The sequence below is a fragment of the Nostoc sp. LEGE 12447 genome, assembly GCF_015206985.1.
In the GTDB taxonomy this organism is placed as follows: Bacteria; Cyanobacteriota; Cyanobacteriia; order Cyanobacteriales; family Nostocaceae; genus Nostoc.
In genome coordinates this window covers 173,014-230,684 of sequence record NZ_JADEXT010000006.1, presented here as the reverse complement: position 1 = coordinate 230,684, position 57,671 = coordinate 173,014, and the positions used below count along the sequence as shown (strand labels likewise).

Here is a 57,671-nt window from a genome sequence, read left to right as displayed (position 1 = left end):
AACACAACCCATAAGTCAAGAATTAGAATTGATTCTGGATAAATTACTCCAAGAAAATCATGAGCAGCGTTATCAGTCTGCACAGGCTGTCTTACAAGACTTGAATAATCTACCACCGCTAAGGCATACATTACCTCCTACAGTTATTTCACCTTCTAAACTATTAGAATCAGAAGCACAAGCTCAACAAAAAACAATTGGATATCTACCACAATTTTCTAATAGTAAACTACTCCCTGGAGCAATAATTACAGGCTCAGGTAGTTCATTGTTAGCGATCGCACTGATTAGCTTTTTAGGCACTACTTGGATTAGCTCTGGATTGTGGTTGCTAATTTTAGGTGGGGTAATCTTAATTCAATCTCGTTCGCTTTTGGAAAAAAGTTATTTAATTGTGATTGCTGTAATAGCAAATTTACTAATTGTCTTGACTTTTAAAAACTTGCTCACAAATAATCTTCTACAATCTGGAGTGAATGGACTTTTGCTTGTAGTATTGCTAGTTTTTCTTGCAGGTCTTTTGACGCTTATTATTGTGGGTATATCAGAAATAATAAACAAACTTATTTCTAAATATTTTTAAAATTTAATATAGGTTAATTTCCCACTGTATATTGATTTTTAATAAGCTTTCTATAATTTGGAGTATTACTCATGACAAATAAAAAAGAGAACCTGAAGTTGCTTATTTCTTTGGGGCTGGCTGGAGTAATGGTAGCAGCTATTTTGTGGGTAATTAGGCAACTTTCTTCTAGTATCATAATAACATCATTAAACAACCCCACATCTAGTTCAAGTGAAGTTAAGAATAAGCCTCCATTGATGAATCTGGGTACAAGAATTCTGTTGAAAGTGCAAACATACCCTGATAAAACAGATGGAGTTAAAGCTTTTGAGCAAAAAGATTTTACCACTGCTGTTCAAAAGTTTAGCGCTTCATTAAAAAATAATCCTAATGACCCGGAAACTCTAATTTATTTAAATAACGCTAAAATTGCACGAGATAATTCTAGCGCTCTCAAAGTTGCTGTGATAGCATCAATTAATTTTGACTCTAATTTATCAGAAGAAATTTTGCGTGGTGTAGCTCAAGCTCAAAATGAAATTAATAACCAAGGAGGAATTGATGGTAAGAAGCTACAAATTGTGATTGCAAGTGCTGAGAATAGAGAAGATTTTGCACGATTAGATAATGAATTATTTCAAGACAAAAGTATTGTGGCAGCAGTGGGAGTTAGACGTAATGCTGCAATTTATAATGAAAAGCACTTGGTGTTAGTCTTTCCTGTCGAGCGCCCAACTCAAGCAGAAAATCAAGAAAAGTTAGATAATAATGCAGTAAGTAGTCAGGCAAATAGTTCCACAACTAACTACTTATTTCATGTAAATCCGCTATATGATAATTTAGTAGATACTCATGCTCGCTACATTGCTCGACAGGGAAGAAATGTTGCTATTTGTGGCGATATTCGTAGCTCAAGAGATAATTTAGGTTCCTCATCTAATCAGATACTTGTAGAACAGTACACTCAAGCTCTCCAAAAATATGGAAGTAAGGTTATTAACACGCCTTGCAATTTGGCAGACAAAGATTTGGACTATAGAGCTTTTGTAGATAAAGCTATAGAAACAGAAAACGCCAGTGGCTTTTTACTATTACCTTCAGTCAGAAATATATATTTTGCCACCAAAGTAGCACAAGAGGTTAAAGGCAGGAAACCTCTCTTTGCTTCCGAAACTATGTACAGTTCAACAACTTTGCAAAATGGCACCGATCTCGAAGGAATGGTACTACCTGTGTATTGGCATCGTGATGCTAATAAAGATAATCCATTTGCAGAAAATGCCTTTAAGCTTTGGAATGCACGGGTAAATCAGAGAACAGCCGGAGCTTATGATGCACTCCAAGTAATTATCACTGGCTTGAAACAAGATAACACTCGCGAAGGGTTGCAAAAGGTATTGTCTAATCGTGATTTTTCAACTTCTGGAGCCACAGGAATGATTAAGTTTTCGCCTTCAGGAGAGCGCCAAGGAGAAGCTTTACTAGTCAAAATCGAGCGTTGTGAGCGTTGTTATTCTGGAAGTGATTATGATTTTGCCCTCTTGAATAAGAAGTAACTTTTTGATATGAATTTTCATTCCAGAGATATAGATTGCTTCAAAATTAGGTAATCTGTTTATCTGTTAAATTTGGATGTAATACAGAATATTTGTCCCTAATTTAGAACTATAAATCTGGGCGATCGCTTTAATTTGTATTTCTGTTGTGTAACGCTAAACTTTTTTCTACCCACCGTTGCGAAAGCTATCACTCAAAAGAAAGAGGGAATCTCCCTAAGCTGTGTGTCAAGGTTATATCAGTAATAACTACGAACACTTTGCCGAGGAGAACTACGGATGGTAGCTACTTTAGATGATACGAAACGCAATGCTATTGCTGTGAAATTGGCTAGTATCAAAGCACTTCAACAGTTGGTTATCGAAAATGAACAATCGCTTTTGAGAGAAGGACTCGATGCCGAAATTGCCGATCGCATCCGAAATTTCCTCAAAGATGATGAAAAAAATCTTGGCGTTCTGGAAACTGTAATTGGTCAGTATGGTATTCAGGCAGAACCCAAAAAGAATGTTACACAATTCATTGAAAAGGCTCGCGAATTGTTTAAAGGTTCTGAGTTGAGCCTGTATGAAAAAGTATCTCAGCATGAATTGCTGAAACATCAACTCGTAATGAGTGGCTTGATAGTTCATAAGGCTGCTCAAAAAGTTGGTGCTGACGTAATGCTAGCGATTGGGCCTTTGAATACCATTAACTTTGAGAATCGCGCTCACCAAGAACAACTCAAAGGCATTCTGGAAATTCTAGGTGTCCGTGAATTCACTGGACAAGATGCAGACCAAGGAATTTGGGCGCGTGTTCAAGACGCTATGGCCGCAGTCAGTGGTGTAGTAGGCAGCGCTGTTACCCAAACCAGTGACAAAAAGGATCTGAATATCCAGGATGTCATTCGCCTCGATCACAACAAGGTAAATACCTTATTTACCGAACTTCTGCAAAGCGACAATCCACAAAAGATCCAAGAATACTTCGGTCAAATTTATAAGGATCTAACCGCTCATGCCGAAGCTGAAGAGGAAGTAGTCTATCCAAGAGTACGTCCTTTCTACGGTCAAGATAACACCCAAGAACTGTTTGACGAGCAAGCTGAGATGAAGCGGGTGTTAGAGCAAATTAAGGCTATCAGCCCTTCTTCATCTGAATTCAAAAATCAAGTTAGACAGCTTATGGAAGCTGTTGGCGACCACATTCGTCAAGAAGAAAGCACAATGTTTGCTGCTATTCGTAACAACTTGAGCAGCGATCAAAGTGAGCAACTGGCTACTGAATTCAAAGCCGCTAAGACCCGAATTCAACAAAAATTAGGCGTTGTAAGCGAATCGAATGTGTAGGATGCTTTCGAGCTTTCTATATCAGCTAAACAAGGTTGATTAAACAAAAACTCCCAGCACATGAGCGCTGGGAGTTTTTGTTTAAAAATTTTGCTGACAGTATTTATAAGCGGTGTATGCCATAGTTACGACTCCAGTAATAATGGCAGATTCATCGACTTCAAATTGGGGATGGTGTAATGGGTGGTTAATGATTCTTTCTTTATAGCCGACACCCAAACGAAACATGGAACCAGGGGCGTGTTCCAAATACATAGAAAAATCTTCAGCACCAAGGGAAGGTTCGGGTAAAACTTGAACGCGATCGCTACTCCACGCTTCTTCTGCGGCTGATTGTAACAATTGTGTCAAGGCATAATCATTTTGAACGCTGGGTACACCCTGGCGATAATTGACTTGATAGTTTGCTCCGTAAGTCTGGCAAACATTAGATACAATGTTTTCAATCCAGTTGGGGAGATGGGCGCGAGTTTCGGGATGGAGCGATCGCACGGTTCCCAATAATTGCACTTTATCAGCAATTATATTCGGCGCTCTGCCACCATTAATCTTCCCGATACTCAATACTACAGGACGCAAGGGGTTCTGCGTTCGGCTGATCGCTTGTTGCAATGCGGTAATGACTTGGCAAGCAATCCAAATTGCATCAATGGCCTCATGAGGACGCGCCCCGTGCCCAGATTCTCCCATAATTAGAATTTCTAAATCATCTGCGGCGGCTGTTAAAGCCCCGTAACGCACGCCAATAGATCCTGCGGGTATAGAAGGAAAAACATGAATCCCTAATACAGCCGAGACGTTTTTCATCGCCCCATCTTTCACCATCCAGCTTGCCCCTTGAGCAATTTCCTCGGCTGGTTGAAATAGAAACCGCACTTTCCCACCCAATTCCTCTGCCATTTGGGATAGAACCATTGCTGTTCCTAACCCCACAGTGGTATGAACATCGTGACCACAAGCGTGCATAACACCCTCTGCGCGAGAGGCATATTCCAAATTTGTGCCCTCTTGAATTGGCAAGGCATCCATATCGGTGCGAATTGCCAATAAACGGTCATTTTGACCAGTGCCTTGGAGTTCTCCAACTACGCCCGTTTTGCCAACTCCCTCTTGTACGTGCAGACCACTGGAAGACAAAACACCAGCTACAAAGGCTGCTGTTTGGTACTCTTGACCACTGAGTTCTGGATGAGAGTGGATGTGGCGGCGAATTTCAATCAAGCGAGGCGCTAGTTTTGTTGCTAAGTCTTTAATATGGGTAAGCATCAATCTCAATTAATCTACAAGCTTTTTTCCCATGATAAAGAACCATTAACAAACAAAATGCTTTTGCTATACAAGGATAGGTGAAGGGGCAAGGGAGCAGGGAGCAGGGAGCAGGGAGCAGAGGGAGATTAATTAATAACCAATGCCCCATTCCCCATTCCCCATTCCCAATTCCCCATTTATTTTGAATAACAGGTTGTGCCTGGAGTATTTTCGGGTTTGAACTCGTTACATTCTCTGGGATTTTGACGCTCTAAAGACCAACCATAGGGCTTATCAGAGGTGACGACACCATTCGCCATAGTTGTTAGTCGGAAGTTAGCCCCCCGAAAATTAGTAAACTGCAATTTAGCATCTTTTAAGTTTGCTGCTTCCAAATTGGCACTGATAAAACCGGCATAAGATAAATCAGCGTTTTCCAGGGATGCTGATTTCAAATTTGCTCCGGTTAAGGAAGCACCTATAAGATTGACCGAATTCAGAATCGCACCTTCTAAATTTGCACCGGTGAGGTCGGCATTGGTAAGATTAGCTTTAGATAATGTTGCACCACTCAAGTCAGCCCCTCGCAAATTTGCTCCAGTTAGATTCAGTTGAGTTAGGTCAGCACCATTCAAACTACACCTAGGACAGGCATTTGTTGCCTTCAACTGATCCAAATCTAGTTGATTTAACGCCAGGGCCTGCTCTGCAAACCCAAAACAAGCTAACAAAACGACGGTAGCAACAATCTTAAATTTCATATTTTTTACAGATATCTACAAAAATGACAAGTTACGCACATTGCGTACTGTCATACTCACATATACCGCTTCTCTAGGGAAGAACAGGGATGAAGCATTCATTAAGAAGCTGTAAAAATACTATAAATTCTAATGGTAATACTACCCAAACTGAAATATAGGCTATAGAATCGATTCGTAAGGAACTATACCGAACCTTTTATAGACTACCATATATGTGATCCCCCTAGCTCGATGAAAAATACGGCTAGGGGGATCTTGTTTTTGGGCACTTGATGAAAATCATAAACTCTACATATAGGTTGAGTTGAACCTTCGCGTAGCGTCCCGTAGGGAAGTAAAACCCAACAAATCAATGAAAATGTTGGGTTTCGTTCCTCAAAGCGCGATCGCTGATCGCATATTGGTAAAATCAGCTTTTCAACGATCGCCCCTTATCCCTCACTATCCAAAATGCTGCTGATATCTTGTGTTGCGTATAGGATTCGTACAACCTCAATGGCATCCTCCCATACAATGTAAAAAATCAGGTACTTCCGGTAGTGTTTCACTGCCCACTTTCGTAGTCCCTGTAAACGAGGATTGCTAACGCGATAAAGGCTACCCACTTCTGGCATTTTGGCAAGTTGGGCAATAGTCATCCGAGCAGAATCAAAGAAATGCAAGGCAGCTTCAACATTATTTTCTACAATGTATGCAAAATAGTTATCCAAATCTTGGCTTGCCAACGGCAAGATGATAATGCGTTTCGTCATGCATCTGGCTGCTGAAATTGTTCAACTAGCTGAGTACGCTTCTGCTCCCACCAATCATCGGTTGCAACAATTGCTTCTCCGCTGTCTAACCCCTCTAGTAGCAGCACCTCAACCCGGTTTTGCTGGGCGACCCGCGCCTGTTCCCGCAAAATCAATTGATAGATATACTCATGCGGTGAGTTAAAGCCTTCTACTTTAGCTTGCTCCTCGACAAACGATTGAACCTGCTCTGGCAGAGAAATGTTCAGCATTCGCAACCCACCTCATAACATCGGGTCATCTGTTTTTAGAATAGCTATAAATATAGTTATACAACGAGTCAAAGGGCGATCGCCTTTGAAGTTTCCCCAAAGCGCAAATGCTGAAATCCTTTTCCCCCTGCTCCCTGCTCCCTGCTCTTACTTTCTGCCAATACCGCTTACGCAAGTCCTAAAATATAGGAATCCCTCCTTCCTCTTTCATCGCCACCCTAAAAAGCGCAATCCAGGGACAATTAGGTAGTAACTCACTCCTAACCAGAAGCTGATAAAGAAGCCTACAGAACCAAAAAAAATCAGAGGTAACTGTAACTCTGACCAGGCTGGTTGACTAGTAAATTGGAAGAGCGGTGGTGCCAACCTCAAAACAATCAAAAATGCGTAGGCGATCGCACTACCAAAGGCAGCTAACACGGCGTACACTATGTGATGGCTGCGAAGACCTAAGCTTAATGTGAGTAGGCAAGCTGCTACTAAAATCACTGCCACTAAGCCCTCGCCACTTTCTTTTGGTGTGATTAGTTGCAAAATGAACCAGCCGAAGCCATAGCTAATCATGCCCATCAGCGATGCTACTAAAAAGCGCCGCCGTTGACCAAAACACCCAGATGCTGTCAGTCCCCAAGCGGTTCCCCAGCCGGCGGCGATGAATACCAAAATATCTGCCCCAAAGACGGTTTGAGTATTTGGGACTAATTGGTTTAGCTGACTTGAAATAAATTCCACAACCCAACTCCCCAAGTTGGTGTGATATGCCAAAATAAAACCAGCGATCACACCAAAACAAGCGCCGACATAAGCCAAAATCATCGCCCAAATCGTCGCCAAACAAGCTTGGAAAATTTTGATGATTGTCTGAGCGATAAAAATTACGGTTTTAGTAACAGCTTGGCTAAAGTTCGCTAAAACTTGTTCAATAGCTTGGATTAGCAGTGTAAATCTCTGGGAAACTTGCGTTGAAGCAAGCTTCAACTGATCTCGCAGTTGGGCAAATAATCCCGGCGGCGGTAATGGTTGAGAAATCTTCGCCAACCGTTTTTGAATCATAGCTGCATTTGCTGGACGCGATCGCACATCCTCCTGCACCATCTCATCTAGTAAATCTGCTAGTTGCGGGTTGACATTCGCCGCACTACGCCAGCGCAATTTCCCTGTTTGTTGATCTTCCAACTCTAGCGGGTATTTGCCTGTTAGCAGTTCAATCACCGTTCGACCAAGGGCATAAAAATCGGCACTTGGCCCGACAATACTTCCACTCACTTGTTCTGGTGGACTGTAACCAGAAGAAAATAATCGGGTGGAACTAGACTGAGAACGCAGCTTAGAGGGGCTAAATTGCTTGGCCCCACCAAAATCAATTAGTACCAGGCGATCGCCTTCTATTTGCCCTTGAGGTAGGCTGACAGTGGGCGAAGATGTGCCCAGCATTAAATTAGAAGGTTTAATATCCCGATGAATAATCTGACGTTTGTGTAATTCTTGTAAAATCTCTACAGTTTGGGCAAACCAGTTTACAACCAACTTCTCTGGACATCCTTGGGGAAACTTTTTTAATATCTCCTCTAAAGTCCGTCCATTGATTTTTTCCATTACCAGACAAGGTAGTTGGTGCGGCTTGGGGTTAAACAGTTGTACCTGAAAATACCCTTCAGCATCGACTGCGGGGACACCTGGATGCTGCAAACTAGATAAAACTGCCGCCTCTTGGGTAAATAATTCCAGTGCTTTTGGTGAATCTTCTACCAACACTTTCAGCACTTTCTCGGTTTGAGTTTTTTCATCCCAAACCGTGTAAATTTGAGCAAATCCTCCCGAACCTAATGGCTGAAGTGGAACATAGCGGTCTAACAACTCTAGCGGTGCGCCACAGCTGTTGCAGAATTTGTTTCCCCAAGGTTGGGGATAAGGACGTTGACAATCAGGATTTATGCAGTGAACCGCACTCTGAGTGATGTGGGACACAACCGCTACGATACAAAGGCTGACTTGATTTTAGCGTTTCTTGAGGTTTCCTGATTTTTAAATAGGCAAAAGGAAAACCCTCATAGAATCTATGAAGGTTTTCTTTTATAGCTATGTCAGCCCTTAATTACGAAAACTTCTCTTACTCTGTCTGTGCTTGGCGACTTCTTTGCGCTTGCGTTTTTCTAAGGGTGTTTCAAAATGACGATGCTTTCTCATGTCTGGAAAAATTCCAGCCTTGGAAACTTCTCGCTTAAATCGTCGTAAGGCTGATTCAATGTGTTCATTGTCACCGACAATTACTTGGGTCATTATTTCTCCTACTAAGTTGACTTAATCAGGCGGGAACATTACAAAAAAAAGACAGACTGTTGTTTGTCTGACCTTAAGACTATTGGTAAATTTTTTTTGTTTCCAAAGTTAGTAGCGTCCGCCGCGTCCGCCGCCACCGCCGTATCCTCCTCGGTTTCCACCAAAGGAACCTCTATCACCTCTATCTTCCTTGGGTTTAGCCTTATTTACTTTCAGGTCGCGACCCATCCACTCAGCACCGTCGAGAGCTTCAATGGCAGCTGTTTCTTCCGCTTCAGTTCCCATTTCCACAAAAGCAAAGCCTCGCGGACGACCTGTTTCACGGTCAGTAGGTACTTGTACTCGCTTTACAGTACCATATTCTGCAAAAATACCACTTAAATCTTCTTGTGTAACGTCATAAGAGAGGTTACCTACGTAAATTGACATCGATTCGCTCCAAAATCATCACTGTGTAGAGATTTTAATTTCTCTGAGAAGTCTGTAAATACTAAAAGGAAAAGCCTTTCAATACTAAAATCAAAGACGTCACTGAATTAACTCTCCTAAATCTAGGATGACATACGAGCCATCTCTCTGCATCCAGTAGATAGTTAACCAGTGATACGATCGCATTTACGCGATCGCCTGCCCCAGCTACCCTAAGTACAGCCCAACCCAAAAAAGGGTTGGAAATGGAAGAAGATAAATTCTGTAGGGTGATAAAGGAAATCAGACATACAGGGGCACATCTTTAGAATATCCGAATTGAATGTTTGACTGCATTAACCATGAAGCATTACTCCAAAATTTTAATACGAAAGCCAAAGTCAGGCAACAAATAAAGGCTATTTCGGCTTGTACTTTTTTGGATAACCCGCTAGGTATGGGGCCAATGTGAAGAAGGCAGGAGGCAGGAGGCAGAAGGCAGTTCGCGGAAGCGTTGCCGAAGGCTAGGCAGAAGGTTGCAATGAGCGTGTAGGCTTCTCTAGGAGACGCTCCGCGAACAGACCTACACTGATAGCGCAGCGTTAGCGACGCAGGAGCGTCTTGCAGGACACCAAATCAAAGATTTTGGAGTGGGGCTTAAACCCTTGCTCCGCAATGGTTCGCAGCAGAGGGCAGAGGGCAGTATTCCAACTGAGCCTCCTGCCCTCTGCCTTCTGCCTTTCTTGCTAAAATCTAAAATCCCAAATTGTTTGACCTTTCCAAGCTGTTTGCAAGTCGGCTTTGACAACTTGAGCAGCGTCTTCTTTCCCCAATGCCTGCAAAGTTGCCTGTAAGCCAAATAGAGAACGCCCATTATGGGGATACTTTTCTAGATCGGCACGAAAGACTTTCTCCGCCTTTTTATAATCACCCTTAGCCAAAAGTACAGCGCCCAAAGATTCCCGCGTGGGAAAGTACCAGTCTGGTGGTTCTACGTAATCGAGTGCATCTTCTGCTACTGTCGCTTTTTCTAGTGATTGAATGGCATATTCATAATCATTATTTTTTGTAGCAATTTTGGCATCGAGAACTTTTGAAGCAATGTCTAAAATGCGACTGGCGGGGCTTAATCCGATAGTTGCTTCGGTAGAAATTTCCTGCTTGGCGGTAAGTAATGCCCGACTTTCACTTGCTGCCTCTTCAAGTTTGCCTGTGGCAGCCATAGCCATACCGCGAGCAAAATGCCAAAGTGCTGTAGTAGTAGGCAATTTAACATCGGGAGCAGGAGTTTTTAAGATGGCATCCCAATCACTAAAGCGTGTCTGAATCAGCATTTTGCTGCCCAGGAATCCCTCAAGCATTGGTATATATGGGTTTATAGCAGTAGCATTTGCGACTAATTTATCTGCGGCTTGGAGAGCATCTTCATATTTTCCTGCCATGCTGCTGGCCACCATGAGAAAATGTACATTGTGGTTGTAGTACATCATGGGATAAGTACCCTGGACTTGATATTTTTTGATGTAAATATCATCTTGAGCGATCGCCTGCTCGTTTGCCTGCATTGCCCCTTCATAATCTCCTACACGAAAGTAAATATGTGAAGGCATGTGTACCAAGTGTCCTGCTGCTGGCGCTAGGGTTCCTAGTCTTTTGGCACTCACAAGGGCCCTTTCTGGGGAAGGCGAGGCTTCCACCGCATGGATATAGTAATGATTGGCTCCTGTATGATTCGGGTTATGCTTGAGAACAGATTCTAAAATAGCCACAATTTTTTCTGTATCTGGCTGTGGTTTGCCATCTTTAGTCCAGTGCTGCCACGGATGCAGATCCATCAAGCTTTCAGCATAAAGCGTTGCTGCATCTAAATCATCAGGATATAGCTCAACTAGGGTTGCCATTGCTTTTGCGTAGTCTACCGCTAGCTGATACAAGTCTGCACCAGGATCTTGGGAGTAACGTTTTGCTAAGGCGGTAATGTAGTCTCGTTCCTGCTTAGATGCTTTGGTGGAAAGTGCTAAAGCTTGCTGTACCGCTTGGTAAGCAGCTAATTCTCGATTGGGATCGATTTCTAAGTTAATATTGGGGCCTAAAGCCAGAGCAACACCCCAATATGCGATCGCTAAATGCGGATCGAGTTTGGCTGCGTGTTGAAAAGAACGCACCGCCTCATCATGATTGAAAGCGTAAATTAAATTTAATCCCTGATCGAAAAACTCTTGCGCCTGAGCATTAGCAGTTGAAACTGGATGGTGGATTGCGCCAAGTCCAGATATTAAGGTGTAGGGTTGTCTTGCTTGAGCAATCGCCGCATTAGGAGCGATTAAAGAGAGTATAAGCACCCAAATTATAAATAAGTACTTCATTGTCTATATTGTTTTTCTTCAAGCTCTTTTTTTCTTAATATTCAAAAGCCACAGTTTTTCTAATGAAGCAATTTGCTGACTGAGAACAGCCGCACGGTGTTTCTTATAGATATTAAATCCTACAAACACAATCATTGGAATTAAAATAGAAAATCCGATGAAAATGTTAACAGATACATCAGTTTGCATCCGAGAATCTACATATTGGGAGTTAGAAGTTGGTTGAGTAGTAGAATTTGATTGCATAAATACCTTGATAAATAGAAATAAACGTAAATACTTGTTCTTGCTGTCTTTAGTGAGAAATTAGTTACAAGTTTTACTAGTGCGGTATAGCATAAATAACTATCCAGTTTAAAAAGGTAACAAAAGCTTGTAAATCAAGCTTTCTTTCCTGCTGTCTCTTTGAAGTTCCGTACCCTGCGGAAAGTCGCAGAAAAATCTACAGACTTCTCTCTGCTTTCTTGCACTAGCTAAACTACTCTTCAGTTAAAACTTGAAAAATTATGTTTCTTTCCGCCTAAGATTTGTGACAACACCATTTTTCTGGAACTACGAATATTAGACAATACTTGTCGGGTTTTGGGGTTAAGGGAAAGCTTAAAGGGGAAAAACCTTATATATCAAGTCTTGCACTCTTTTTCCCCTTACCCTTTTCCATTTAAGTAAGCAGTATTGGAATATTAAAATATTTTCTTATATCTCGACTATCTATTTTGTTGTGCCAGATGTTTATAAGCGCTTAAAGTATAATAAATTACTTGTTTGTGCAGCCGTACTGCTAACTCAAGTTGCAGTTTTCACATTCTGAGTATTTCTTAACCGCTAATTTAGGCTAGACATCTGCATCATTATCTAGCTAAAGTAGCAAATGATTTTCTCTCAAGATAGAATAATAGAATAAATCCTTTCTATCTTTTGGATATTACTTGAATTCTTAAAGATGAATTTAACCTTTAAATAACTATGTACAATGGACACAAATATTCTTCATAAAAACATCGCCAGATAGAAGAATTAAAACTTATCTAAAAGTAATATATAAACATTGCAACGCTTTCTTAGCAAGCAATAAATAATCACTAGTTAACATAAGGAAAAAAGTATATGAGTATCGAAGATAGAGCAAAGGCTTTTGCAAAGAACGTCGAAGGAAAAGTACAAGAAGCAGTTGGTGAAGTAACTGGCAACCCTAACGATAAAGCTGAAGGTAAAGCTAAACAAGCTGAAGCCCAAGTTCGTCACACTGCTGAAAATATCAAAGATGAAGTAAAAAAGACTTTAGAATAGGCTGAACTTGATTTAGGAAGAAGGTTTAGCTAAATAATTATTTGCTAAACCTTCTTCCTCTATTAAATCTGTTTTTAGCTTGGTTTTTAGGCATTTTTAAAATACCGATTTCACAATACATTTTGCAACCTCTCATAGATTTTCAAAAGGTGTCGATTCATGATTAATCTTTTATTTACCTATCTTTTAACAGACATCCCTTTAACATCACAAGGTAATTCTAGTTATTTGATTGTGCTGACAGCGTTATTAGGATTGGGCTTTATCGCTGCTGTTACTATAGGGTCAATTGCTTGGTACAATTCCAAACGTCCTGTAGGTTGGGAAGAGAAAGAACGTCCCAATGTTGTTCCAGAAATTGATAAGTAATAATTTTTTGCCTGACTCCTCCCATCTTTTAGTGTTCACGGATTTTGTCTGTGAACACTATTTTTTATTCTAAAATTTCCTCACTTTTAATTGTCGGCTGCTACAGGTAGACGAATAGTAAATGTACTACCCTGCCCTGGCTCAGATGTTACATCAATTGTGCCTTGATGTGCTTCGATAATACAGCGAGATAGATATAGTCCCAAACCACTACCAGAACGCTGGTGTTTACCTTGACGAAATCGCTCAAATAATATTGCCTGATCTTGTTTAGAAATTCCCGGCCCCGTATCTTGGATATCAATAGTCACATCTGCTGGAGTGAGATGGCAGTGAATATCTACAGAACCTTTGTCTGTAAATTTGATAGCATTGCCGATAATATTTGTTAAAACTCGCCGCAGTTCTAAGCGATCGCCCATGACGGTGCTTGCAGTTTCATCTCGCTCTATGTTTACAATTAATCCTTTTTCTTCAGCTAAGGGAGTTAATTCTTGGGAAACTTCACTAACTAGTTCTTCAATATTGCAGGGAGAAATTTTTAAGGTTTTACAGCCCGCTTCATGACGATAAACTTCTAGCAAGGTATTTACCATTTCCAGCAGGTCTTGATTACTGCCAATCATGGTATCAATGATTTCTTGCAATTGTGGCGAAACTTCGCAAAACCTGCCTTCCAGCAATAATTTTAAAACGCGGTTGGAGGCTACTAACGGTATACGTAAATCGTGAGTAAAACGCGAGACAAAATCTGCCCGCAGGTTAGCCATCTGATCTCGTTCGTCGATGCTATGCTTGAGGCGCAAGAGCGATCGCACTCGTGCATGTAGTTCATCAGGATCGAATGGTTTACGAATAAAGTCATCTGCACCAGCATCGAGTCCTTCCACAACGCTAGACTCATAGTGAGCCGTTAGCAGCAGAATAGGGATAAATGGCAACGCCGGATTCTGTCGGATGCGTCGAGTAAATTCATAGCCATCTATCTCTGGCATCATCACATCTAAGAGAATGATGTCTGGTGGTGACTCCTCAACCATAGCCAGAGCAATTTTGCTATCTTCCACCAAGCTAATTTCATAGCCCTCATCTTCTAGGACTGCTTCTAAGACCAGTAGATTGTCAAAAACATCATCGACAGCGAGAATTTTATCTTTTTTGACACTTTTAGTTAAAGACATGGCTGAATAAAAAAAAGAAGTGCTTGGCTATCGCTAGCAAATCTAGTAATAGCTTACTTTACCAGCGCTGAGATTATTAAGGATTCACATTTTCCTTTAAAGTTTCCCGAATTGAGTATCTTGTCTTATAAGTAAAAATACTGCCAAACAAAGAAAGATTAGCATTAATTAGTTTAATGTTATTATTCTCTACTTAGTAGATTATTCGTTTACTTCTCCAAACAATATCTGTGTCTGGGTCTTAGGTTAAGGTCGCTTAATCCATTGTATTTAGGCTATCATAGCCACTGCAAGGGTAATTATTTAATAGTTACCGACTTTTGCTTGCTAGCTGAATTTTCAGTGAAAAATTGTCTACCATAAAAAATCTATCATCCGGTGAATGTATAAAAATATTTTTTGATTGAATTATATTGGCAGATGGAAACTCTTGCCTGAGAAAAACTTCCAAGATAAAGTTATTTATGTCTAATGGTAGATGAAGTTCAGGAAAAATACCAAAAGCATTGCTTTTTGTATAAGATACCGAATAGAAGAACAAAATTATTTTAATCTGTACTCTAGATAGATAGCAGTAAAATTAAGCAACTATGAGTGAAATCAAGATCCTCGTGATCGAAGATCACAACCTTACGAGAATCGGCTTACGGTCTGCCTTACAAACCCAGCCAGAGTTTAACATTGTTGGTGAAGCAGCCAATGCAGCCGACGGCATCAAGCTTCTGAAAACTCTCAAGCCTGATGTTGCCACTATTGACATCGGTTTGCCTGACATGGATGGTATTGAGCTAACACGCACATTTAGGCAATATCAAGCAGAGAATGAAGATTACACCACAAAGCTGCTAATTTTAACGATGCAGAATAGCGAGCAGGCAGTTTTAGCCGCTTTTGCAGCAGGTGCAGATTCTTATTGCATGAAGGATATCGAAACAGAGAAACTAGTTGAGGCTGTGCAAACGACTTATGCAGGTAGCTCATGGATTGATCCTGCGATCGCAGACCTTGTACTACAACAAATACGTCAAGATTTTCCCGATGGTAGCAGAGGCGCATCTGGAAAAAGAGTCTTGATTGAAGGTATTGATCCCGATGTTGAGAAAAGTATAGTCAGCTATCCTTTAACTCACCGAGAGATGGATGTTTTAGAGTTGATTGTTGCTGGGTGTGACAACGCAGAAATTGCTAAAAGGCTCTATTTAACAGTCGGTACTGTAAAAACTCATGTTAGAGGTATTCTCAATAAACTCTGTGTTGCTGACCGTACACAGGCTGCCGTCCGTGCTTTGCGGGCTGGATTAGTGCCGTAAATATGCTGAGCAATAATTGTTTTTTAGTCAAAACGATTACCTGTAAGAAGATTTATTAAGAAATTGTTACACACTTTAGTAAAATGACATAATTGACGAACAAATAAGTATTTTTCCTCATATACATGATAGCGGATCAATTTCCCTGGCTTACCGCGATTGTCTTGCTGCCACTCGTTGCTTCCCTGCTCATCCCTGTGCTACCTGATAAAGATGGCAAGCTCGTGCGGTGGTATGCACTGGGTGTAGGTATTGCAGACTTTGCCTTGATGTGCTATGCCTTTTGGAAGCATTACGATGCCAACAATGCTAGTTTTCAACTTGTAGAAAGTTATGCCTGGATGCCTCAGTTAGGCTTGAACTGGGCATTATCAGTTGATGGACTTTCAGTGCCACTTGTGCTTCTAGCAGGATTTGTCACCACACTCTCGATTTTTTCAGCTTGGCAAGTCGATCACCGCCCCCGCCTCTTCTATTTTTTAATGCTAGTGCTGTATTCTGCACAGGTTGGGGTGTTCGTTGCCAAAGACTTGCTGCTATTTTTCATTATGTGGGAAGTAGAACTGATTCCCGTCTACCTACTAGTCTGCATTTGGGGTGGACAAAGACGGCGTTATGCGGCTACGAAATTTTTGTTGTATACCGCAGCCGCTTCTATATTTATTTTGGTCGCAGCCTTAGCAATGGGGTTATACGGCGGCGGTGATATGACATTTGACATAACTGCCCTCGCAAATAAGGAATATCCCCTTGGTCTACAACTGCTACTTTATGCAGGGTTATTGATTGCATTTGGTGTCAAGCTCGCTGTTTTCCCGATGCATACCTGGTTGCCTGATGCCCACGGCGAAGCATCCTCTCCTGTATCGATGATTTTGGCTGGTGTGTTGCTAAAGATGGGTGGATATGGACTAATTCGCCTGAATCTTGAGCTACTCCCCGATGCACACATTTACTTTGCGCCGGTTCTAGCCATTCTGGGTGTTGTCAACATTATCTATGGTGCATTAAACTCCTTTGCTCAGACGAATATGAAGCGGCGTTTGGCTTATTCGTCGATTTCCCACATGGGGTTTGTGCTGCTTGGGATTGCCTCATTCACTGATTTGGGAATCAACGGTGCAATGTTGCAAATGATCTCGCATGGTTTGATTGCCTCAGTGCTGTTCTTCTTGGCTGGAGTTACTTATGATCGCACCCACACAATGGTAATGAAAGATATGGGCGGTATTGGTCAAGCCATGCCCAAAGTCTTTGCTCTGTTTACAATTGGAGCAATGGCATCTCTAGCACTTCCCGGTATGAGCGGCTTTGCTGGCGAACTATCGGTATTTGTTGGTATGACAAGCAGTGACGTTTACAGTTCAACTTTCTGCACTGTCACAGTTTTTCTCGCCGCAGTTGGAGTTATCCTCACACCCATTTATTTACTTTCTATGCTGCGAGAGGTATTTTATGGTCAGGGTGCAGCGCTGATATGCGACATTAATAATGCAGGATCAGAAAATCAAGAAGATGAGGGAACAGTTTGTTTTGGTACAGATTGCTTCGTGCCAGAAGATGCAGTCTACGACGATGCTAGACCCCGTGAAGTGTTTATCGCTGCCTGTTTTCTGCTGATGATTATTGGTATTGGTTTCTATCCCAAGATGGCGATGCAGATGTACGACGTGAAGACTGTGGCAGTGAATGCTAATCTTCGCCAGTCTTATGCCATAGTCTCGCAAACAAATCCTCAGATTTATGCTAATCGATTATTGGTTCCGCAAATTTCAGAGGTTGAGGTAGGGCCCGTTTTGGGAACTTTGAAGTAAGCTTTTTGACCAATAAAGTTGTCAAGAAAAAACAGAGTATTGATAGCCTATTGTGATGGGTAGGCTATCAATACTGAACTATTTGCGGCATTGCTGAATCTAGGTATGAATTTTGGATGTAGAGACGTAAAATTTTACGTCTCTACAAGGATTTTCACCACAAAGCACAATCATTTTCATACCGCACGCAATCAGCAACGCTCTAATTGCCAGATGATTGCTCAATCGAAGACGCAGGGAGAAATCACTCTTTCCTACTGTCGTGAAGCTTCTTCGGAATATAGGTCTAAGTCCCCCACTTCTACTAAGTGGCTCTCCTATAAAACTTACGCAATAACTCTCTGAAATTCTTATTCCTTTGTGTCCTACCCTGCGGGAAGCCGCTCCGCGTCTATGCGCCTTTACGGTATGCCTCCGGCACGCTACGCGAACGTTTTTCCATTATTTTGCGTAAGTCCTGTCGTAAAGAGCGGGAAGCTAGCGCAACAGGCTCTATGCCCCCTGCTCCCTTGTCTCTTTTTCTAACCAGCCAACTTGTTTAGAGGAGTTTCTCCAGAATTTTGTGGGCATCAAATTAATATTGCTCGCTCTACTGTAATATCAACGTTGTAATATAGTGTGATTTCACTAAACAATGCCACTGCAAGCCCAAATAAAAAACTTCAGGAAACGTTGGTTTCCTCGGATTCTCAAAAGAACTTTAATTGTGCTGTTAGTGCTGGGGCTATTGTTAGTGGGATTCGCCACCTACACTGTGCGCCAATCCTTTCCGCAAGAGAGTGGCACAATTCAACTACCTGAACTCAAAGCTGAAGTAACCATCCAGCGCGATAAATGGGGAATTCCCCACATTTATGCTGCCAACTCTCACGATTTATTTATGGCGCAAGGTTATATCCACGCCCAAGACCGTTTTTGGCAAATGGATTTTTGGCGACACATTGGTTCTGGGCGACTCTCAGAAATGTTTGGTTCCTCTCAGCTTGACACTGATAGATATCTGCGGACAATGGGTTGGGCGAGGGTGGCGCAGCAAGAAATTCAGGAAATCAATGCAGAGATGAAGGCATACCTGGAAGCATATTCAGATGGTGTCAATGCTTATCTGAAAGAGCATCAAGGTAACGCCCTGAGTCTAGAATACGCTGTGCTAAAATTCCTCAATCCTGGGTATAAGCCAGAACCTTGGCAAATATTGCATTCTCTAACTTGGGGGAAGGTGATGGCTTACGATTTGGGTACAAATTTCCAGAGTGAAGTTGAACGTGCCATACTACTTAAAACCCTTACTCCCACTCAAGTAGAAGAACTTTATCCACCTTATCCTCAAGACTTGCCAGCGATTTTACCTGAGTTCCAAAAAGGGAAAACAGGAGAGGATGAAAATTTTAACGAGACACCATTCACCGCTTTTGATATTGAGGAAGTAATAGAGTCAATTACCAAGCCGATGATGGCTTTGGAACAACTCATTGGGCCTACGGGAATAGGCATTGGTTCTAATAACTGGGTGATATCCGGTGAGCTTACAGATACAGGTAAGCCAATTTTGGCAAATGACCCCCACTTAGGTGTGCAAATACCCTCTATATGGTACGAGGTTGGTTTGCACTGTGTATCTAAGAGTGCAGAATGTCCCTACAACGTTACAGGCTTTTCCTTTGCGGGAATGATTGGGGTAATTATCGGTCATAGTGATCGCATTGCCTGGGGTGTAACTAATGTACTATCTGATGTGATGGATTTATATATCGAGAAAATCAATCCCAAAAATCCCAATCAGTATGAGGTAAATGGCAAATGGGTTGATATGAAACTCGTGCAAGAAATGATTCAAGTTGCGGGGAGTCAGCCGATTGTGCAAACGGTGCGCTATACCCGACATGGGCCGATTCTCTCTGATGTTTCACCCAATCTTAAGAAGTTCCAGCCAAGTCAGCCCTTAGAAATACCTCAAAACTACGCCGTAGCCCTGCGCTGGACAGCCCTAGAACCTTCCAAATTAGGGTATGCTATTCCCCAAATCAATCGCGCCCAAAACTGGCAAGAATTTCGCACTGCTGCTAGTAATTATGATGTCCCGGCTCAAAATTTGGTCTATGCTGACGTGGATGGCAATATTGGCTACCAAATGCCTGGTAAATTCCCCATTCGTGCCAAGGGAAATGGACGTTATCCCGTTCCTGGTTGGACGGATGAATATGAGTGGCAAGGCTATATTGACTTTGAGAAGTTACCCAAAAGTTTCAATCCGTCTCAAGGCTATATTGCTACTGCCAATAATTTAGCGATGCGTAAATATCCTTATTTAATTACCGCAGATTGGGTTTATGGCTATCGGGCACAGCGCATCGTTGAGATGATTTCACAACAAACCGAACCGATTTCTCTAGAAGATGTGCAGCAGATACAGGGTGACGATCTCAATCTCAATGCACAAACATTAGTACCACTACTGCAATCTATCACTGTTGATACTCCCCGCTTGCAAGCAGCCCAAAAACTTCTACGAGATTGGAATTTGCAGTTGGGACTGACATCATCGGCTGCTGCCTTGTTTGAAGTATTCTGGAAACACTTGCTAAGAGACACGTTTCACGATCAGTTACCTGAGAGATACTTTCCCAATGGGGGCGATCGCTGGTATGCTGTGGTAGCAAATTTGGTAAAACAGCCCAATAGTTCTTGGTGGGATAATCGCAACACCGCAAAAGTTGAGAACCGAGACGACATCCTGCGGCAATCCTTTACAGAAGCCGTGGATGAACTAGAACGGATTCAAAGCAAAGATCCGAAAAACTGGAATTGGGGCAAACTACATACTGTTACTTTCCGTAATGCCACTTTGGGTAAATCTGGGGTTGCACCGATTGAAGGTTTATTTAATCGTGGTGCATTTGCGACTGCTGGTAACGGCGAAACAGTGAATGCTAACCGATGGCGAGCAAATAAATCCTTTGAGGTGACAGATATTCCTTCCCTGCGGATGATCGTAGATTTGGGAAATTTGGATAACTCAGTTGCAATTCATACACCTGGACAATCAGGCCATGCTTTCCATACCCACTACAACGATATGGTTGACTCTTGGCGCAATATTGAATATCACCAGATGTTGTCGCAACAAAAGAACGTCACAGATAACACTGCTGCGACATTGAAGTTAATTCCCAAATTGGGACAATAAACTGCAACCCGAATATAGAATGTTAAATTTTGCTACTTAAGTGTAATTACATACACGTTATCGAGAAAATGAAGTATAAAGTAACAGGGCAACAGAAATCAAGATTATTTTTAGAAAAAAGTATTTTCGCTGGCCATCTATTTCTGCTGCCCAACTTTCCCAAAACCTAGTTGGAGATAATAGGATTTATGCAACGCGTATTTAAACAAAGTTTTATGCTTTCAGTCACTACTGCGATCGCATTATTATTTGCAGGGTGTGGAGAAAGTAAAGTTGCCCAATGTAACAAAGTCATCAAGGTTGCAAATCAAGCATCTACTCTAGGTCAGGAATTTGGTAAAAATCCCAATCCAGCAAAAGGTTCTAAAGCTTTAACTGAACTTGCTGGTAAGATAGATCCACTTGCCCAAGAGATGAAAACTCTCGAAATTAAAGATGAAAAGCTACAAGGTTTTCAAGGGCGCTTTATCACACTTTATCAGAACATCAGCAAGGAATTGAATAATGCCGCAGGAGCTATAGATAAAAAGAATCTACCAGCAGCAAAGGGCTTTTTGGTATCTCTGAAAAAAAGTAGTACCGAAGAAAGTTCAATAGTTAAGGAAATTAATAGCTACTGTTCTGGCAAATAATCAATTTTGCATGGAATCTTGATTACAAAAATAGTGCTTAAATAGTCGGTCGATAACCACCAAAAACCGCAAAGCTAAAATTTTTGTACCAGCAATCCACATTTTGAAACCCAGCTGCTTCTAGCCAGTGAAGTTGAATCTCAAGGGTTGCCATGCGATCGTATTCCATGCGTTTTTGTGCAGCTTTAAGATCCTCTTTTGAGATACCCTTAGCACGGATAGAATCTAACCAGTGTTGACGATAAAGTTTTTCTAAATCAGGGGTTTTGCCGAGAACTTGGTCAGCGTTGACAAATATCCCTCCAGGATTGAGGACATCATAAATCCGTTGATAAAGAAGTTCTTTTTCAAAATCTGACAGATGATGAATTGATAAAGCAGAAATTATCAGGTCGTAGGAATCACCCAAATCAGTATCAATGTAGTCACCGATTAAGATTTTGGGAAATTTACCCATTTTGCTAAATCTCAACTTAGCCTTCTCTAACATCTCAGGGGCTAAGTCTAGTAAGGTGAACTCTGCATTTGGGAAAACAGATTGCACCATACCTGAGTAAAGTCCAGTACCAGCACCCAAATCTAGAACCTTTATCGGTGCGATGCGCTCGCTTGGGATGATTTCAACAGCTGTTTTGTAAAAGTCATCAAAACAGGGAATTAAAACACGACGTAAGCTATCGTAATCTGTTGCGGCAGCATTAAAAGCTTCTTGAATATTCATTTTTTAATTTTTAATAAAGGTAAAACTTTCTGCTTTAACAATTCAATTAAAGCTGGTTCCATATACTCATAGTCATCAGGTATATCTAAACAGATAATTTTTTTATCTTTAAGAAAGGGCTGAAAATTTTTTGATAGCTTGCTTTTATGGGATTTTTCCATCACAAATATCATATCAGCCCATCGAATAGCTTCTGTTGATAATGGTACTTGGGCATAGCGATCCAAACCTGCCGAGTCCGTTTCAAATCCTTCATATTCAGAAAACACAGCCTCGGCGGTGGGGCTTCGCAATTGATTCTGGCTACAGATAAACAGAAGCTTTTTCATTAATTGTGCAAGGCTGTGTTTGACTGTTTAAATAAAGCATTTTACTTTGCGATCGCACCACAGACAATCCCAAAACTACGCCAAGTATAAGCGATCACATCTTGTTCAGCTTCAGGAAGTTATATCATCTTTGCGTAGACGCAACGCGGCTTATGCTCCGCTATTACATTCTCAAGTAACTTGGTCAAAGATTTTTGGCTTCGGCTTTCTCTATCAATCTCAAACAAGCATGAATGGTTGCTAGATAGTAATAAAACATCCAACTGTACCAAATAGCTTGATCAAAACCTGTTTTCTGTTTTTCATTATGATGACGGATACCAAAGTTATTAGCAATATTGAACAAATCGCTCTCATCGTTAGAAGTAATTACCTTCTTAATTTTGACTCTAAGGAACTCTAATACATCTACTAAGTCCCTTATAGCATCACGCCTGTCATTAAGAGATGAACGATATCTCCGAAATTTGAGAATAGCTTCTTCCACTTTTTTTTCAATATTTTCTGGATCACATGTAGGTAAATTTGCTTCAAAAAGTAAATCTAGTCCTTCTTCTGCTCTTTCTAAAATTTCACCCTTTTCAGAGAGTTCATAACCATCTTTATAGTCGCAAAGAATATCATTTATTTTATCCCTAAATTCTTTCTGACCAGCTTTTTTATCAAATGTATGATAGTGCCAACCACAATTAGCATAACTGTGATGGGAACCATCAATAGGCTTGGATATCCAATCATGTAATAATTCGATTACATCGAAGAAATCGTCTTCACTATAATTTAAGCACTTATCTTGGATCTGCCATAAGTTAGGCTTTCGCAAACTTCTAAACATTTGAGCTTCAATATCACCTCCTAATTTACCTGCTACTTCTCCCTCATCTACGCATTCATAACCGAAAGCCTCTTGAAAATAATCGTTGGATCTAAACTCCAAATATATATCTCGAAATAAACGACAAAGCATTGGCAAATCAAAGCGAACCGCATCTGGATTTTTACCTGTACGTGTAGAATAGTATCGTCGATTAACCATATTATTTTTTGGATAAATGCGCCTAGTAGTGATTAAAAGATTGGTTTGCTGGGAACAAATAACGCCTCATATCATAGCTAATACTTAAATCTATCGTCTAGTGAAGTGAGGAGTTAAACCATTGAGTCTACAGTCTTATAAGATGAAATACAGCACATTTTTTCACAAATTTTAATTTATTAGGTTTGCCTGAAGTGCATTGAGCAAAGATAAATGATCGCACTACTAAAATTATCCAATCTTTTTAAGATTTAATGTAGAGCGATCGCTTACAATACACTCAAATAAGTTTGCTCAGAATTCATCGGTAAAATCCGCAACTTCCGATTTTTAAGGTCTGGTTCTAACCCTAAAACTTCCATTGGCGTTACACCCAAAAGGGGATATGGTACTTCTGTGAGTTCCAGACAATCAAAGGTTCCTTGACGTTCTCCAATACTTAGTTCTACATCTCGAAAAATTCGCCCCTGCTGCACTCAAGCAGCAGTCTCTACCTGGGCTTCTCCACCTTGGACTAAACCTAGTTGACTAATAATGCTAGCAGGTAAACACAGCAAAGTTGCACCCGTATCAACTAAAACATTATCCAGAGTATAAGAGCGAACTTCCCCCGAAGAAATAAAGCCTCGTTGAGCCAAAACTTGATCAATTCGATTCGTGACAGTAAGGGTAACTATTACTTGCCCCATTTGCTTACCCTGAAGATTTGGTAGCATCAGCTTACCCATTTCAGCAAACTCCTGAAAACAAAATATTTTTGAGAGATGCTTTAAAATACAAAGACGCAAAAACGCCTCTGCGCCTCTGCGTCTCTGCATGAGATATTCTCTACTTACACCATCTCTGATGATGCCTGCATCATCTGTTGTGGCTGCGGTTGGAACATAAACAATGAGTACACCACATCTCGGCGGATGTTGACCATCATATCCAAGAAGAGTTCGTAACCCTCGCTCTTATACTCAATTAGTGGATCTTTTTGCCCGTAACCGCGTAATCCCACTGATTCGCGTAAGGCATCCATTTGTTGCAGGTGTTCCCGCCACAGGGTATCAATGCGTTGCAAAATAAAGAAACGTTCCGCTTGACGCATGAGTCCGGGTTGAACTTGGTCAATTTGCGCTTCTTTGAGATCGTAAGCAATCCGCACCTGTTCATGGAGGAAGGCTTTAATCTCGCCGACTGTCATATCTTCTAATTGATTTGGTTGCAAGTCTGCTAGTAGATAGACGAATTCTTTGACTTTCTCAACCAACTTTTCTAACTCCCACTCTTCTGAGGGTAAGTCTATGTTGATATAGTAATCAACGATGTCATCCATCGTTTTTTCAGCGTACTTGATTACCTGTTCTTTCAAATCTTGACCTTCTAAAACCCGTCGGCGTTCAGCATAAATAGCACGACGTTGATTGTTCATCACCTCGTCATACTCAAATACCTGCTTACGGATGTCATAGTAGTAGGTTTCGACTTTTTTCTGTGCGCCTTCCAAACTGCGGGTAAGCATCCCAGACTCGATAGGCATATCTTCTTCCACTTGGAAAGCATTCATTAACCCAGCAACGCGATCGCCACCAAAAATCCGCAGTAGGTTATCCTCTAAACTGAGGAAAAATCTCGTGGTTCCAGGGTCGCCTTGTCTACCTGCACGTCCGCGCAACTGGTTATCAATCCGCCGCGATTCGTGGCGTTCTGTACCAATTACGTGCAAACCACCGATTCCCACTACCTCATCATGTTCACGGGTAGTAAATTGTTCATATTCCTGTTTAACGCGGTTGTAAGCTTCCCGCAATTTTAGAATCACAGGGTCGTCGATAGGAGCTTTTTCAGCAGCTACAGCTACCTTGTCTTCAGCTTCCAGTTCCGGTAAACTGCGATCGCCATACTCTCGTACTGCAATTTCTACTGCATCTTTGAGTAGTTTCTCTGTTTCTTTTGTTAATTGGGTGGGGAAAATTTCTGGTGAAGCCCGCCAAGTTTTGACTTTTTTGCCAGGGACAAAGCCTTGACCACCACCGTGTCCTGTAGGCAATCCGGCTGGTCTTTGAACGCCAAAGCTATCTTCATCTTCTGGCATGACGATGCGGGGCATAAAGTATTCCCGCAGCTTCAAACGTGCCATATATTCGGAGTTACCACCCAAGATGATGTCTGTACCTCTACCAGCCATGTTAGTTGCAATGGTGACAGCACCTTTCCGTCCAGCTTGGGCGACGATTTCCGCTTCACGCTCGACATTCTCCGGTCTAGCGTTGAGTAATTCGTGGGGAATCTCTAGCTGCTTCAGCAATCGGCTGAGAAGTTCGGATTTTTCTACACTGGTGGTTCCCACTAACACAGGTCTGCCGAGTTCGTGCATTTCCGCACATTCTTTAGCGATCGCACCCCACTTGCCTGGTTCTGTCTTAAAGACCATATCAGACAAGTCTTCGCGTCTTCTGTCACGGTTGGTAGGAATTACCGCAACTTCCAGCTTGTAAATTTTTTCAAATTCTGGTTCTTCCGTTTTTGCTGTTCCGGTCATTCCACCGAGTTTTGGATACAGCAAGAAAAGATTTTGATAAGTAATTGTCGCTAGAGTTTGAGTTTCTGGCTGAATCTCTTCGTGTTCTTTAGCTTCAATAGCCTGGTGTAGACCATCACTCCAACGCCGTCCAGGTAATACCCTACCGGTAAATTCATCCACAATTACTACTTCCCCATTGCGGACGATGTAATTTACATCCTTGAGGAAAAGTTCTTTAGCTTTAATCGCATTGAAAACGAAGTGTGCCCAAGGATCTTCTGGGTCAAATAAATCTGTAACTCCCAAAAGATTTTCGGCTTCCGCAAAGCCTTCATCTGTCAATAGCACGTTACGAGCTTTTTCATCTACATCATAATGCTCGTCTTTTTTGAGTGTGAATGCTATTTCAGCGGCTTGCAGATACTTTTCTGTAGGTCTTTCCACCTGCCCAGAAATAATTAGAGGTGTCCGCGCCTCATCAATCAAAATCGAGTCTACCTCGTCAATTACGCAATAATTGAACGGACGTTGCACCACATCTGCCATTGATGTCGCCATGTTATCCCGCAGGTAGTCAAAGCCGACTTCGCTGTTGGTGACATAAGTGATATCGCAATCGTAGTTTTTCTGGCGTTCAGTGGGAGTCATGCTTGACTGGATTAGCCCCACACTCAATCCCAAGAATCGATGCACCTGTCCCATCCATTCAGCATCCCGACGAGCCAGGTAATCGTTCACGGTGATGACATGTACACCTTTACCAGTCAAGGCATTTAAATAACTTGGTAAGGTTGCTACCAGCGTTTTACCCTCACCAGTTTTCATTTCGGCAATTTGCCCTACGTGCAAAATGATACCGCCAAGGAGTTGGACATCAAAGTGCCGCAAGCCTAACACTCGCCGTCCTGCTTCCCGAACAACGGCGTAAGCTTCTGGCAAAAGGTCATCCAGGGCTTCACCTTTGGCGAGTCGTTGTTTAAATTCGACGGTTTTACCTTTTAGCTCCTCATCGGAAAGAACCTTAATTTCTTCCTCTAAAAGGTTAATTTCAGTAACAGAAGGTTGGTATTTTTTAAGCTTACGAGCGTTGGGGTCGCCCAACAAAAGTTTTAGCATGGCAGATTATAGAACTGAATCAAGGGGGATGGGGATTAAAGGTTCGGCATTGATTATAAACATTTAACCCAACCCAACCGTCTTGGTTGTGGATGGGTGTCAAATGAGAATTACCTCAAAAACAGGAGAAAAACTAGCCAATCATTTAGTAAACTGATTGGTTTTAACTCTTATCTTATATTTAGTCTTTCTTCATAGTATCATTTTGCCCCCAGATGGGGCCAGAGAAGGAGTGGGGGAATAGAGTTATGAGTTATAAGTTATGAATTTTTCAACTCCTAACTCCTGTAGAGACACGATTAATCGTGTCTCTACTCCTCACTTCCATTCTGCTGACAGGCGGCGAAAATTGTAGTCACTAGCGCCTTGATGACAGCTGACACAGCTGCCAAGCTGGACGGGACGTGGTAACTTAACTCCTGGATGTAAAGCTTTGAAATAACGTGAGTTACTGAGGCGATAGGGTGTTTCTTCGTCGTCTCGCTGCACACGCGAGAAAGTTGAAAGATATTTCCACACCAAAATGCGCGGCGGATCGACCAAAGGCTTTAGTTGTGCGCCGTAGTGCTGCGAGTCTTGTAGGAGATTTTTCCAAGTTTGGGTGGGTAAAACGGCTGGTGGTAAGGCAATGTGGCAGGTGGAGCAGTTTTCCAAATACAGCTCTTGCCCCAGTTGGTACTGTGCAGGTACTACGTCAACAGTGCCAATTTCGACGGGGGGAGTAGCGCTGTGAGCGTTAGTTGCCAAGGCTAGAAGCCAACCCATAGCTAGGCTCCACGTGACAATTACCAGAAGTAAACCGAAAAATTGGCGTTTGAACTCGCGTTCGGCACTTTGCTGTAACGCTTGGCGTTGGCGTAGCCCGCCGTAGGCATCGCTTCGGGCAGAGCGTAGCTCATCGCGGGTTTTGCGCTTAACAAAAATTGACATTCCTCACATTCCCAGATATTTAAAAGTGGCGCTTGTGCTAATCATAGGACTTACGCAGTATTGGTAGTGTTTCAAATTTTGTGTAAGTAGTTTTAGTAATGGCAAGCAGCTCTGCGTTTATACATCTCTTAAGATTAATTACAGTGGCACACTCCTGGCTATGTAACGAAAAATATCTTGGTAGTTTTAACCTGACTCAATAAAAAAATCAGCCAAAATATCTTAGATTTAATTTGTACTAATATACTCCTCGATCCAACCTGGAATAAATCGTCAATAGCAAAATACTTGTAGTTTCTGCATCAATCCTGTTTCATAACTCACTAATTTTTTTCTATCTTATTTTGTAGGAAATTCTAACATTTGAAATCCAAGCAAGAGAAGGGAATTTAAGTCTATCCCTTCCTTTAATACAGGGTTGCATTGGATTTCAGATTCTGTTAGTGGTATTTCAAGAGAAAGCAATTAGACCAAGATTGAGAAACAACTCTTATCTACCTTTTTTACCTCAAGGAATAGAAACCGATCGCAATAATCGCTCAACAACAGTTCTAGTGTTGCGTCCTCCTCTAGGAATAAGGCGATGGCAAAGAACGTGAGGAACGAGAAACTTCACATCATCGGGAATGGCATAATCACGCCCTAATAAAAAAGCAAGCGCTTGGGCAGCCCGTTGTAATGCTAATGTGCCACGCGGACTGACACCAAGGGCGATTTCCTCATCTTGGCGTGTTGTCCGTACCAATTCGAGGATGTACTGTTGCAAAGAAGTTGTCACTTTTACTTGAGAGCAGATGTAACGCAATTCCTGTACTTCTGCCAAGGTAATACAAGGCTGCAAATCAGCAACCTTCACACCATTTTGGAGATTTTGCAGCATCAGGAGTTCTTCTGCCTCTGAAGGATAGCCCAAACTCAGCGACAACATGAACCGATCCATTTGCGCTTCCGGCAGGGGAAAAGTACCTTGATACTCGATCGGGTTTTGAGTAGCAATGACAAAGAAGGGCTGGGGAACTGGACGAGAGACACCATCAACTGTTACCTGATGTTCTTCCATAACTTCCAGCAAAGCTGACTGAGTGCGAGGTGTAGCGCGGTTAATTTCGTCAGCTAAGAGAATATTGGTAAAGACTGGCCCAGGAAGAAAAGTAAATTCGCCGCTTTTTGGGTTCCAAATGTTAGTGCCAGTAATATCAGTTGGCAGTAAATCGGGGGTACATTGTAGGCGTTGAAATTTACCATCCAGTGAACGAGCTAGAGATTTAGCGAGTAGGGTTTTACCAACACCAGGAACATCTTCTAGTAGGGCATGACCACCACCTAGCAAGGCTACTAGCACTAAGCGTATTGCCTCAGCTTTGCCAACAATGGTAAGAGCCAGATTTTGTGTTAAAGCGTCAATTTTTTCTCTCATGCAGTGCGGGGAGTGGGGAGTAGGGAATTGGGAATTGGGAATTGGGCATTGGGAAGATGAATTAATAACCCATGCCCCAAGCCCCATGCCCTATCTATTGTTCCCACTCAGCACTCAAAACTTCTTTAGCAACAACGCAGTCAAGTTGAATTTGTGTTTTTAAGGCTTCTAGAGAAGGAAATTTTTGTTCAGGGCGCAAAAATTTAACTAGTTCCACAGCCAGTTTTTTGCCATACAAATCACCAGACCAATCGAATAAATGTACTTCCGCAGATGAATAAGTACCATTTACAGTTGGGCGGTTGCCGATGTTCATTACGCCCAAGCTCTCACTAGAAGCAGCATCTGATGTTTCACTAAGAGTAAAAACACGGACAGCGTAAACTCCTTGGCGGGGCAAAAACTTTTCTTTTGGTAGTTGGAGATTGGCGGTGGGAAAGCCAATTGTTCTACCCAATTGTTGACCTTGAACCACAACACCAAAGAGAGTATAGGGGCGACCTAGTAGTAAATTTGCGTTTTCGATGTCGCCTTGCTCAAGGGTTTGGCGGATCAATGAAGTGCTAATGCGGGCATCTTGAGTTGGATTAGTACTAACGCAACTGCTTTGGGTGGGCGAGTCACCTGTATAAGTTTGTAAGGGAACGATGGTAACGGGGATATTGTGTTTGGCGGCGATTAATTGCAAATCTTTAGCAGTGCCACTGCGCTTTTCGCCAAAACAAAAATCCTGTCCGATGCTAATTCGCTGGCATTGCAGTTGCTGGACGAGAATTTTTTGGACAAAATCTTCGGGGGTCAAAGCAGATAATTCTTTGTCAAAGGGTAGTAATACTAGTTGTTCTACCCCAAGCGATCGCAATTGTTGGACTTTTTCATCCAGTGGCGTTAACAATGTCCGGGGTTGCCCCGTAAAAAACTCCTGTGGATGGGGGTCAAAGGTGACAACTGTTGAGTAAGTATATTCTTGATTTGTTAGTTGTTGATTTTCCTTTGACTGGGGACTACTGGCTACTGACAAGCGATCGCCAGGGTGCAAGACTGGTTGAATTACCCTTTGATGACCAAGATGAACGCCATCAAACTTGCCAAGGGCAACAGCAGTCGGCGTTAGCAGCCCTTCGCTCGAAGAAGCAACCCACACAGAACACCCATTTTGAGACAAATTTAGCACGTGGATTCTGAGATTTTAGGTTTATTTTAGCTATCAGCAGGAAGCTACCTTATGGTAAACCGCCTTGAGGAGGACATTCACCAACTGCCCATGAGGTCTTGTGCGATCAGCCAGGGTGTTGATGCCACCCCTTTTAGCTATCAGCCAAAAGCCTAACCCACGGGAAGTAGCCCCAGATGGGATCTTATGCCATCAGCTTGACTACTAATTTTAGATTTTAGATTTTTATTTTTTGGTTCATTCCTCGCTCTTAATAGGCAGAACAAATCCAAAATCTTCAGAACTAATACCCGAACCTTGTAGCGGGACGTTCGCAGAGCGTCTCGCAGAGAAGACTGTTGTCTGTTTCAATCCAAAATCCAAAATTGGTTGACAGCTAATTGCTAATTCCAGATACCCCAAATACCAGAGCTAAAAAGGCTCTAGTTCCTTGTTGAGACTGCAACGAGGTAAAACCTCATTCAGCCGCAAGAGAGGGTCTTGTGGGTGCCTGGGCTGTGTTGGTGAATCTATAAAGTCTATCCTCCTGTTGTCGCCCTTATCCTATGGTTGGCGTGACAACTCTGGGCAGCGCTGTCTCACCTTGCAGCCAACAGGTACGCTCTCGCGCTGAAAGCTTCTGATCACCAATCTAATCTAAAATCTCCAATTCCTGCGATCGCAATCTTTAGGAAGAAAACTTACTAACAGGAAAAGATTCTGATAAGGCTACTGAGGTAGGAATCTGAAGTACCATTCCTTCCCGTGCCATAATAGCACCAGGAAATTTCTCAGAGGCTTGTTGCCCTACACAATCCAAAAAGTCGTCATTGTGGGCGGGGTCGTGGTGGTAAATTACCAAAGTTTTGACGTTAGCAGCTTGTGCCACTTTCACCGCTTCTTGCCAGGTAGAATGTCCCCAACCAATTTTTGGGGTTTTTGGGGAGTGGTATTCTTCATCTGTGTAGGTGGAATCGTAAATCAGAATATCAGCATTACGAGCTAGCCACAGCACATTGTCATCGAGTCGGTCAGGAAAATGTTCGGTATCAGTAATATAAGCAGCAGCACCACCACGCCAGTTGACACGGTATCCTACGGCTTCTCCTGGATGGTTTAAAGGTGCTGTTTCTACGGTAACGTCATCGATGTGGATTGGTTGCCCCGGTCGAATGTCGTAGAACTTTAAATTGGCTTGCATAATCTGCAAGGGTACGGGAAAGTTCGGGTGTAACATTTGATCGTTGAGGCGCTGCTCTATGGTCGAGCCATCAGGTGCGATCGCGCCGTAGATATGAAAGTCATTTCCCTTGACAAATCCTGGGGTAAAGAAGGGAAAACCCTGCATGTGATCCCAGTGAGAGTGAGTAAAAAATATGTGACCTTCTAACGGCATTTGGCGCAACCAAGATTGCCCTAAAACATGTAGCCCTGTGCCAGCATCGAAAACTAAGCGTTTATCGCCCGCTTGCATTGATATGCAAGGGGTATTACCGCCGTAGCGAACGGTGTGTGGCCCTGGACTGGGGATGCTGCCGCGAACGCCCCAAAATTGTACGGTAAATTGATTCTCTATCCTAGACATGGGTGTTGCTTGCTGGACTGAGCGGGCGATAACTGGAAAAATTACTACTTAAATTGTCTAAGTCTATGCTGTCTTACCGATTGTATTAGAGGGAAGATTTCTTGGTAAAACAGCATACCCTGTTTCTGGCTGATTGTGTAAATGTGGATGAAATACTGTCAGGGAGAATTTTCTAGCTTTTGGGGTGAATGTGTATCGGTTATTTCAAGAGTGCCCCTACGTTATAGCCTACATTTTTCTCTGATGCATTTGAATAACTCCAGTTTTGTCCTGATAAATCAAATGATTCAGGGAAAATTGAATTCCCAATCAGACAATTTCTCTAGTCCAGTTGCGTAAGTTAGATTGTATTGTAACGGAGTTATACTGATGTAGTTTTTACTTACAACCTGCACATCTGTTGGTACATTTTGAGGCAGATTTAATCCAGTTGGAGGTTCCACATCCTCAACTACTTCTCCGGTTAACCAATAGTACGTTTTTCCACGAGGATCGACTCGTTTATTAAACACATCAATGTAATGCCGTAGGCCTTGACGGGTGAGAGTAACTCCGGCAATTTCTTCCCATTTGACCGCAGGAATATTAACGTTGAGCAACATTAAATCTGGTAGAGGTTTTTGGGCTAACTGGTCTACGAGAATTTTGGCAAACTTAGCAGCAGGTTGAAAGTCTTTAGATGTATGACTAATAAGACTTAGGGCCACGCTGGGAATACCTTCAATTAGACCTTCCATTGCCGCCGAAACAGTTCCAGAATACAAGATTTCAGTTCCCAAATTTGCACCTTGATTAATGCCAGAGAGAACCAAATCGGGAGGAGTATCTAGCAAAGCCCACAGCGCCAATTTGACGCAATCTGAAGGCGTACCATCGCAAGCCCAAGCTTTGACAGCAGGATGAAAAATTGACTCCACAATTTCGGCACGAATGGGTTGGTGGAGAGTTAATCCATGTCCAGTTGCCGATCGCTCTCGATCTGGGCAAACTACACTAACATCATGACCTGCTTCTGCCAAGTAGTTGGCTAGGGTACGAATCCCCAAAGCAGAAACGCCGTCGTCGTTGCTAATTAGTAATTTCATAGTCATTGGTCATTGGTCATTGGTCATTAGTTATTAGTTATTTGTTATTAGCGATTTGTCAATGTCTGAAGTCACAAGCACCAAAAAAACATTTATACTCTCCAGTACATTGTGGCGGAAGTTTGCCCCTTGCCTATAAGTTGATTTATCGAGCAGTTCACAGCTTTTGACTATAGACTAATGACTAATGACTAATGACTAATAACTAATGACTAGCAATTTAGAAGCTCAACTTTTAGCACTGCGGCAGGAAGGAGAAAAAGCGATCGCAGCCGCCGACACCCTAGAACGTCTGGAGGAACTCAGAGTTAACTATCTGGGTAAGAAAGGGGAACTGGGGGCACTGTTGCGAAGTATGGGGCAAATGAGCGCAGAGGAACGACCGAAAGTTGGAGCGATCGCCAATACAGTCAAAGAATCTTTGCAAACTAGTCTAGACCAGCAACGCGTCGCCCTCGAAGCCGCTCAAATTCAGGTACAGCTAGAGGCGGAAACTCTGGATGTTACTATGCCGGGAATTTACAGCCCCCAAGGTCGCATTCATCCCCTCAATGGCATTATCGACCGGGCGCTGGATATCTTTGTTGGTATGGGTTACACCGTAGCTCAAGGGCCAGAGATGGAAACAGATTATTATAATTTCGAGGCTCTCAACACCCCGCCTGACCACCCCGCCCGTGATATGCAGGATACCTTCTACCTGCCAGATGGGAATCTCCTCCGCACTCATACTTCGTCAGTACAAATTCGTTACATGGAAAGAGAAGAACCACCAATTCGGGTTGTGGCTCCAGGGCGAGTTTATCGGCGAGATAATGTAGACGCGACTCATTCAGCAGTTTTCCATCAAATAGAACTTTTAGCCATTGACGAGGGACTAACTTTTACTGACCTCAAAGGCACAATTAAAGTATTTTTACAAGCAATATTTGGCGATTTACCTATTCGCTTCCGCGCCAGTTATTTCCCGTTTACTGAACCTTCGGCTGAAGTGGATTTGCAGTGGAATGGTCGCTGGCTGGAGGTGATGGGCTGCGGTATGGTCGATCCAAATGTACTTAAGTCTGTGGGTTATGACCCAGAAGTTTATACTGGGTTTGCTGCCGGTTTTGGTGTAGAACGTTTTGCAATGGTGTTACACCAAATCGATGATATTCGTCGCTTGTATGCTAGTGATTTGAGATTTTTGCAACAATTTTAGGGAAGCGATCGCTTTAAATAATCAGGCATTTGCTAAATTTGCAAAAGTCAATTTGATGAAAATATAACCACAGATAAATACCCATGAATTATCTGTGGTTTTAAATAATAGATCAGGATTGATGAATTTGGTAAACTATTAGTACGTAACTTCTGTTGACCTGATATGACTGCGATCGCTGGCAAACGTCTAACACTTGAGGAATATTTTAAGTATGATGATGGCACGGATAGCCAATATGAACTGGTGGCAGTTGAGTTAGTTGCAATACCACCTGAAAGCCCAAAAAATGTCCAGATATCTCTCTTTTTGCTGATAAATTTCCTCAAGTTCGTCCCCGTTAATCGGTTAAGTAACAAAGTTGAAATTGTTGTTGCTGGTTCTCGTGCGACAACTCGCATTCCTGACTTTGTTGTGTTGACGGATGAACTAGCAACAGCCTTAGAAGGTGCAACGCGATCTACAATCACTTTGGATATGCCTCCTCCAGCATTAGTTGTCGAAGTTGTTTCTCCTGGCAAAGCTAACGAAGATCGGGACTATCGCTACAAACGTTCCGAGTATGCCGCGAGGGGAATTGCTGAATATTGGATTGTCGATCCACAAACAAATGTAGTTACCGTACTGATATTAGTTGACGGGTTTTATGAAGAAACCAGATTTACAGGAAACAGTGCGAGCGCTTCTACTATTTTCCCAGAATTACAGCTAACTGTAGAGCAAGTACTCAAAGCTGGAGAAAGCAATACCTAAGCTTTGTTAAATCAGATAATTACGAATTCATGAGACAGTATTTTAAGTTTACTGGTAAGACGAAATAAAGTATGACGCAAGTATGATAACGGTGATAAATACCCCTCAGTTAGAGCAGCTAGAAGATGGAAAGTGCTGCCGAACATAACTTTATCGCTTTACGAATCCCTTACCTGAACAAAACGTTATTGACAAAATTGCAAATAGATTAGAGAAAATCAAAAGTGCTTGAATACATCGTTAGACTTCGGTCTTACAAGTATCAAGGTGGTTAAAGAAAATCACTAACCACCTTTTGATTTTTGAGACTGAATTTTATCTAACTATTCCTGAATGACCTGGAATATCTGCCAAAGGTTCAAATCTGCCGCCTAAGTATTTGGCGAGAAACTCTTCAGCGATCGCAAAAAAGTGCAACCGATTTTCTGGTCTGGCAAAACCATGTCCTTCATCTGTGTAAAGTGCATATTGCACTGGTAAACCAGCTTGTTGCATTGCGTTGACAATTTGATCGCTTTCTGATTGTTTCACTCGCGGATCGTTTGCACCTTGACCGATGAGTAAAGGTTTTTGAATTCGGTCAGCAAAGAATAAAGGCGATCGCGATTTCAGAAACTCCTCTTCTGTCTCTAAATTACCAACGCGATGATAAAGCATTGCCTTCAATGGTTCCCAATAGGACGGTATAGTTTCTATCAGGGTAATGAGGTTACTTGGCCCCACAATGTCCACGCCAGCAGCAAAGATTTCTGGTGTAAAAGTTAATCCTACCAGAGTGGCGTAACCTCCATAAGAACCGCCCATAATCGCAATCTTTTGCGGATCGGAAATGCCTTGTTCCACCAGCCAGTTAACACTGTCAATCAAGTCATCGTGCATTTTACCAGCCCATTCCCGATTCCCAGCATTCAAAAATGCTTTACCGTAGCCAGTGGAACCGCGAAAGTTCACTTGCAGCACAGCATAACCCCGGTTAGCTAGCCATTGCGCTGTGGGAGAGAAACCCCAAGTATCCCGCGCCCAAGGACCGCCGTGAACCAGCAGTACTGTTGGGAGATTCTGCGTAGGTATTCCCACGGGAGTTGTCAGGTAACTGTGAATAGTTAAGCCATCCCGCGCTTCGTAAGAAATTGGTTGCATTGAAGCTAACTGCAACGCTTCGAGTTTGGGTTGGTTACTAAAGAGGAAAGTGCTAGTTTTCGAATCTCGGTTGTAGGCATAGTAATAAACTGGCCCATTATCAGTTCTATAAGCTACTAGCCAGGTTTTATCTTCCAAGTCGCGGCTAATTATAGAGAATTCTCCAGGACGCACCTTAGCGATTTCCTCAAAATCTGTGGCGATACTTTGGTCAATTACCTGCCATTCTTGTTTATCTTTGTAGAAAGAAACTGCTTGGATAACTCGCGTCAATGGGTGAATAATTATCCCCACGACATCATACTGCTCATCTTCAGCAATGACAGTTTCTTGACGGCTATCTAAGTCAACAGCTAGCAGACGTTTGGCGTTAGCATCGTGATTGCCTTGAATATAAAGATTTTTACCATCATCTGAGAAGCTAACAGAATTCCCTTCTTCTTCTGGTCCCCAGTGGCGAAGAATTTCCCACTGTTTATTTGATTTCTGCAATAAGAGGTCATAACCACCATCGGGTGTGCTAGCTGTTGCTGCACGTATTTGGAACTCAGCATCAGATGTCCAGCTGATAATATTACCGGGGTTATCGGTGTCGAACTCAACCGCACCATTTTTAAGGTTGATGCGGTAAACGTCAAACTTTTGAGGATTGTTCAAGTTCAACGCTACCAGCACTTGATCTGGAAATTTCGGTTCCAGTTCCACAAGTTCTGCTTTTACACCCTGGAATGGCGTTAAGTCACGCACAATCTTGGAGTGAATATTAACCAAATGGAGGTGAAAGTTCTCGTCGCCATCCGAGTCTTGCATATAAATCAACTGGTCGGCGTTATAAGTCCAGAAGAAAATGCGGATACCGCGCTTTTTGTCGGCAGTTAGTATCTGGTCGTCTTCTTGTCCTATAGTTCGCAACCATACCTGCAAGACATTTTTTTCATCAGGGGCGATATATGCCAAGTACTTGCCATCAGGGGAGAGTTGTGGGCTAGTTTTTTCGGGATTCCCAAACAGAATTTCGCGCGGAATCAACGGTGGTAGGGAGGGCGCTTGAGCAGATGACATCTTTTTATCCTCTACTTGACTACCCTATTGTCACTTGGTGGTGAAAATGACAATTCATCCTATTGGATGAACCTAGCTGGAGAATAAGGGATAAGGTATTGATCTCCTGAACGAGTCTTTTATACTCGCAAACGAGGCTTTTAGCTCCGTTCATCCACCTTTTATACTCGTGAACGAGTCTTTTAGCTCCGTTCATCCACCTTTTATACTCGTGAACGAGTCTTTTAGCTCCGTTCATCCACCTTTTATACTCGTGAGCGAGTCTTTTAGCTCCATTCATCCACCTTTTATACTCGTGAATGAGGCTTTTAGCTCCGTTCATCCACCTTTTATACTCGTGAACGAGGCTTTTAGCTCCGTTCATCCACCTTTTATACTCGTGAACGAGGCTTTTAGCTCCGTTTATCCACCTTTTATACTCGTTAATGAGGCTTTGATACTCATTGACAGCAATTATCGCAATGTCCGCAACGCAGGTTAGCTGCTTCTTTATCAAAACCAAAGGCATTTAACAAAAACTGCCAACGACACTGCTTAGTTGTTAGGTATTGCTGCATCTGTTTAACAGCGTGTAATTGCGTCGGTGGCTGATTTCCGGCTTTTTGCCCAATACTGTAATGAAAAGGATCGAGCCAGTTTAGCTGGCCACTGCTATGGAGTAAAGCTAGTGCCGTTGCACCTTCGGGAAATTGTCGAGTTACTGCATTCACTTCTCCCTGTTTTGGTAATTTTTTCACAAGTTGCTGCGCTATTTGTTGTTGCGATCGCATTTGTTCTTGAAAAAACTCCTGTCTTTGCTTATCCCCTGAATCTAACCACCCCGTAGGTTCACTCACCAACGTTAACGCTTCGGCGGGTTTCCCATCCCTTCCAGCGCGGCCAATTTCTTGCACATATTCAGATAGCAGATGCGGTGCGTGAAAATGGGCAACCCAGCGAACATCTGGTTTATTTATCCCCATACCAAACGCACAGGTACACACAACAAAGGGGATTTTGCCACTTAACCAGTTTGCTTCTACTTCACGGCGTTCTGTTGCACCCAATCCTGCATGATAGCTAGCTGTAGCGTAACCCATCTCTGCTAACCATTGGGCTAAATCTTCGCTATCTCTCCGAGTGCGAACATAAACTAATCCCGATTGTTGCAGTCTATTTTGAATAAACTTTAATAATTGTTGTTTCCTACCTCGTGGTGTCCAAGCGATGCGAACGCTGGGATGCAAATTCGGACGGTAAGGATTCAAGCGGAAAATCTCTGGTTGCTGTAATTGTAAAACTGTTTGAATAATTTTTTGGGCTGAGGGGTCAGCAGTAGCGGTAAAAGCGGCGATACTAATTTTTGTTCCTGGTGGTTTTGATTTGAGCAATGCCGGACGCACCGCCCCTAATCTGCGATAAGCTGGGCGAAAAGTATCACCCCACTGTACTAAACAATGAGCTTCATCTAAAATCAAACCATTAATTTGCAATTGCGGGTCGCATAATCTTTCCCACACTGGGACACTAAGCAAAGTTTCGGGCGATAAATAAAGTAATCTTAGCTGTTGGCGTTCTAAAGCTTGCAGAGTTGCACGGCGTTGAGATGAGGATAATTCACTATGCAAAAGTGCTGCTTTTTGGTGGCTTTGTAGTAATTCCTGAACTTGGTTTTCCATCAACGCCACCAAGGGCGAAACTACCAAAGTTAATCCTGTTTGTAGCAATGCGGGAAGTTGAAAACAAATCGACTTCCCGCCACCTGTGGGCATAATAATCAGCGCATCTTTCTGTGCCAATAAACTGCTGACAATTTCTCCCTGTGGTGGACGGAAATCTTCATAACCCCAGATTTTTTTAAAAGCAGTGCGGACTTCTTGCCAAGATTTTGTTGTAGGCTGATTCATAATCAATAACTAGATGCACCCATATCATTAGACTTCTTGCAGAAGAGGGGAAAAGGGTAAGGGGTAAAGGGTAAAGGTATGGAATTTTCCCTTACCCTTTAACCTTTAACCTTTAACCTTTCCCCAACATCTTGCAAAAGTAACTAACTTTTGCAAGATGTCTATTGAATGCTGAATATAGCCTCTGTTATCCAGCTAATGGTTCAGTAATTTCATCATCTGACACTACAAACCACTGGCCCCAAGAATGAATTATAATTTTTTAACCTATTAAATCAAAGATGTAGCGAGATGAATGAAGAATTAAAACATCGATTTTACATCAACACCGATAAATCTAAATTAGATATTCAAATGATTCATGATTTTTTACAAACTTCCTATTGGGCTGAAAACATCCCCTTAGCAACTGTAGAAAAGTCAATACAAAATTCTTTATGTTTTGGACTTTATGAAGATAATCAACAAGTTGGCTTTGCGAGAGTCATCAGTGATTATGCAACTTCTGCGTTGTTAAAAGATGTTTTTATTCTGGAGCCTTATCGAGGACAGGGTTTAGGAAAATGGTTTGTAGAATATATTTTGGAATATCCAGAATTGCAAGACGTTCAAAGGTGGTTGTTAGGCACAAAAGACGCTCATGGACTTTATCGACGTTATGGATTTAAAAATTTGACAGAACCAGAGAAAATCATGATGCGTTTAAATCCCAATGCTAACCAAGCTTGAGCAAAGCGGGGGTAAATAAGTGCGTAAGCGTAGCCCGCACTTATCTACGTAACGCTGCGCGAACGACAAGCTCAGTGACCATCGTAGACATCGCTAATAATTATCAATCTACGAACAAAGCTTCTAAATCTTGATAACCACTGGCAACACGAGTAATATTAATTCCGTCTTCTCTTGGATAGTAAAATATAATGTAATCATCCACAACAAAACCGCGCAGATTTGGTACAAGCCTTCCATAGCTTTTTCCCATATTAGGGAAACTCGCTACTAATTTACATTTGGAGCGAATGTCATCAAAAAGTTTACTGGCTGCTTTTGGGCTACTCCGAGCAATATATTCACAAATTTCATCTAAATCTCGAATTGCTGCATCTGAAAATGAATAATTACTCATTCAGCGGATTCCTCAGCAATTAGACGAATTTTTTCTTGTAATCTGGCAAATACAACTTCGCCGTCAGTTACTTGTCCCTTAGCAATTTGTTCACTTCCTACAGCAATTTTTTGCCGTAATTCTTCAAGTCGCTGCTCTCTTTCTTGTAACAGTTTAAAGGCTTCATTGATGACATCATCTGCATTAGTAAATCTACCACTTGCAAGCTGTGCCTGAATAAATTGCTCTAGTTCTGGTTTAATTTGGATGTACATATTTTCTAGCTCTATATAATTAATATTCTTATCTAAATTCTAACAGCATTGCTTTCTCGATCGGTAACTAACCATCCCACAAATGCCGTAAGGGTTCAGGCATAATAGCCTTTCCTGGCGACGACTACCGATGTGGTAAACCGCAATTGTATTTTTTAATTGCTACCCATAACCATCGATATTTACCTTTCTCGTACCAAGGTGTTTCGTCAAGGTGGTTGTTAGGCACAAAAGACGCTCATGGACTTTATCGACGTTATGGATTTAAAAATTTGACAGAACCAGAGAAAATTATGATGCGTTTAAATCCCAATGCTAATCAAGCTTGAGCAAACCAGTGCGTAGGCGTAGCCCGCACTTCTCTACGAGACGCTGCGCGTAGCTTGCTTCCCCGGAGGGGTACGACAAGCTCAGTGACCAGCGTAGACATCGCTAACCCACATTGACAGTTAGATTACAATCTTAGGTATAGTTTCTCTGACTGGAGTTGTTCATCGGGTGATTCAATCCGATTCAATGACAAAGCATACCAGACAAGTATTACTTAGTGCGCTCAAGGTAGTTGTCTTATGCCTGACACTGTTCCTACTATGCACAAGCAATAGTTGGGCGCAAATCACTACTGACAGCAAAATTGCTCCGCTGATTGAGAAGCTAATAGATAACGATGCCCACATCAGAAGCCTGGCAGCAGATGCATTAGTTAATATCGGTTCCCCAGCAGTACCGTCTCTGATTGAAGCTTTGAAAAATTAGGATATTAATCTTCGTTGGCACGCCGCTTCGGTTTTAGGAGATTTGGGTGCAGAAGCAGCACCAGCCGTTTCTGCCTTAAGTGCGGCATTACAGGATGAAGATGGACAAGTCCGCCTGTACGCCACCTTAGCTTTAGGAAATATTGGTACAGCAGCCAAAGCAGCAGTTCCATCGTTGATGGCGGCGTTACAAGACAAGGAGCAATTCGTTCGCATTTATGTTCCTTCTGCACTCAGAAAAATTGGTGTAGAAGCGAAAGTAGCTGTCCCAGTATTAACTGCTGCCTTAAAAGATAAAAACCCCACTGTACGTTACAATTCTGCCTACGCTTTGGGTGCAATGGGTACAGAAGCAGTATCTGCTGTCCCGAATTTAATTGCCCTGTTGAATGATAGCCAGTTTTACGTGCGTTTAGGTGCTATCAAAGGTTTAGGAGGAATAGCGGCAGGCTTTCAAGATAAGGCAAATGCTTTACCTACCCCCAAGTTGCAGAAAGTCATCTCAGACTTTGAAGAGGTATTGGCAACTATACAAAAATACAAAGATAAATTCACAGAGACGGACATTAAGCTGATACGTCGCCCTCTCAATGCCCTGAAAGCAGAAAAAGAAACTCGCCTCTTTGATAGAGTTCTAGAATCGCTATTTAAGCATAAATTACTCTTGGGAATTGCCGCTTACCTTATCTTATTGCCTTCTATTTGGTTAATTCTCTTGCGGGTAGCCCCTTTATGGTTGTTGAAAATTAACAACGCCCTCAAACCCTACACAGATTTTTCTCTCCCATTTATCAGCGTTAATGTACCTCTGCGATATGTGCTATTTGTTGGCTGGTTTCATTACCATCCCAGAGTATTAGATGCATGGGTAGCTAAATATATCAAAGCAGCCCGCGAACAATTTCCCAAAAAGGATACAGTTAACAGTCGCGCCTGTTACATTCCGATTCCGGTTGTTCTGGATGGTACAACAGTTCCCCAACTGATGAATGAGAATTTGCGCTCAACTTTTGAGAAACAACGTAGCTGCCTAGTAATTGGTGGTGAAGGGGGTGTAGGTAAAACCAGTTTAGCGTGTCGAATCGCTGGATGGGCAATGGCTGAGGATGAAGACCAACAACTCTGCAAACATTTGATGTTACCTGTGCTTTTAGAAGAAGAATTTCGGGTAACTGAAGGTAAGTCGCCGCTTTTAGAAGCTATCAGAGGACAGTTGCAAGCTTTAATTGATGAACCAGAGCCGATTTGTCAAGAATTACTGTTACGTTTGTTAAGAAAGAAACGCATTCTAGTGATTGTAGACCGGTTCTCAGAAATGAATGCCACTACACGAGAAGCAATTGAGCCGGAGTCGCCAGAGTTTCCGGTGAATGCGTTGGTGATTACTTCCCGAATTGAGGAAAAGCTAGGGCGGGTTAATAAGACGATAATTAAACCTTTGCGGATTGAGGCTAATAAACTATCGTCCTTTATGGAAGCTTATCTCATGCAGCGAGGTAAACGCGATCGCTTTACCGACCAGGAATTTTTTGACGCTTGTAACCGTCTTTCTCTGATGGTCGGTCAAAATAATATCACTGTCTTGCTGGCTAAACTTTATGCTGAACAGTTAATTGCCAGTAAAGACGTTACATCTAATATTTCTGCGTTACCAGAGAATATTCCTAATTTAATGCTGGGTTATATAAATGAACTCAATCGTGATGTTACAGACAATCAATTTGATGACCGCACTGTTCATCAAATTGCCAAAACCATAGCCTGGGAATGCTTGCAGCAAAGTTATCAACCAGGAACCGCCAAGCGTGCAGATGCGGTTGCTGCATTAGCAGCTTTGGGTATTGATGACCCCGAAGCACACCTCAATTATCTGGAAAAGCGCCTGCACCTGATTCAAACTATCGGTTCTGCCAAAGACAGAATCCGTTTTTGTCTCGATCCTTTAGCTGAGTATCTTGCTGGTTGGTATTTAATAGAATTGTATTGCAATAACGATGGCAAATGGCGATCGCATTTTTTCAAAAAGGCAGACGATTTAGTTAAAACAGGCGCACCAGATGCCATCAAAGGCTTGTTGTTAGCAGTGCGAGATTGCTACTTATCTGAGGTTCAAGGTAGCAAAGAAACGGACTTTGTACCCCAGAAGTTGGGTAAACTGGCTGGGTTCATACCTACATTCAATATACCAAATACTACTGTGCAAACAGTAATACCCTAAATATAGAACTAGCCCTTTCAAGGTTAGTAAAAATTTTGCTCAAAAAATTCCTCTTTAATCTCTTGACTCTGCGCTCTCTGTGCCTCTGCGGTTTAAAATTAATTTATTTAACCACAGAGACGCAGAGAGCGCAGAGAGAAAAACAGAGATTTTACGAGTCACCTTGAAAGGGCTGATAAGTAATCGTACAGAATTAATTACACAAAAACTGGGCTTAAACTCTTGCCTGGTAAAGAATCAATATGCAATTAATTCTGTCAAACCCGACAGATACACTCTCAGACTTTTTGTGCAGTTACTTCCTCTGGCTTTTGTTGAGTTTGCAATGCAGAATACAACCTATTCAGCGCATTTACATAAGCTTGCGCGGATGCCACGATGATATCTGTGTTCGCTGCATGACCAGAAAACACTTTCGATTCATAACGTAAACGAATCGTTACTTCGCCAATGGCATCAATACCGGCCGTTACTGACTGCACAGAAAACTCAATCAATTCGTTGGGCACATTCACCACCCGATTGATGGCTTTGTAAACTGCATCCACTGGCCCAGTACCGATCGCTGCATCGGTTAACTCTTCACCTTCTGGGGTACGGAGGGTGACTGTAGCAGTGGGTTTGGCGTTGCTACCACAGGAAACTTGCACCAACTCTACCCGGAACAAATCGGGTGCTTGTTGGATTTCATCGTTAACGATCGCTTCCAAATCCCAATCAGAAATATCTTTCTTTTTATCTGCTACTTCTTTGAATCTGACGAAGGCTTTATTTAATTCACTATCTGAGAGTTCAAAGCCCAATTCTTTTAACCGGGTGCGGAAAGCATTTCTCCCTGAATGTTTGCCCAAAACGATTTGATTGTCTGTCAAGCCAATCAATTGGGCATCCATAATTTCGTAGGTGAGCTTATTTTTTAGCACACCATCTTGGTGAATCCCAGACTCATGAGCAAAGGCATTCGCCCCAACGATCGCTTTATTTGGTTGTACCAACATTCCCGTCAAATTAGAAACTAAGCGTGAGGTTTTATAAATTTGTCGGGTGTCGATATTTGTCAGCGATTCTTGAGATTCTTCTGGTCTGCCGAGATAAGGGTTAAAATATTGCCGCCGCACGTGCAGTGCCATTACTAATTCTTCTAGTGAGGCATTGCCGGCTCGTTCACCAATACCATTAATCGTACATTCTAGTTGCCGTGCGCCATTTTTCACGGCTTCTAAGAAGTTAGCAACTGCCAAGCCTAAATCATTATGACCGTGAACGGAAATAATCGCTTGGTCGATGTTGGGGACATTTTCAATAATGCCTTTAATTATTGCCCCAAATTCGCTAGGGGTGGTGTAACCCACGGTATCGGGAATGTTAACTGTTGTTGCACCAGCTGCGATCGTTCGCTCTAACACTTGGTACAAAAATTCTGGATCGGAACGAGCCGCATCCATCGGCGAAAATTCGACATCTGTCATGAAAGACTTGGCATAAGCTACCATTTCTTCGGCGATCGCTAGCACTTCTGCTCGTGACTTCCGTAACTGATACTCTAAATGAATATCAGAAGTCGAAATAAATGTGTGAATTCTGCCCTTCACGGCTGGTTTTAATGCTTCTGCGGCCGCTTCAATATCTGCTTTAATCGCTCTTGCCAAACTGCAAATTACCGGGCCATTTTCTGTCCCCACAATTTGGGCAATCTTGCTGACTGCTTCAAAATCTCCGGGGCTGGCAAAGGCAAAGCCTGCCTCAATTATATCCACACCCAGACGCGCCAGTTGCTTGGCAATAACTAGCTTTTCGTCTATATTCAGAGTCGCTCCCGGACACTGCTCTCCATCTCGCAGTGTAGTATCAAAAATGATAATTCGATCTGTTTTGTTTGTCATTTGTGCTTTGTTGTTTAATTTTTACTTGTGGCTCAATATATCTTCAACCTTAGTTTTTCTTTTACTCTTACATTTGTAAATAATTGCTAAGACTATTAACCTTCGGTTTTTTCTATTTGATCTCTGATATCATTTAAATCTATATATCTATCAGTAGCATTCCGTAGTTCTCTAGCGATCATTCCTTCTGTTGATACTACCGTAATATGTGTATTTTTTGAGCGTAATAGTTCGATTGCTCGTTCAAAATCTCCATCACCACTGAATAGTACTACTCGGTCATACTGGTCTACTGTATTAAACATATCTACAACAATTTCAATATCTAAATTCGCTTTTTGCGAGTAACGACCAGAAGTATCATCATAATATTCTTTAAGGATTTTAGTTCGGACTGTATATCCTAGACTAATTAGAGCATCTCTAAAACCTCGTTGATCTTGTGGGTCTTTTAAGCCAGTGTACCAGAATGCATTAATTAATGTTGTTTCTGATTGCTCATGTTTAAAGTATTCTAAGACTCGCCGTGGGTCAAAAAACCACCCATTTTTTTGTTGAGCATAGAACATATTGTTTCCGTCTACAAAAATAGACAGACGATTCATTGGAGAACCCATACAAATTTACACCTAATAATATAAATGAATTTAGATGGAACAATAGATTATAGCAATTTTCAAATAGCAAGTTTGCTAATATCTATAAAGTAGCTCTTCATCTATAGCTTTTATCCTACCTCTTTCAAGGCATAAAAACGGATGCAACATTGGAGTTGAGATGCTGGGTGCTAAACCTTATTCACCTCCAGCACTGCAAGAGCTACCATCTGATCAAAATCTACCAATAAAATTGAACCAGTAACAGCATTTATCGCTGTATAACATTAAAGTTTACTCCTAAAGAGGTATAGCATAAGCTTAGGGTAGGATATAAGTTTATGCCTATCTATAGGTTGAGCTTTCAGTATGAGGACATGCTTTCTGGGAGTACCAATATTGCGCCAAAGACAGAAGACGGCCTTGGGACAGCTTCTGGTAAAACACCCAGTTAGGAGCGTACCTGTTGGTTAGGTTAGGATCAAATCTCGCCGCAATCAATTAGCAGAGGCGAAGTATATCCGGCTCTGATCTGTGAGACAATCACTAGTTGTAACTCACTTAACAGAAAAACAATAATTTAGGCAGTACCTGAGTAGGAATCTCTTGGGGGCTAGCTCTGCCAATAAAGGTTTGTTGACGAATAGAAGATACTTTACAAATGTATAAGATTATCATTTAAGTCTTATTTCAATGTGCTTGCACTAAAACGTGGTCTGAATAAATAAAAGTGTTGGACTTAAATCAATCAGTAACACGATATGGCAGAAGAACCTACATCTACCTTAACTAAAAACTATGTCTCTGCTGCCAATAGACTGTCAAGTAAACCGACAAAAGTAACGTCAACAGCATCGGCTCGCCAGTCTAGATGGATGATTCACTTAGGTCATCTCCTCGCTGGAGCTTGCGTAATGGGTGCAGCAGTGCTGAGTGCTTCTGGCGGGGAATCGGTTCAATTGATGGAAAATAAGGCGCTTTCTGGCTTTTTTCAACTGCGTGGGCCGATTGTACCTCCAGAAGACATCGTAATTTTAGCAATAGACGATCAGTCAATATCAGTTCCCGAACAGTACTATAAAACAAATCCAAAACAGTATGCCTACCTAGAAACACTGAAATCTTATCCTTATAAACGTGCTGCATACTCCCAGATAATTACAAAGTTAATTAAAGCAGGTGTCCGCTCTGTAGCGATAGATGTAGTTTTTGACACGCCGAGTAGTTATGGAGTTACTGACGATCGCCAATTCCAGGCAGTATTGAAAAAATATGGCAGTAAAGTTACCTTAGCAGCCGTCTACGAAAATTCTCAGACGCACCAAGGGACTTTTACACAACTGACAGACCCACAACAGATGTTTCGTACAGGGTCAGTTTCCATTGGCTCAGTTAATTTCCCCGTAGAGGTGGATGGTAAAGTTCATCGATTGGCGAGTGAGTTTTCTAAGTCGTTGGTTGAAGACAATTTGATCGAGAAGCTACCCTCTTTTGATGAAGCAGCACTCAGGACAGCACAAGTAAATTATCCGCGACCAAAAGGCGATCGCATTTATTTTTGGGGTTCTGCGGGTACATTTGAGCAAATACCCTTTTGGCACGTACTCGATCCGGAAAATTGGAACACCTATTTGCAGCAGGGAAAGGTCTTCAAAGACAAGATAGTGCTGATTGGTGCAACAGATAAGTTAAACAATGATTATTATCCAGTTGCTGCTAGCAACAGCGCTAAACCGATGTCGGGCGTGGAAATTCACGCTAATGCGATCGCAACTTTGATGTCAGGGAAAGCGATCGCTCCAGGAATTAACACTCCACCATTGCAGGGTTTGTTTGTGCTAGCTCTAGTTGGCAGTACAGCCTTGATGATTAGCAGACGCAAGCGTAGCATCAATAGATTTTTATATAGCCTCGCCCTATCTGGCGCTTGGTTAGGAATTAGCTATGGGTTATTTGTCTATGGTGGATTAATTTTTCCTACGATTGTACCAATGATGGCGATCGCCATGACCGGACTTTCCTACCTGGGAACCTCAGTCATGAGGGAAAGTATCAGAAAACGTCAATTAGTAAACATTTTCCAGAAGTATAAAACATCTCCCGTTGTTCAAGAGATTATTAGTCAACAATATGACTTGCAATACTTAATCCAGCAACGTGATTTAGCCTTATCAGGAAAAGTCTTGGCTCGACGCTACAAAATTGTCAAAGTTCTCGGTTCTGGTGGATTCAGCGAAACCTACATTGCCGAAGATACCCAACGTCCTGGAAGCCCGCTATGTGTTGTCAAGCAACTAAAACCAGCCAGCACTAAACCAGAAGCCTTGCAACTTGCCAGACGTTTATTTCACTCAGAGGCGCAAACCCTAGAAAAATTGGGAACACACGATCAGATCCCTCAACTTTTGGCGTATTTTGAAGAAGATGAAGAATTTTATCTAGTGCAAGAACAGATAATTGGTCATACTTTAAATCAGGAATTGCCACCAGGTAGAGCAATTGATGAAATTGCTGCGATCAAAATTGTCAGAGACTTATTGCAAACATTAATATTTGTTCATAAAAATAATGTGATTCATCGGGATATTAAGCCCAGTAATATTATCCGACGACACTCAGATGGAAAACTGGTATTGATTGACTTTGGAGCTGTCAAAGAAGTCAGCACAAAACAGCTTGATACTGAAGAGCAAACCCCCTTTACTATTGGCATTGGGACTCAGGGTTACGCACCCAGCGAACAATGTTTTGGCCGTCCCCAATATAGTAGTGACATCTATGCAGTGGGTATGGTTGGGATTAGAGCTTTGACTGGTGTAGCACCCCGTGAGCTAGATAGAGATGCTGATGGAGAGATAAAATGGAGCGATAGCTCTCAGATAAGCCGCTCCGTTGCTAATATTTTCAGTAAAATGGTGCTGGATGACTTCAAACACCGATATCAGTCTGCATCAGAGGCTCTTGAGGATCTGAAAGCTTTTGACGATGTGGTAAATTCCCACAGAGGATACCCGATGCTAGGGGATGACTCATTAACAAATACTTTAGACCAATTAAACGCTCCCACAAAATCTTGCTCAGAGGTATCCTCAGAAACTCTTTGAGAAATACGCGGGGACACGGGAAGAATAATTGGCAGTTGGGAGCAATGCTCTAACAGTGAGATGTGGAGGCAGGGGAGGCAGGGGAAGAGAAAGAAATAAGTGTATTTAGGGCTATAACGCTCGTAAAAAAGACTAAAATTTTCTCTTCACTTCCCCGGCTCCCCCTGCTCCCCCTGCTCTTTTCACGATGATCTCACTTTTTCGCGTTGCTCCCCTGCCCCCTACCTCCTTCACTCATTCCTGCACCTGATCTAACAAAAAAAATTCTTCTCCTGCCGTAGGGTGAATGCCTATTGTTTCATCCAAGTCTTCCTTAGTAATGCCCTTGCGAATTGCCACACCTAGACTTTGAATGATATCTGCTGCGTGTTCACCCACCAGATGAGCGCCCAAAACTTGCCCAGAATCGCCATTTAAAACTAACTTTATAGTGGTTGGCTGATTCTGTTCGGTTAGCTGATACAAAAGTGGTTGGAATTGGGTGCAGTAGCATTGTACAGATTCACCAAATTTTTCCCGTGCCTTCGCCTCCGTCATCCCCACACCAGCCGCTTCTGGACGGCAAAAAACAGCAGAGGGCACATAATCATAATGCAGTTTTTGCACCTTGTTGCCAAAAACTGTATTGGCAAAAGCAATACCTTCTGCCTTCGCCACTGGAGACAATTGCACTCGGCTGGTGCAGTCACCCACAGCAAAAATATTTTCTTGGGTGGTGCGGCTGTATTCATCTACTTTGATTGCACCATGTTCGCCAAGTTCAACATGGGCATTTTCTAAACCAAGATTCTTGGTATTTGGAGCGTAACCTGTGGCAACCAAGATCGTATCTGCTGTAATTATTTGTCGCTTCTTACCAGTAATAGTTAATAACAAACTCTCATCTGAGTATTTGATTTCTTGAACAGTACTACTAGTCAATAACTTAATTCCGCGTTTGCTCAAACCTTGTTGTACCGCAGAGCGAATGTCATCATCAAACCCCGATAAAATCATCTCGTCTTTTTCAATCACCGTCACCTGGCAACCGAAGGCGTGCATCATGCTGGAAAATTCTACGCCAATGTAGCCACCGCCAATAATTGCTAAACGTTTCGGTAGATAAGGTAACTGAAACATCTCGCGGGATGTAATGGCATATTCTATACCTGGGATTTTGGGCTTGAGGGGTTGCCCTCCCACAGCAATTAAAATTTTGTCGGCTGTAACTTTAAGTCCATTGATATCGACAGTATGAGCATCGATGAAAGTGGCACGATCGCAAATTAGTTCAATTCCAGCTTTCTGTAATTGCTGAAAGTAAGTCTGGTTGAGGGTGTCAAGATGCTGATGTACTGACTTAATGAATAATGTCCAGTCAAAATATGTTTGACACTCACTCCATCCATAACTGGGCGCTATTTGCTTTTGTAGGGCGAAGTCAGCAGCGTAGACAATCAGTTTTTTGGGAATGCAACCGCGATTTACACAGGTTCCACCGATGGATTCTTGTTCGGCAATAGCAACACGAACACCGTAACTAGCTGCTTTTTTAGCTGCTGCCAATCCACCAGGCCCAGCACCAATGACAAACAGGTTGTAATCAAATGCCATAAAAATCTGTTCCTTTTTTACTTTTTGGAAAGCAGAGCTATTTCATTCCTTATAGTTATTCAGACAAAACTTAATCTACTGTCTTTGGGTGGACAAGTTTGGATGGAACCATTCTGATATGTAGCAAATTGCCGCTTTGCTTGCAATTAGATTGAAAAGGAATAGCGTAGGCGCAGCCCGCCGTAGGCATCGCTCGAATACTGCTAAGTTATATTACATTATCTTGTAAAAAAATATCTTGTCTAGTTTTGGTGGATATGCGATCGCGCTTTTAGGGATTCCAATAAATAAATTATCCCATCTTGTGAGGTGGGCAACATACAATACGGTTCGGTTAAAGGGGAAAGGGGAAAGGGAAAAGGTTTTGAATAAATTTTTACCCTTTACCCCTTACCCTTTACCCAGACCACAAGGAAAGTGAAAAATGCTTATCCGAACCGTATTGGGTCAACATCAGCGCCTATGATTACAGTGAATCAAGGAAAATTTGCATCTCCTGTGCATCCCGTGTCATTCCCAAGAGCTTAAAACCATCAATAGCCTTAATTGACAATTTGTAGGCTTTCTCTGCACTTCCCCACTTTTTCTCCCAACGGGCAAGAGAACGCCGATAGCGGGCCAAACGTCGCTTGTTGTGAGTCGTTTCAGCAACAGTCAAGCCTTGAATTAATAGTTTTTCAGCTTGATCGCGATCGCCTTGTTCAATTGCAATATCAGCCAGCCAATTTTGAGCAGAATTGATCACCCGATGCCAACTAATTTTTTCTGCACTTTTCATCACCTCTTGAAAGAGCTTTTTTGCTAAAAGATATTCACCTTCTAAATAATGGATTTCAGCCTGATGATAAAGAACGGGAATAAAATAGCGGATATGCTGTCGCTCTTCCAGATTCGCCTCGATTACCAATTTTTCTTCTATAGTTAGCCAATGGCGTGCATCTTGATAATCCTTCTGTCTAATTTGCAGCCTAGCCATACTTTCGGCTAAGTCAGCCTGAACACATAAATCTGCATGGTCACGCAAAATCCACGTCCGTCGCAAAATTTTATCTGCTTCTTTCAGACTCACAGAGGAACACTCTCGAATTAGTAGCCAGCTTTTGCGGACGATGATTTTTACAAAACAAGACCATTCACCACGCCGTTCTGATTGTTCTATAAGCCATTGCAGCCAATCTAAGCGATCGTCCCAATAGGCATAGAGATTTGCATAGTGGCTTAAGAGAAGCCATAAATCCCTAACTGCTTCATAGTGTTCTTTGTCTTCACACCAATGAAGTACTGCTCGCAGATTTCCTTCTTCTGGTTCTAACTTATTGTAGTGTATCCACTTTTCCCAATCTTCTCCGGCATAATTGTGGGCAAAATCAAGATACCATCTCACCCAGCGCCTTCGTGCTTCCCTCTCAAAATCTGGGTAAGCGGCTAATTCTGCTAAGGCATATTCACGTGTCAGAGAGAGCATATCAAACCGCTTAGTCTCTGGATTGAGATTCACCAAGGAAAGTTGCTGCAAACGTGCCAAGCCATTATTTACTGCATCAGGAGCGGCTGTTAGTCCAGCAACCTCAGCCACAGCTGCAAGTATGGCAGAGTCAGGAAAAATCGCCAGTGACATGAGTAACTTGTGGGGTGGTTGTCCCTTGATTCCTTGCACTGATTGCTCAAAGCAAAAACGAGCTACATCTCCTGTAGCCGAGGTTAATCGATTCAATACCGAGTTTAGGGAGTAGCCACCGGATAATTGGCCAAGCGAATATACGATCGCCAGAGGGATGCCGCCAGTGCGATCGTAGAGTTGCTTAGAGTCCTCATCGTTGATGCTTATACCTTTTTCTTCTGCTTGTTGTCTAATTAACTGCAAACCATCATCTGGAGGTAAGTTTCGCAGACGGATTGGCAGCAAGGCAATTTGTTCGCGGCTAGTAATTATTACTTTGATACAAATAGGTAGATTATATAAAAACTCAATAACCTCATCCCTATCTTCTATAGTCTCCATATTGTCCACAATCAACAGTGTTCTCCGTTTTGAGAGAATTTGGCGAACACGATCGAATTGGTCATTGGGAGGAGATTGAAGAATTGTCGGGTCGTCTAAAGCATTAGCAATTTCTCGAAAGATATCGCGTAGATTACGCTGTCCCTGTTGCCGCCACAAGATACTGTTAGTGGGAATAAGTTCTTGTTGTTTAGCTGAAGTGAAAATAATCGCATCAAAGTTGGGTGCATCAGAAGAGTTTTCGTTACTAGCTTTTAAGCATAGGTAAGCAGCTGCTAACACCAGCGCCGTTTTACCTACGCCACCAATGCCATGTACTGTAATCATGTGAGCGCCATGCACCGACGAAAGGCGTTCTAATAGCTTTTTCATATCTGCCTCCCGACCAATAAATTGGGTGTAAGTCGGTGCTGGCAAATTGTGGGGGATGTCACGGCGTTGGATAGCAGCTACAACAGACCCTCTACGATAACCATGTCTTTCCAAAACGTAGACAAGATTACTGGACTTAACACTTTTATTTGCTTCTCCTGTCAAAACTTCAATATCCCGGTAGATATTGCTTAACCCTGCTCTGACAGCAGCGTTTTCTTTGTGCAAATCTTGACCAATCTTTTTCAAGCTGTACCCACACAGTAACCCAAGTAACAAGTCTTTCCTTGTACTTTGTCTGTAACGCTTTTGAAGTGTAACCTCCAAATTCATCAGTAGTCGGTCTATCTCCCAGTCCTGCAAAATCTTGCGATTCCAACTTTTAGGTAAATTCCAACTTTCTGACTGACCTGGCATAAATATCACCCACTAAATTCGTCATCAATGTGGCGTTAGCAACATTTTAACGAACAAAAGTTTGACAAATTAGTAACATTTTTTTAACAGTGTTAACTCCTGTCTTAAATTTAACCAGTAAGCTAATTTATAAGTTTATTTTTTGTCTCTAGTAAGTAGAGGCTGCCGACCATATCGACTTCTAAGCTCTAAAACTTTGCCTGATGATCTTTTCACAAATTACTTAATTAAACTATGACAAATAAAACACTTAACTTTCTAAATCTCTTGTTTGGACTAAAACAATCCCGACGTTATTTTCCCGAAGAAAAACAAGTCTGTGTCTTCAATAAACGTCCCATATTATACCGAGGATTTTCGCCAAACTCTGCACAAGAATCAATCAATGAACTCCAAGAGCGACTGCAAGCTCAGGGTTTTCTCTCAACTATTAGTGGTAAATTTGACTTAGAAACAGAAGAGGCTGTAATTAAATTTCAGAAAGCTAATAATCTTCAGGTAGATGGAATCGTTGGACCACTGAGTTGGGCTTGCCTTTTCTACCCAAAGCTTTACCGCAATCAAAAAAGTATGTCTCCAAAGTTACACGATGCAGTTAAAGAACTGCAAATTATTCTCAATGAAGAAGGATTTTTTAAAAAAGAACCTGACGGGTATTTCAGTCGTGAAACTGAGAGAGGCGTTAAACGCTTTCAAAGAATTTATGGACTCAAAGATGATGGTATTGTTGGCGCTGCAACTTGGGCTGTACTTTTGGGGATGCGACAAAAAATAGATAACAACAGCTTTCTCCAGTTAGTTTATTTTCTACCACCTCAATCCTGGTTTTTATGGGAGCAGTTTTTAATGATCTCGTTCATTATGCTGGGTATTTATTATAGCCCCATACCAGGAGATGAACCTAAATGGAATACAGCCTTAGCAACTGCCTATGGGCTTACCTGTATAGTGCCTTTTCTCTTGGAGTGTTTACCTTTGAAGCCATCGAAGCAGACTAGCTTACCGCTTTTACAATACGCTCCTTATGTGTTGACTGGTATCTTTTGGAAACCAATTATCAATTTCATGGGGGGATTATTTAATTAAACATTTGGTAGTTAAATAAATGAGCAGCGATGTCTACGACGGGCTACGCCTACGCTATTTTATGTTGTGTCTAATTTTCGGGTTGTGCTTGTAAAAAATTGCGATCGCTTCGGGCGGGTATGCGATCGCACTTCTGAGTAGCAGCTTTTACCTTATCCCCCAATTTGTAAAGGGTTGAGGCTGTAAACCCGCCATTTATTTTTTCGCAGGTGTAAAAAAACCAAAATTGAGGAACGCCAGAGATGGGGTTGACTCCTGATTTTGTATAACTCTTGGCGTGAAATACCGAAGTGATGCTCTAGCTGATCAGTTGACCATTCATAACTTTCAACAAGTGGAAAAGCTGGCTGCCAACCGTGCAAAGTTTTTTTAAGCAACTCAAGTTGAATTGCTTCTTGCTGTAAGTTATTGTGACGCATATCAAATTATCCTTGGGCTTATTGGTTTACTTGCTATTCACTAGTTTTGTTCGTCTTCTAAAATTTGAATAGTTGTAGTTGTGCAACTAGTTGAACGTGCAACCGTTGAACAAGGTTGATCATAGAGGGTTATCCGCAGTGCCAAGAGCTAAAAAGAATAAGGAAACTGGAGAAGTATTTAAAAAATTACTCAAAGAAAAAGAGTTTAGCCAATACAAACTTGAGCAAGTAACTGGTCTGGATAAAAGCGTCATTAGCAAGATAGCAACCGGACAGACTGCTAACCCTACACCAACCACACTTGAAAAAATAGCAGCTGCGTTGCAGATTGAACTGGGTGAACTAACAAGGATATTTGCTCAATCAACTGTGCAATCTCAGCACTCAGCCACAAACATTGAGCCTCAAGAGTCAGTCTCTGAGATACCAAGATCCAACAATTCTGATTTTGTGGGGCGTGAGGAAGCGATCGCACATCTTAACATGCTGATTGAGAAATGTAACACAAAAGCCATTGGTATTTATGGCAAAGGTGGTATAGGCAAAACAACACTTGCTTATCATTACTTCGAGACTCAAAAGCTAGAGTATTTGGAACTTCAAGTAGGAATGGAAGCTCAGTACATGACTTCTGTAAAAAGCTGGGTCAAGGATCAGCTACGTTATCAGTTTAAAGAAGAACCGCAGCAGGATTTCATGGGTACACTGGAGCAACTAAAGCGTAATCTTCAAAACAAACCAGTGGGTATACTGATTGATAATCTTGAAACTGCATTAGATGAGAATGGTAAGTTTAAAAAAGACCATATTGACTATTTAGAGCTATTCATTAGAGTTTTAAATGCTCCTAATATCAAATCAATCACACTAATTACTAGTCGTGAGAGGGTCAATGAAGCTAAGTTGAGCTTTGTTGAAGCTTACCAATTACCAGAACTAGATGAGAGTGCATGGCGAAAATTTTTAAGCAGATTTAATATTAATGTTAATTCTCCAGCTATGAGCGCAATCCACAAATCTTATGGTGGGAATGCACTATGTATGAAAGTTCTCCGAGAACCTATACAAACAAAATATAATGGTGACTTAGAGGCTTATTGGCAAGACAATAAAGAATTTTTATTAAAGGGCAATATAAAAGATTTAGTTGCAAGTCAATTTGACCGTATCCAAGATAATAATATTTATGCTTATAATCTTCTTTGCCGTTTAGGACTATATACCTATCAAAAAATCCCTTATATTCCAATAATTGGATTATTATGTCTACTTTGGGATGTAGGAGAAGAGAAAAAGCGACCTATTATTGATTCTTTGGAAAAAAGCCATTTACTAGATTTCCGGAAGGTAAGAGTAGAGAATATATCTGACTCTTGGCAAGATATCCCTCATTTCTCTTTTCCGTCTGCACAAGGATGGATATTTCATTTAGAACAGCTGCAAAACAAAGTGAAATTATTAGTGTTTCAACCAGCAGGATACTCTCTATGTAAAATTATATGGGAAGAAGCTAATTCAAGGCTGAATTTAAGTAACCAATCAATAGATTATTTACTATTATCCTTGAAAGACCAAGTTGATAAATTGCTCAACTCATCTGAGAAATTGCAAAGGTTTTTAAATTTTGCATATCAAAAGCAGCAAAATCTTTTTTGCAATTTTTATAATAAACAAGCTTGTATTCGCTCTACTTATATTGAACTAGCTATACAGATATTTGGAAATTTAGCTGATGCAATTGATCCCTTTGAGCTAGAAAATGCAGGAGCGAGTAATTTTATGGATATGCATTCATCTATTGAACTAGATATAAGTTTTGAAATTGTTCAGGATATAAATCATATTCTTACATTTTTATATTGTTTGGAGGGAAAATCGATATTTTGGGAAGTCAGCAGTACTAGTGATCTGAGTGAGATAGACTTTGCTTTAGAAATTTTACCTGGAATTAAACGTCTTTTAATTCATAAACTAGAAATAAATCCAGAGTTGCATAAAGGATTACACTATATTCAATCTCTTCTACCTGATAATGTTGAAAAGATAGGTTTTTTTCGTAACTGCTTACGTGTATATAAACCTGAGTCAGTCCCAATTATTCGAAAAATTCCAATTGTGTCTCTGAAAGAAGTTAAGGATATTTGTGAATGTGGCTCTCAGTTGCGTGAAAATATAGAAGAATTTGAGGAATGGTTTAAAATTAATGGTCAAGAATGGCTTTACAAAATTGCAGAGGTAATGTCAAATCTTCCACGTATCAATATTGTCGCTGATTGGCAATTAAGCGAGCAGGAGAAGCAACAACTAAGGCAATACTATGATGCGAATAGATTATTAGTTGATTGCCTCAATAGTGCTTCTGATGAAGTGCGATCGCACATCGAAGACACCCTACTCTTACCCATCGCTGAAATAGAAAAACGACCATTCAAAAATTAAATCGCCTTCTTATTTGCGTAAATCCTGAATCAAACAAAGGCGGGTGCGGGGTTTGAACCCGCTAATCCCCACAATGGTGGAGATGTAACCGATAACCCTAATTCTTCGGCCCCGAAAGGCAAGTTGCGAACAAGGATAACCCGCCATGAAGCATGAAGGATAAAGTGCTTCATCCTTTA

At 41.8% G+C, this 57,671-nt stretch carries 48 protein-coding genes and 2 pseudogenes (1 of these 50 running past the window's edge); 18 read left to right on the top strand and 32 right to left on the bottom strand.

The window, feature by feature from the left end; translation table 11 throughout:
- From IQ274_RS10375 to IQ274_RS10365, 3 genes are all read left to right on the top strand, one after another.
- Window positions 1-583: the 3' portion of a protein kinase domain-containing protein gene (locus tag IQ274_RS10375; RefSeq protein ID WP_194142184.1), read on the top strand. The gene continues 788 nt to the left of window position 1, outside the view; only the last 583 of its 1,371 coding nucleotides appear in the window; the start codon falls outside the window, past its left edge; it ends in the stop codon at window positions 581-583.
- 71 nt (window positions 584-654) lie between these two features.
- On the top strand, window positions 655-2,121 hold the full coding sequence (locus IQ274_RS10370) for an ABC transporter substrate-binding protein (RefSeq protein ID WP_194142183.1): 1,467 nt from the start codon (window positions 655-657) through the stop codon (window positions 2,119-2,121).
- A gap of 279 nt (window positions 2,122-2,400) precedes the next feature.
- Window positions 2,401-3,453, top strand: coding sequence for a hemerythrin domain-containing protein (locus IQ274_RS10365; protein WP_194142182.1), 1,053 nt, complete (start codon window positions 2,401-2,403; stop codon window positions 3,451-3,453).
- Between the two features lie 81 nt (window positions 3,454-3,534).
- Here IQ274_RS10365 and IQ274_RS10360 read toward each other — a convergent pair whose 3' ends face one another.
- From IQ274_RS10360 to IQ274_RS10320, 9 genes are all read right to left on the bottom strand, one after another.
- Complete coding sequence (locus IQ274_RS10360; protein WP_194142181.1) at window positions 3,535-4,719, bottom strand: M20 family metallopeptidase; 1,185 nt, start codon at window positions 4,717-4,719, stop codon at window positions 3,535-3,537.
- Between the two features lie 179 nt (window positions 4,720-4,898).
- Complete coding sequence (locus IQ274_RS10355; protein WP_163929299.1) at window positions 4,899-5,462, bottom strand: pentapeptide repeat-containing protein; 564 nt, start codon at window positions 5,460-5,462, stop codon at window positions 4,899-4,901.
- Window positions 5,463-5,896: 434 nt separating this feature from the next.
- A complete protein-coding gene (locus IQ274_RS10350) occupies window positions 5,897-6,217 on the bottom strand; it encodes a type II toxin-antitoxin system RelE/ParE family toxin (RefSeq protein WP_163929300.1) in 321 nt (106 codons plus the stop codon).
- Window positions 6,214-6,468 (bottom strand): ribbon-helix-helix domain-containing protein, encoded by a 255-nt coding sequence (locus tag IQ274_RS10345; protein WP_163929301.1) that lies wholly within the window; start codon window positions 6,466-6,468, stop codon window positions 6,214-6,216. The genes IQ274_RS10350 and IQ274_RS10345 overlap by 4 nt, the downstream gene beginning before the upstream one ends.
- A 207-nt stretch (window positions 6,469-6,675) precedes the next feature.
- Complete coding sequence (locus IQ274_RS10340) at window positions 6,676-8,436, bottom strand: serine/threonine protein kinase (RefSeq protein WP_194142180.1); 1,761 nt, start codon at window positions 8,434-8,436, stop codon at window positions 6,676-6,678.
- Window positions 8,437-8,559: 123 nt separating this feature from the next.
- Complete coding sequence (gene rpsU / locus IQ274_RS10335) at window positions 8,560-8,748, bottom strand: 30S ribosomal protein S21 (protein ID WP_012407716.1); 189 nt, start codon at window positions 8,746-8,748, stop codon at window positions 8,560-8,562.
- Window positions 8,749-8,856: 108 nt separating this feature from the next.
- Window positions 8,857-9,177 (bottom strand): RNA recognition motif domain-containing protein, encoded by a 321-nt coding sequence (locus tag IQ274_RS10330; protein ID WP_012407715.1) that lies wholly within the window; start codon window positions 9,175-9,177, stop codon window positions 8,857-8,859.
- 725 nt (window positions 9,178-9,902) lie between these two features.
- On the bottom strand, window positions 9,903-11,522 hold the full coding sequence (locus IQ274_RS10325; RefSeq protein ID WP_194142179.1) for a tetratricopeptide repeat protein: 1,620 nt from the start codon (window positions 11,520-11,522) through the stop codon (window positions 9,903-9,905).
- A gap of 18 nt (window positions 11,523-11,540) precedes the next feature.
- Complete coding sequence (locus tag IQ274_RS10320) at window positions 11,541-11,768, bottom strand: hypothetical protein (protein ID WP_194142178.1); 228 nt, start codon at window positions 11,766-11,768, stop codon at window positions 11,541-11,543.
- An 861-nt stretch (window positions 11,769-12,629) separates the two neighbouring features.
- Here IQ274_RS10320 and IQ274_RS10315 point away from each other — a divergent pair.
- Window positions 12,630-12,812 (top strand): CsbD family protein, encoded by a 183-nt coding sequence (locus IQ274_RS10315; protein ID WP_012407712.1) that lies wholly within the window; start codon window positions 12,630-12,632, stop codon window positions 12,810-12,812.
- A 159-nt stretch (window positions 12,813-12,971) separates the two neighbouring features.
- The gene (gene psb35 / locus IQ274_RS10310) at window positions 12,972-13,181 is read left to right on the top strand and encodes a photosystem II assembly protein Psb35 (protein WP_194142177.1); all 210 of its coding nucleotides are present in this window, start codon (window positions 12,972-12,974) and stop codon (window positions 13,179-13,181) included.
- An 86-nt stretch (window positions 13,182-13,267) separates the two neighbouring features.
- Here the strand turns inward: psb35 and IQ274_RS10305 are convergent, their stop codons facing one another.
- Entirely contained in the window at window positions 13,268-14,362 is a 1,095-nt protein-coding gene (locus IQ274_RS10305; protein ID WP_163929306.1) for a hybrid sensor histidine kinase/response regulator, read from the bottom strand.
- A 590-nt stretch (window positions 14,363-14,952) separates the two neighbouring features.
- Here IQ274_RS10305 and IQ274_RS10300 point away from each other — a divergent pair.
- The 4 genes from IQ274_RS10300 (at window position 14,953) to IQ274_RS10285 (ending at window position 21,305) form a co-directional block, all read left to right on the top strand.
- The gene (locus IQ274_RS10300) at window positions 14,953-15,672 is read left to right on the top strand and encodes a response regulator (protein ID WP_114084785.1); all 720 of its coding nucleotides are present in this window, start codon (window positions 14,953-14,955) and stop codon (window positions 15,670-15,672) included.
- A gap of 125 nt (window positions 15,673-15,797) precedes the next feature.
- On the top strand, window positions 15,798-17,486 hold the full coding sequence (locus IQ274_RS10295; protein WP_194142176.1) for an NAD(P)H-quinone oxidoreductase subunit 4: 1,689 nt from the start codon (window positions 15,798-15,800) through the stop codon (window positions 17,484-17,486).
- Between the two features lie 634 nt (window positions 17,487-18,120).
- The gene (locus IQ274_RS10290; RefSeq protein WP_194142175.1) at window positions 18,121-20,673 is read left to right on the top strand and encodes a penicillin acylase family protein; all 2,553 of its coding nucleotides are present in this window, start codon (window positions 18,121-18,123) and stop codon (window positions 20,671-20,673) included.
- A gap of 188 nt (window positions 20,674-20,861) precedes the next feature.
- Window positions 20,862-21,305 (top strand): hypothetical protein, encoded by a 444-nt coding sequence (locus IQ274_RS10285; RefSeq protein WP_163929308.1) that lies wholly within the window; start codon window positions 20,862-20,864, stop codon window positions 21,303-21,305.
- 37 nt (window positions 21,306-21,342) lie between these two features.
- On the opposite strand, the gene IQ274_RS10280 is transcribed toward IQ274_RS10285, so the two are convergent.
- The 11 genes from IQ274_RS10280 to surE form a co-directional block, all read right to left on the bottom strand.
- Window positions 21,343-22,026: a class I SAM-dependent methyltransferase gene (locus IQ274_RS10280; protein ID WP_194142174.1), complete on the bottom strand. Its 684-nt coding sequence runs from the start codon at window positions 22,024-22,026 to the stop codon at window positions 21,343-21,345.
- Window positions 22,023-22,355, bottom strand: a complete 333-nt coding sequence (locus IQ274_RS10275; protein WP_194142173.1) for a low molecular weight protein tyrosine phosphatase family protein — start codon at window positions 22,353-22,355, stop codon at window positions 22,023-22,025. Before IQ274_RS10275 ends, IQ274_RS10280 begins: the two co-directional genes overlap by 4 nt.
- 184 nt (window positions 22,356-22,539) lie before the next feature.
- Window positions 22,540-23,391 carry a hypothetical protein gene (locus IQ274_RS10270; RefSeq protein ID WP_194142172.1) on the bottom strand — a complete coding sequence of 284 codons (852 nt, stop codon included), beginning with the start codon at window positions 23,389-23,391 and terminating at the stop codon, window positions 22,540-22,542.
- A gap of 269 nt (window positions 23,392-23,660) precedes the next feature.
- Entirely contained in the window at window positions 23,661-23,867 is a 207-nt protein-coding gene (locus IQ274_RS37715) for a hypothetical protein (protein ID WP_322745220.1), read from the bottom strand.
- Window positions 23,868-24,209, bottom strand: a complete 342-nt coding sequence (locus IQ274_RS37710; protein ID WP_322745219.1) for a hypothetical protein — start codon at window positions 24,207-24,209, stop codon at window positions 23,868-23,870.
- A 14-nt stretch (window positions 24,210-24,223) separates the two neighbouring features.
- A complete protein-coding gene (secA, locus tag IQ274_RS10260) occupies window positions 24,224-27,016 on the bottom strand; it encodes a preprotein translocase subunit SecA (protein WP_163929311.1) in 2,793 nt (930 codons plus the stop codon).
- Between the two features lie 318 nt (window positions 27,017-27,334).
- Complete coding sequence (locus tag IQ274_RS10255; protein WP_228058131.1) at window positions 27,335-27,946, bottom strand: diheme cytochrome c; 612 nt, start codon at window positions 27,944-27,946, stop codon at window positions 27,335-27,337.
- 508 nt (window positions 27,947-28,454) lie between these two features.
- Window positions 28,455-29,363: an AAA family ATPase gene (locus IQ274_RS10250; RefSeq protein ID WP_194142171.1), complete on the bottom strand. Its 909-nt coding sequence runs from the start codon at window positions 29,361-29,363 to the stop codon at window positions 28,455-28,457.
- A gap of 94 nt (window positions 29,364-29,457) precedes the next feature.
- Window positions 29,458-30,537 (bottom strand): bifunctional riboflavin kinase/FAD synthetase, encoded by a 1,080-nt coding sequence (locus IQ274_RS10245; RefSeq protein ID WP_194142170.1) that lies wholly within the window; start codon window positions 30,535-30,537, stop codon window positions 29,458-29,460.
- Window positions 30,538-31,204: 667 nt separating this feature from the next.
- Window positions 31,205-32,101 (bottom strand): MBL fold metallo-hydrolase, encoded by an 897-nt coding sequence (locus tag IQ274_RS10240; RefSeq protein ID WP_194142169.1) that lies wholly within the window; start codon window positions 32,099-32,101, stop codon window positions 31,205-31,207.
- Between the two features lie 287 nt (window positions 32,102-32,388).
- On the bottom strand, window positions 32,389-33,186 hold the full coding sequence (gene surE / locus IQ274_RS10235; RefSeq protein ID WP_194142199.1) for a 5'/3'-nucleotidase SurE: 798 nt from the start codon (window positions 33,184-33,186) through the stop codon (window positions 32,389-32,391).
- 208 nt (window positions 33,187-33,394) lie between these two features.
- Here surE and pheS point away from each other — a divergent pair, with 208 nt between their 5' ends.
- Together pheS and IQ274_RS10225 are read left to right on the top strand one after the other, a co-directional pair.
- Entirely contained in the window at window positions 33,395-34,387 is a 993-nt protein-coding gene (pheS, locus tag IQ274_RS10230; RefSeq protein ID WP_194142168.1) for a phenylalanine--tRNA ligase subunit alpha, read from the top strand.
- Window positions 34,388-34,552: 165 nt separating this feature from the next.
- Window positions 34,553-35,140, top strand: a complete 588-nt coding sequence (locus IQ274_RS10225) for a Uma2 family endonuclease (RefSeq protein WP_194142167.1) — start codon at window positions 34,553-34,555, stop codon at window positions 35,138-35,140.
- Between the two features lie 315 nt (window positions 35,141-35,455).
- Here IQ274_RS10225 and IQ274_RS10220 read toward each other — a convergent pair whose 3' ends face one another.
- Complete coding sequence (locus IQ274_RS10220) at window positions 35,456-37,342, bottom strand: S9 family peptidase (protein WP_194142166.1); 1,887 nt, start codon at window positions 37,340-37,342, stop codon at window positions 35,456-35,458.
- 440 nt (window positions 37,343-37,782) lie between these two features.
- Window positions 37,783-39,228: a RecQ family ATP-dependent DNA helicase gene (locus IQ274_RS10215; RefSeq protein WP_194142165.1), complete on the bottom strand. Its 1,446-nt coding sequence runs from the start codon at window positions 39,226-39,228 to the stop codon at window positions 37,783-37,785.
- 291 nt (window positions 39,229-39,519) lie between these two features.
- Here IQ274_RS10215 and IQ274_RS10210 point away from each other — a divergent pair, with 291 nt between their 5' ends.
- Complete coding sequence (locus tag IQ274_RS10210; RefSeq protein ID WP_194142164.1) at window positions 39,520-39,957, top strand: GNAT family N-acetyltransferase; 438 nt, start codon at window positions 39,520-39,522, stop codon at window positions 39,955-39,957.
- Window positions 39,958-40,060: 103 nt separating this feature from the next.
- Here IQ274_RS10210 and IQ274_RS10205 read toward each other — a convergent pair whose 3' ends face one another.
- The 3 genes and pseudogenes from IQ274_RS10205 to IQ274_RS37995 all read right to left on the bottom strand — a co-directional run.
- Complete coding sequence (locus IQ274_RS10205; RefSeq protein ID WP_194142163.1) at window positions 40,061-40,354, bottom strand: type II toxin-antitoxin system RelE/ParE family toxin; 294 nt, start codon at window positions 40,352-40,354, stop codon at window positions 40,061-40,063.
- A 2-nt stretch (window positions 40,355-40,356) separates the two neighbouring features.
- Window positions 40,357-40,440 (bottom strand): annotated as a pseudogene (locus tag IQ274_RS38000) (type II toxin-antitoxin system ParD family antitoxin); the annotation flags it as partial.
- 12 nt (window positions 40,441-40,452) lie between these two features.
- Window positions 40,453-40,608, bottom strand: a pseudogene (locus tag IQ274_RS37995) (type II toxin-antitoxin system ParD family antitoxin); the annotation flags it as partial.
- Between the two features lie 146 nt (window positions 40,609-40,754).
- Here IQ274_RS37995 and IQ274_RS36450 point away from each other — a divergent pair.
- The 3 genes from IQ274_RS36450 to IQ274_RS37705 all read left to right on the top strand — a co-directional run bounded on the left by IQ274_RS36450 (window position 40,755) and on the right by IQ274_RS37705 (window position 43,581).
- Complete coding sequence (locus tag IQ274_RS36450) at window positions 40,755-40,937, top strand: hypothetical protein (RefSeq protein ID WP_228058130.1); 183 nt, start codon at window positions 40,755-40,757, stop codon at window positions 40,935-40,937.
- Between the two features lie 187 nt (window positions 40,938-41,124).
- Entirely contained in the window at window positions 41,125-41,364 is a 240-nt protein-coding gene (locus IQ274_RS36445) for a HEAT repeat domain-containing protein (protein WP_228058129.1), read from the top strand.
- Between the two features lie 3 nt (window positions 41,365-41,367).
- On the top strand, window positions 41,368-43,581 hold the full coding sequence (locus tag IQ274_RS37705; protein WP_322745221.1) for a HEAT repeat domain-containing protein: 2,214 nt from the start codon (window positions 41,368-41,370) through the stop codon (window positions 43,579-43,581).
- A gap of 278 nt (window positions 43,582-43,859) precedes the next feature.
- Here the strand turns inward: IQ274_RS37705 and IQ274_RS10185 are convergent, their stop codons facing one another.
- The gene (locus IQ274_RS10185) at window positions 43,860-45,464 is read right to left on the bottom strand and encodes a 2-isopropylmalate synthase (protein ID WP_194142161.1); all 1,605 of its coding nucleotides are present in this window, start codon (window positions 45,462-45,464) and stop codon (window positions 43,860-43,862) included.
- 95 nt (window positions 45,465-45,559) lie between these two features.
- Window positions 45,560-46,081 carry an NYN domain-containing protein gene (locus IQ274_RS10180; RefSeq protein WP_041565194.1) on the bottom strand — a complete coding sequence of 174 codons (522 nt, stop codon included), beginning with the start codon at window positions 46,079-46,081 and terminating at the stop codon, window positions 45,560-45,562.
- Window positions 46,082-46,821: 740 nt separating this feature from the next.
- Here IQ274_RS10180 and IQ274_RS10175 point away from each other — a divergent pair.
- Window positions 46,822-49,164 (top strand): CHASE2 domain-containing serine/threonine-protein kinase, encoded by a 2,343-nt coding sequence (locus tag IQ274_RS10175; RefSeq protein WP_194142160.1) that lies wholly within the window; start codon window positions 46,822-46,824, stop codon window positions 49,162-49,164.
- A gap of 234 nt (window positions 49,165-49,398) precedes the next feature.
- Here the strand turns inward: IQ274_RS10175 and gorA are convergent, their stop codons facing one another.
- Both gorA and IQ274_RS10165 read right to left on the bottom strand, forming a co-directional pair.
- Window positions 49,399-50,757 carry a glutathione-disulfide reductase gene (gene gorA, locus IQ274_RS10170; RefSeq protein WP_194142159.1) on the bottom strand — a complete coding sequence of 453 codons (1,359 nt, stop codon included), beginning with the start codon at window positions 50,755-50,757 and terminating at the stop codon, window positions 49,399-49,401.
- A gap of 466 nt (window positions 50,758-51,223) precedes the next feature.
- Window positions 51,224-53,548, bottom strand: coding sequence for a tetratricopeptide repeat protein (locus IQ274_RS10165; protein ID WP_194142158.1), 2,325 nt, complete (start codon window positions 53,546-53,548; stop codon window positions 51,224-51,226).
- Window positions 53,549-53,782: 234 nt separating this feature from the next.
- On the opposite strand from IQ274_RS10165, the gene IQ274_RS10160 reads away from it, so the two are divergent.
- Window positions 53,783-54,634 (top strand): peptidoglycan-binding domain-containing protein, encoded by an 852-nt coding sequence (locus tag IQ274_RS10160; RefSeq protein ID WP_163938662.1) that lies wholly within the window; start codon window positions 53,783-53,785, stop codon window positions 54,632-54,634.
- 152 nt (window positions 54,635-54,786) lie between these two features.
- Here the strand turns inward: IQ274_RS10160 and IQ274_RS10155 are convergent, their stop codons facing one another.
- Window positions 54,787-55,053, bottom strand: a complete 267-nt coding sequence (locus IQ274_RS10155; RefSeq protein WP_194142157.1) for a hypothetical protein — start codon at window positions 55,051-55,053, stop codon at window positions 54,787-54,789.
- A 105-nt stretch (window positions 55,054-55,158) separates the two neighbouring features.
- On the opposite strand from IQ274_RS10155, the gene IQ274_RS10150 reads away from it, so the two are divergent.
- The gene (locus IQ274_RS10150; protein WP_194142156.1) at window positions 55,159-57,492 is read left to right on the top strand and encodes an NACHT C-terminal helical domain 2-containing protein; all 2,334 of its coding nucleotides are present in this window, start codon (window positions 55,159-55,161) and stop codon (window positions 57,490-57,492) included.
- Window positions 57,493-57,521: 29 nt separating this feature from the next.
- Here IQ274_RS10150 and IQ274_RS10145 read toward each other — a convergent pair whose 3' ends face one another.
- The gene (locus IQ274_RS10145) at window positions 57,522-57,665 is read right to left on the bottom strand and encodes a hypothetical protein (RefSeq protein WP_194142155.1); all 144 of its coding nucleotides are present in this window, start codon (window positions 57,663-57,665) and stop codon (window positions 57,522-57,524) included.
- Window positions 57,666-57,671: the final 6 nt, after the last annotated feature.

Coding starts and splice junctions, on each gene's coding strand:
- IQ274_RS10290 (WP_194142175.1), top strand. CDS start 18,121: ATGCCACTGCAAGCCCAAATAAAAAACTTCAGGAAACGTTGGTTTCCT.
- IQ274_RS10360 (WP_194142181.1), bottom strand. CDS start 4,719: ATGCTTACCCATATTAAAGACTTAGCAACAAAACTAGCGCCTCGCTTG.
- IQ274_RS10165 (WP_194142158.1), bottom strand. CDS start 53,548: ATGCCAGGTCAGTCAGAAAGTTGGAATTTACCTAAAAGTTGGAATCGC.
- surE (WP_194142199.1), bottom strand. CDS start 33,186: ATGAAATTACTAATTAGCAACGACGACGGCGTTTCTGCTTTGGGGATT.
- gorA (WP_194142159.1), bottom strand. CDS start 50,757: ATGGCATTTGATTACAACCTGTTTGTCATTGGTGCTGGGCCTGGTGGA.
- IQ274_RS10185 (WP_194142161.1), bottom strand. CDS start 45,464: ATGACAAACAAAACAGATCGAATTATCATTTTTGATACTACACTGCGA.
- IQ274_RS10365 (WP_194142182.1), top strand. CDS start 2,401: ATGGTAGCTACTTTAGATGATACGAAACGCAATGCTATTGCTGTGAAA.
- IQ274_RS10330 (WP_012407715.1), bottom strand. CDS start 9,177: ATGTCAATTTACGTAGGTAACCTCTCTTATGACGTTACACAAGAAGAT.
- pheS (WP_194142168.1), top strand. CDS start 33,395: ATGACTAGCAATTTAGAAGCTCAACTTTTAGCACTGCGGCAGGAAGGA.
- IQ274_RS10355 (WP_163929299.1), bottom strand. CDS start 5,462: ATGAAATTTAAGATTGTTGCTACCGTCGTTTTGTTAGCTTGTTTTGGG.
- IQ274_RS10370 (WP_194142183.1), top strand. CDS start 655: ATGACAAATAAAAAAGAGAACCTGAAGTTGCTTATTTCTTTGGGGCTG.
- IQ274_RS10270 (WP_194142172.1), bottom strand. CDS start 23,391: ATGGTTAATCGACGATACTATTCTACACGTACAGGTAAAAATCCAGAT.
- IQ274_RS10350 (WP_163929300.1), bottom strand. CDS start 6,217: ATGACGAAACGCATTATCATCTTGCCGTTGGCAAGCCAAGATTTGGAT.
- IQ274_RS10300 (WP_114084785.1), top strand. CDS start 14,953: ATGAGTGAAATCAAGATCCTCGTGATCGAAGATCACAACCTTACGAGA.
- IQ274_RS10145 (WP_194142155.1), bottom strand. CDS start 57,665: ATGAAGCACTTTATCCTTCATGCTTCATGGCGGGTTATCCTTGTTCGC.
- IQ274_RS10305 (WP_163929306.1), bottom strand. CDS start 14,362: ATGTCTTTAACTAAAAGTGTCAAAAAAGATAAAATTCTCGCTGTCGAT.
- IQ274_RS10180 (WP_041565194.1), bottom strand. CDS start 46,081: ATGGGTTCTCCAATGAATCGTCTGTCTATTTTTGTAGACGGAAACAAT.
- IQ274_RS10220 (WP_194142166.1), bottom strand. CDS start 37,342: ATGTCATCTGCTCAAGCGCCCTCCCTACCACCGTTGATTCCGCGCGAA.
- IQ274_RS10155 (WP_194142157.1), bottom strand. CDS start 55,053: ATGCGTCACAATAACTTACAGCAAGAAGCAATTCAACTTGAGTTGCTT.
- IQ274_RS10275 (WP_194142173.1), bottom strand. CDS start 22,355: ATGAAAAAGCTTCTGTTTATCTGTAGCCAGAATCAATTGCGAAGCCCC.
- IQ274_RS10325 (WP_194142179.1), bottom strand. CDS start 11,522: ATGAAGTACTTATTTATAATTTGGGTGCTTATACTCTCTTTAATCGCT.
- IQ274_RS10225 (WP_194142167.1), top strand. CDS start 34,553: ATGACTGCGATCGCTGGCAAACGTCTAACACTTGAGGAATATTTTAAG.
- IQ274_RS37710 (WP_322745219.1), bottom strand. CDS start 24,209: ATGCAGAGACGCAGAGGCGCAGAGGCGTTTTTGCGTCTTTGTATTTTA.
- IQ274_RS10240 (WP_194142169.1), bottom strand. CDS start 32,101: ATGTCTAGGATAGAGAATCAATTTACCGTACAATTTTGGGGCGTTCGC.
- IQ274_RS10250 (WP_194142171.1), bottom strand. CDS start 29,363: ATGAGAGAAAAAATTGACGCTTTAACACAAAATCTGGCTCTTACCATT.
- IQ274_RS10210 (WP_194142164.1), top strand. CDS start 39,520: ATGAATGAAGAATTAAAACATCGATTTTACATCAACACCGATAAATCT.
- IQ274_RS10320 (WP_194142178.1), bottom strand. CDS start 11,768: ATGCAATCAAATTCTACTACTCAACCAACTTCTAACTCCCAATATGTA.
- IQ274_RS10345 (WP_163929301.1), bottom strand. CDS start 6,468: ATGCTGAACATTTCTCTGCCAGAGCAGGTTCAATCGTTTGTCGAGGAG.
- IQ274_RS10215 (WP_194142165.1), bottom strand. CDS start 39,228: ATGAATCAGCCTACAACAAAATCTTGGCAAGAAGTCCGCACTGCTTTT.
- IQ274_RS10205 (WP_194142163.1), bottom strand. CDS start 40,354: ATGAGTAATTATTCATTTTCAGATGCAGCAATTCGAGATTTAGATGAA.
- IQ274_RS10280 (WP_194142174.1), bottom strand. CDS start 22,026: ATGAATATTCAAGAAGCTTTTAATGCTGCCGCAACAGATTACGATAGC.
- secA (WP_163929311.1), bottom strand. CDS start 27,016: ATGCTAAAACTTTTGTTGGGCGACCCCAACGCTCGTAAGCTTAAAAAA.
- IQ274_RS10285 (WP_163929308.1), top strand. CDS start 20,862: ATGCAACGCGTATTTAAACAAAGTTTTATGCTTTCAGTCACTACTGCG.
- IQ274_RS10295 (WP_194142176.1), top strand. CDS start 15,798: ATGATAGCGGATCAATTTCCCTGGCTTACCGCGATTGTCTTGCTGCCA.
- IQ274_RS10175 (WP_194142160.1), top strand. CDS start 46,822: ATGGCAGAAGAACCTACATCTACCTTAACTAAAAACTATGTCTCTGCT.
- IQ274_RS10315 (WP_012407712.1), top strand. CDS start 12,630: ATGAGTATCGAAGATAGAGCAAAGGCTTTTGCAAAGAACGTCGAAGGA.
- rpsU (WP_012407716.1), bottom strand. CDS start 8,748: ATGACCCAAGTAATTGTCGGTGACAATGAACACATTGAATCAGCCTTA.
- IQ274_RS36445 (WP_228058129.1), top strand. CDS start 41,125: ATGACAAAGCATACCAGACAAGTATTACTTAGTGCGCTCAAGGTAGTT.
- IQ274_RS10255 (WP_228058131.1), bottom strand. CDS start 27,946: ATGTCAATTTTTGTTAAGCGCAAAACCCGCGATGAGCTACGCTCTGCC.
- psb35 (WP_194142177.1), top strand. CDS start 12,972: ATGATTAATCTTTTATTTACCTATCTTTTAACAGACATCCCTTTAACA.
- IQ274_RS10160 (WP_163938662.1), top strand. CDS start 53,783: ATGACAAATAAAACACTTAACTTTCTAAATCTCTTGTTTGGACTAAAA.